Annotated in this window: 54 protein-coding genes and 1 pseudogene (1 of these 55 only partly in view); 29 read left to right on the top strand and 26 right to left on the bottom strand. The window is 65.7% G+C overall.

Going from position 1 to position 55,947, the window contains the following annotated elements; genetic code table 11:
- From gltB to D580_RS0101985, 10 genes are all read right to left on the bottom strand, one after another.
- A protein-coding gene (gene gltB, locus D580_RS0102030; RefSeq protein ID WP_038042979.1) for a glutamate synthase large subunit crosses the window boundary here: on the bottom strand, positions 1 to 540 show its 5' end (the start). Its footprint begins 3,918 nt before the window's first position; the window shows 540 of its 4,458 coding nt (coding positions 1-540); the start codon lies at positions 538 to 540; its stop codon lies beyond the left edge, outside the window.
- 255 nt (positions 541 to 795) lie between these two features.
- The gene (locus tag D580_RS0102025) at positions 796 to 2,349 is read right to left on the bottom strand and encodes an AAA family ATPase (RefSeq protein ID WP_018952772.1); all 1,554 of its coding nucleotides are present in this window, start codon (positions 2,347 to 2,349) and stop codon (positions 796 to 798) included.
- Positions 2,346 to 3,503, bottom strand: a complete 1,158-nt coding sequence (locus tag D580_RS0102020; RefSeq protein WP_018952771.1) for a deoxyguanosinetriphosphate triphosphohydrolase — start codon at positions 3,501 to 3,503, stop codon at positions 2,346 to 2,348. Before D580_RS0102020 ends, D580_RS0102025 begins: the two co-directional genes overlap by 4 nt.
- A 97-nt stretch (positions 3,504 to 3,600) precedes the next feature.
- On the bottom strand, positions 3,601 to 4,683 hold the full coding sequence (gene aroB, locus D580_RS0102015; RefSeq protein ID WP_018952770.1) for a 3-dehydroquinate synthase: 1,083 nt from the start codon (positions 4,681 to 4,683) through the stop codon (positions 3,601 to 3,603).
- A gap of 142 nt (positions 4,684 to 4,825) precedes the next feature.
- Positions 4,826 to 5,398 carry a shikimate kinase AroK gene (gene aroK, locus D580_RS0102010; RefSeq protein WP_026289616.1) on the bottom strand — a complete coding sequence of 191 codons (573 nt, stop codon included), beginning with the start codon at positions 5,396 to 5,398 and terminating at the stop codon, positions 4,826 to 4,828.
- Between the two features lie 64 nt (positions 5,399 to 5,462).
- Positions 5,463 to 7,598: a type IV pilus secretin PilQ gene (gene pilQ, locus D580_RS0102005; RefSeq protein ID WP_155999649.1), complete on the bottom strand. Its 2,136-nt coding sequence runs from the start codon at positions 7,596 to 7,598 to the stop codon at positions 5,463 to 5,465.
- 19 nt (positions 7,599 to 7,617) lie between these two features.
- Positions 7,618 to 8,178 (bottom strand): pilus assembly protein PilP, encoded by a 561-nt coding sequence (locus D580_RS0102000; protein ID WP_018952767.1) that lies wholly within the window; start codon positions 8,176 to 8,178, stop codon positions 7,618 to 7,620.
- Complete coding sequence (locus D580_RS0101995) at positions 8,171 to 8,758, bottom strand: type 4a pilus biogenesis protein PilO (protein ID WP_018952766.1); 588 nt, start codon at positions 8,756 to 8,758, stop codon at positions 8,171 to 8,173. Before D580_RS0101995 ends, D580_RS0102000 begins: the two co-directional genes overlap by 8 nt.
- Positions 8,755 to 9,324, bottom strand: a complete 570-nt coding sequence (locus D580_RS0101990; protein ID WP_018952765.1) for a PilN domain-containing protein — start codon at positions 9,322 to 9,324, stop codon at positions 8,755 to 8,757. The genes D580_RS0101995 and D580_RS0101990 overlap by 4 nt, the downstream gene beginning before the upstream one ends.
- Positions 9,324 to 10,385 carry a pilus assembly protein PilM gene (locus tag D580_RS0101985; protein WP_026289613.1) on the bottom strand — a complete coding sequence of 354 codons (1,062 nt, stop codon included), beginning with the start codon at positions 10,383 to 10,385 and terminating at the stop codon, positions 9,324 to 9,326. The genes D580_RS0101990 and D580_RS0101985 overlap by 1 nt, the downstream gene beginning before the upstream one ends.
- Positions 10,386 to 10,713: 328 nt before the next feature.
- Here D580_RS0101985 and D580_RS0101980 point away from each other — a divergent pair, with 328 nt between their 5' ends.
- Positions 10,714 to 13,167: a penicillin-binding protein 1A gene (locus D580_RS0101980; RefSeq protein WP_026289612.1), complete on the top strand. Its 2,454-nt coding sequence runs from the start codon at positions 10,714 to 10,716 to the stop codon at positions 13,165 to 13,167.
- 109 nt (positions 13,168 to 13,276) lie between these two features.
- Positions 13,277 to 13,897 carry a hypothetical protein gene (locus D580_RS0101975; protein ID WP_018952762.1) on the top strand — a complete coding sequence of 207 codons (621 nt, stop codon included), beginning with the start codon at positions 13,277 to 13,279 and terminating at the stop codon, positions 13,895 to 13,897.
- A gap of 6 nt (positions 13,898 to 13,903) precedes the next feature.
- On the opposite strand, the gene hemE is transcribed toward D580_RS0101975, so the two are convergent.
- From hemE to rpsU, 4 genes are all read right to left on the bottom strand, one after another.
- Positions 13,904 to 15,001, bottom strand: a complete 1,098-nt coding sequence (gene hemE, locus D580_RS0101970) for a uroporphyrinogen decarboxylase (protein WP_018952761.1) — start codon at positions 14,999 to 15,001, stop codon at positions 13,904 to 13,906.
- A 119-nt stretch (positions 15,002 to 15,120) separates the two neighbouring features.
- Positions 15,121 to 16,527: an FAD-dependent oxidoreductase gene (locus tag D580_RS0101965; RefSeq protein WP_018952760.1), complete on the bottom strand. Its 1,407-nt coding sequence runs from the start codon at positions 16,525 to 16,527 to the stop codon at positions 15,121 to 15,123.
- 130 nt (positions 16,528 to 16,657) lie between these two features.
- Entirely contained in the window at positions 16,658 to 17,113 is a 456-nt protein-coding gene (locus D580_RS0101960; RefSeq protein WP_018952759.1) for a GatB/YqeY domain-containing protein, read from the bottom strand.
- A gap of 59 nt (positions 17,114 to 17,172) precedes the next feature.
- Entirely contained in the window at positions 17,173 to 17,388 is a 216-nt protein-coding gene (gene rpsU / locus D580_RS0101955) for a 30S ribosomal protein S21 (RefSeq protein WP_012639550.1), read from the bottom strand.
- Positions 17,389 to 17,670: 282 nt separating this feature from the next.
- Between rpsU and tsaD the strand changes: the two genes are divergently transcribed.
- Positions 17,671 to 18,672 (top strand): tRNA (adenosine(37)-N6)-threonylcarbamoyltransferase complex transferase subunit TsaD, encoded by a 1,002-nt coding sequence (tsaD, locus tag D580_RS0101950; RefSeq protein WP_018952758.1) that lies wholly within the window; start codon positions 17,671 to 17,673, stop codon positions 18,670 to 18,672.
- Positions 18,673 to 18,733: 61 nt separating this feature from the next.
- Here tsaD and plsY read toward each other — a convergent pair whose 3' ends face one another.
- Positions 18,734 to 19,324: a glycerol-3-phosphate 1-O-acyltransferase PlsY gene (gene plsY, locus D580_RS0101945; protein ID WP_018952757.1), complete on the bottom strand. Its 591-nt coding sequence runs from the start codon at positions 19,322 to 19,324 to the stop codon at positions 18,734 to 18,736.
- Positions 19,325 to 19,419: 95 nt separating this feature from the next.
- Here plsY and bioH point away from each other — a divergent pair, with 95 nt between their 5' ends.
- The 8 genes from bioH to D580_RS0101900 all read left to right on the top strand — a co-directional run bounded on the left by bioH (position 19,420) and on the right by D580_RS0101900 (position 26,491).
- Positions 19,420 to 20,184, top strand: a complete 765-nt coding sequence (gene bioH / locus D580_RS0101940; protein WP_018952756.1) for a pimeloyl-ACP methyl ester esterase BioH — start codon at positions 19,420 to 19,422, stop codon at positions 20,182 to 20,184.
- Positions 20,174 to 21,049 (top strand): malonyl-ACP O-methyltransferase BioC, encoded by an 876-nt coding sequence (gene bioC, locus D580_RS0101935; protein WP_018952755.1) that lies wholly within the window; start codon positions 20,174 to 20,176, stop codon positions 21,047 to 21,049. Before bioH ends, bioC begins: the two co-directional genes overlap by 11 nt.
- 335 nt (positions 21,050 to 21,384) lie before the next feature.
- Entirely contained in the window at positions 21,385 to 21,876 is a 492-nt protein-coding gene (locus D580_RS0101930; RefSeq protein ID WP_026289611.1) for a DUF2244 domain-containing protein, read from the top strand.
- 146 nt (positions 21,877 to 22,022) lie between these two features.
- Positions 22,023 to 23,165 (top strand): cytochrome c oxidase subunit II, encoded by a 1,143-nt coding sequence (coxB, locus tag D580_RS0101920; protein WP_018952752.1) that lies wholly within the window; start codon positions 22,023 to 22,025, stop codon positions 23,163 to 23,165.
- 25 nt (positions 23,166 to 23,190) lie between these two features.
- Positions 23,191 to 24,792, top strand: coding sequence for a cytochrome c oxidase subunit I (locus D580_RS0101915; protein WP_018952751.1), 1,602 nt, complete (start codon positions 23,191 to 23,193; stop codon positions 24,790 to 24,792).
- Positions 24,793 to 24,846: 54 nt separating this feature from the next.
- Positions 24,847 to 24,993 (top strand): hypothetical protein, encoded by a 147-nt coding sequence (locus D580_RS16655; RefSeq protein ID WP_018952750.1) that lies wholly within the window; start codon positions 24,847 to 24,849, stop codon positions 24,991 to 24,993.
- 5 nt (positions 24,994 to 24,998) lie between these two features.
- Positions 24,999 to 25,547, top strand: a complete 549-nt coding sequence (locus D580_RS0101905; RefSeq protein ID WP_018952749.1) for a cytochrome c oxidase assembly protein — start codon at positions 24,999 to 25,001, stop codon at positions 25,545 to 25,547.
- Between the two features lie 68 nt (positions 25,548 to 25,615).
- On the top strand, positions 25,616 to 26,491 hold the full coding sequence (locus tag D580_RS0101900; RefSeq protein ID WP_026289610.1) for a cytochrome c oxidase subunit 3: 876 nt from the start codon (positions 25,616 to 25,618) through the stop codon (positions 26,489 to 26,491).
- 61 nt (positions 26,492 to 26,552) lie between these two features.
- Here the strand turns inward: D580_RS0101900 and D580_RS0101895 are convergent, their stop codons facing one another.
- Positions 26,553 to 26,759, bottom strand: coding sequence for a twin transmembrane helix small protein (locus D580_RS0101895; protein ID WP_155999646.1), 207 nt, complete (start codon positions 26,757 to 26,759; stop codon positions 26,553 to 26,555).
- A 110-nt stretch (positions 26,760 to 26,869) separates the two neighbouring features.
- Here D580_RS0101895 and D580_RS0101890 point away from each other — a divergent pair, with 110 nt between their 5' ends.
- The 3 genes from D580_RS0101890 to cyoE are packed head-to-tail and all read left to right on the top strand — an operon-like array spanning position 26,870 to position 29,098.
- Positions 26,870 to 27,556 (top strand): SURF1 family protein, encoded by a 687-nt coding sequence (locus D580_RS0101890; RefSeq protein ID WP_231363477.1) that lies wholly within the window; start codon positions 26,870 to 26,872, stop codon positions 27,554 to 27,556.
- Positions 27,553 to 28,203, top strand: coding sequence for an SCO family protein (locus tag D580_RS0101885; protein WP_018952745.1), 651 nt, complete (start codon positions 27,553 to 27,555; stop codon positions 28,201 to 28,203). The genes D580_RS0101890 and D580_RS0101885 overlap by 4 nt, the downstream gene beginning before the upstream one ends.
- Positions 28,196 to 29,098, top strand: coding sequence for a heme o synthase (cyoE, locus tag D580_RS0101880; RefSeq protein ID WP_419581637.1), 903 nt, complete (start codon positions 28,196 to 28,198; stop codon positions 29,096 to 29,098). The genes D580_RS0101885 and cyoE overlap by 8 nt, the downstream gene beginning before the upstream one ends.
- Before the next feature lie 43 nt (positions 29,099 to 29,141).
- Here cyoE and D580_RS0101875 read toward each other — a convergent pair whose 3' ends face one another.
- A complete protein-coding gene (locus D580_RS0101875; protein ID WP_026289609.1) occupies positions 29,142 to 30,506 on the bottom strand; it encodes a cbb3-type cytochrome c oxidase subunit I in 1,365 nt (454 codons plus the stop codon).
- Positions 30,507 to 30,653: 147 nt separating this feature from the next.
- On the opposite strand from D580_RS0101875, the gene D580_RS0101870 reads away from it, so the two are divergent.
- The 9 genes from D580_RS0101870 (at position 30,654) to ccoS (ending at position 40,373) form a co-directional block, all read left to right on the top strand.
- Entirely contained in the window at positions 30,654 to 31,673 is a 1,020-nt protein-coding gene (locus D580_RS0101870) for a COX15/CtaA family protein (RefSeq protein WP_018952742.1), read from the top strand.
- A gap of 168 nt (positions 31,674 to 31,841) precedes the next feature.
- Entirely contained in the window at positions 31,842 to 33,332 is a 1,491-nt protein-coding gene (ccoN, locus tag D580_RS0101865; RefSeq protein WP_018952741.1) for a cytochrome-c oxidase, cbb3-type subunit I, read from the top strand.
- Between the two features lie 26 nt (positions 33,333 to 33,358).
- Entirely contained in the window at positions 33,359 to 34,093 is a 735-nt protein-coding gene (gene ccoO, locus D580_RS0101860) for a cytochrome-c oxidase, cbb3-type subunit II (protein ID WP_018952740.1), read from the top strand.
- A gap of 52 nt (positions 34,094 to 34,145) precedes the next feature.
- A complete protein-coding gene (locus tag D580_RS0101855; protein WP_012639531.1) occupies positions 34,146 to 34,346 on the top strand; it encodes a cbb3-type cytochrome oxidase subunit 3 in 201 nt (66 codons plus the stop codon).
- Positions 34,343 to 35,266: a cytochrome-c oxidase, cbb3-type subunit III gene (ccoP, locus tag D580_RS0101850; RefSeq protein WP_018952738.1), complete on the top strand. Its 924-nt coding sequence runs from the start codon at positions 34,343 to 34,345 to the stop codon at positions 35,264 to 35,266. Before D580_RS0101855 ends, ccoP begins: the two co-directional genes overlap by 4 nt.
- 92 nt (positions 35,267 to 35,358) lie before the next feature.
- The gene (ccoG, locus tag D580_RS0101845) at positions 35,359 to 36,765 is read left to right on the top strand and encodes a cytochrome c oxidase accessory protein CcoG (RefSeq protein ID WP_018952737.1); all 1,407 of its coding nucleotides are present in this window, start codon (positions 35,359 to 35,361) and stop codon (positions 36,763 to 36,765) included.
- A 33-nt stretch (positions 36,766 to 36,798) separates the two neighbouring features.
- On the top strand, positions 36,799 to 37,620 hold the full coding sequence (locus D580_RS0101840) for a FixH family protein (RefSeq protein ID WP_018952736.1): 822 nt from the start codon (positions 36,799 to 36,801) through the stop codon (positions 37,618 to 37,620).
- A 41-nt stretch (positions 37,621 to 37,661) separates the two neighbouring features.
- Positions 37,662 to 40,133, top strand: a complete 2,472-nt coding sequence (locus D580_RS0101835) for a heavy metal translocating P-type ATPase (protein WP_026289608.1) — start codon at positions 37,662 to 37,664, stop codon at positions 40,131 to 40,133.
- 30 nt (positions 40,134 to 40,163) lie between these two features.
- On the top strand, positions 40,164 to 40,373 hold the full coding sequence (gene ccoS / locus D580_RS0101830) for a cbb3-type cytochrome oxidase assembly protein CcoS (protein ID WP_018952734.1): 210 nt from the start codon (positions 40,164 to 40,166) through the stop codon (positions 40,371 to 40,373).
- A gap of 286 nt (positions 40,374 to 40,659) precedes the next feature.
- Here ccoS and rpoH read toward each other — a convergent pair whose 3' ends face one another.
- The 4 genes from rpoH to ftsY form a co-directional block, all read right to left on the bottom strand.
- On the bottom strand, positions 40,660 to 41,523 hold the full coding sequence (gene rpoH, locus D580_RS0101820; protein ID WP_026289607.1) for an RNA polymerase sigma factor RpoH: 864 nt from the start codon (positions 41,521 to 41,523) through the stop codon (positions 40,660 to 40,662).
- A 225-nt stretch (positions 41,524 to 41,748) separates the two neighbouring features.
- A complete protein-coding gene (gene ftsX, locus D580_RS0101815; protein ID WP_018952731.1) occupies positions 41,749 to 42,705 on the bottom strand; it encodes a permease-like cell division protein FtsX in 957 nt (318 codons plus the stop codon).
- Positions 42,702 to 43,382 carry a cell division ATP-binding protein FtsE gene (gene ftsE / locus D580_RS0101810; protein WP_018952730.1) on the bottom strand — a complete coding sequence of 227 codons (681 nt, stop codon included), beginning with the start codon at positions 43,380 to 43,382 and terminating at the stop codon, positions 42,702 to 42,704. Before ftsE ends, ftsX begins: the two co-directional genes overlap by 4 nt.
- A gap of 98 nt (positions 43,383 to 43,480) precedes the next feature.
- Positions 43,481 to 44,467: a signal recognition particle-docking protein FtsY gene (ftsY, locus tag D580_RS0101805; RefSeq protein WP_018952729.1), complete on the bottom strand. Its 987-nt coding sequence runs from the start codon at positions 44,465 to 44,467 to the stop codon at positions 43,481 to 43,483.
- A gap of 63 nt (positions 44,468 to 44,530) precedes the next feature.
- Here ftsY and D580_RS0101800 point away from each other — a divergent pair, with 63 nt between their 5' ends.
- The 5 genes and pseudogenes from D580_RS0101800 to D580_RS15995 all read left to right on the top strand — a co-directional run.
- Complete coding sequence (locus tag D580_RS0101800; RefSeq protein WP_018952728.1) at positions 44,531 to 45,931, top strand: M16 family metallopeptidase; 1,401 nt, start codon at positions 44,531 to 44,533, stop codon at positions 45,929 to 45,931.
- A gap of 112 nt (positions 45,932 to 46,043) precedes the next feature.
- Complete coding sequence (locus tag D580_RS0101795) at positions 46,044 to 47,360, top strand: M16 family metallopeptidase (RefSeq protein ID WP_155999643.1); 1,317 nt, start codon at positions 46,044 to 46,046, stop codon at positions 47,358 to 47,360.
- Between the two features lie 198 nt (positions 47,361 to 47,558).
- Entirely contained in the window at positions 47,559 to 48,176 is a 618-nt protein-coding gene (gene rsmD / locus D580_RS0101790; RefSeq protein ID WP_026289606.1) for a 16S rRNA (guanine(966)-N(2))-methyltransferase RsmD, read from the top strand.
- Between the two features lie 178 nt (positions 48,177 to 48,354).
- Positions 48,355 to 49,236: an NAD(P)-dependent oxidoreductase gene (locus tag D580_RS0101785; protein WP_018952725.1), complete on the top strand. Its 882-nt coding sequence runs from the start codon at positions 48,355 to 48,357 to the stop codon at positions 49,234 to 49,236.
- A 773-nt stretch (positions 49,237 to 50,009) separates the two neighbouring features.
- Positions 50,010 to 50,642: pseudogene (locus D580_RS15995) on the top strand (mechanosensitive ion channel domain-containing protein); the annotation flags it as partial.
- Between the two features lie 46 nt (positions 50,643 to 50,688).
- Here the strand turns inward: D580_RS15995 and D580_RS0101775 are convergent.
- The 3 genes from D580_RS0101775 to D580_RS15985 all read right to left on the bottom strand — a co-directional run bounded on the left by D580_RS0101775 (position 50,689) and on the right by D580_RS15985 (position 52,176).
- Complete coding sequence (locus D580_RS0101775; protein ID WP_018952723.1) at positions 50,689 to 51,558, bottom strand: fructosamine kinase family protein; 870 nt, start codon at positions 51,556 to 51,558, stop codon at positions 50,689 to 50,691.
- Positions 51,559 to 51,767: 209 nt separating this feature from the next.
- Positions 51,768 to 52,037 (bottom strand): DUF2442 domain-containing protein, encoded by a 270-nt coding sequence (locus D580_RS15990; RefSeq protein WP_081617219.1) that lies wholly within the window; start codon positions 52,035 to 52,037, stop codon positions 51,768 to 51,770.
- Positions 52,018 to 52,176, bottom strand: a complete 159-nt coding sequence (locus D580_RS15985) for a DUF4160 domain-containing protein (protein WP_419581636.1) — start codon at positions 52,174 to 52,176, stop codon at positions 52,018 to 52,020. The genes D580_RS15990 and D580_RS15985 overlap by 20 nt, the downstream gene beginning before the upstream one ends.
- Before the next feature lie 254 nt (positions 52,177 to 52,430).
- Between D580_RS15985 and D580_RS0101770 the strand changes: the two genes are divergently transcribed.
- A complete protein-coding gene (locus tag D580_RS0101770; RefSeq protein WP_018952722.1) occupies positions 52,431 to 52,820 on the top strand; it encodes a group III truncated hemoglobin in 390 nt (129 codons plus the stop codon).
- Positions 52,821 to 52,941: 121 nt separating this feature from the next.
- Here the strand turns inward: D580_RS0101770 and D580_RS0101765 are convergent, their stop codons facing one another.
- Together D580_RS0101765 and D580_RS0101760 are read right to left on the bottom strand one after the other, a co-directional pair.
- Positions 52,942 to 54,999, bottom strand: a complete 2,058-nt coding sequence (locus D580_RS0101765; protein WP_018952721.1) for a transglycosylase SLT domain-containing protein — start codon at positions 54,997 to 54,999, stop codon at positions 52,942 to 52,944.
- Positions 55,000 to 55,366: 367 nt separating this feature from the next.
- The gene (locus D580_RS0101760; RefSeq protein ID WP_018952720.1) at positions 55,367 to 55,909 is read right to left on the bottom strand and encodes a pseudouridine synthase; all 543 of its coding nucleotides are present in this window, start codon (positions 55,907 to 55,909) and stop codon (positions 55,367 to 55,369) included.
- Positions 55,910 to 55,947: the final 38 nt, after the last annotated feature.

Here is a 55,947-nt window from a genome sequence, read left to right as displayed (position 1 = left end):
GAACACCGGGTCGTTCTTGAGCGCGACCTCGGTGCGGCGGCGGGCGATGAACAGGGCGCGCTCGAAGGCGGCGGCGTCCATGTCCGCGCCGGCGTTAACGAACACCTGCTCGATCACGGGCAGGGTCTTGAGTGCCTCGACGCCGCAGGCGGACTGGTCGGTGGGCACCACGCGCCAGCCGGCCACGCCCAGGCCCTCGGCCTCGAGATTGCGGTTCAGGGTGTCCCGGGCGGTTTGCGCCAGGGCGGGGTCGGTGTTCAGGAACACGATGCCGGCGGCGTACTGGTCGCCCAGTTCAAAGCCGGCCTCCCGGGCGATCTCGCGCAGGAAGGCGTCGGGTTTCTTCATCAGCAGGCCGCAGCCGTCACCGGTCTTGCCGTCGGCGGCGATGGCGCCACGGTGGGTCAGGCGGGCCAGGGCCTTGATGGCGGTATCCACCACCCAGTGGCTGGGCTTGTCGTCCATGTGCGCGATCAGGCCGAAGCCGCAGTTGTCGCGTTCGAACTCGGGGCGGTACAGACCGCCGAGGGTTGCGCTCATGTTGGTCACCGATGGATCTCCCACGCGCGTATCCCGGGATGCAAAAGCCCCGGGATGACGGATTTCGACTGTTTCGAGAGGCCGACTCAAAAAGCCACGGCCAAAAGGATCGACAGTATAGAGGGGCGGAGGGGGTGGTTCAAATAAGTAGCAAGTGGCTAGTGGTTAGTGGCAAGGGAAAACCACAAGGTTGTGAGGCCTTTTGCATTTCCTTGCCACTCGCCACTTGAGACTTGCCACTGTCCCAGACCCGCGTCAGCGGGCCTGGGACATCGCCTGCTGGATGGAGCCGAAGGTGCGTACCCAGGGCTGGTTGCGACGCACCTCCGCGGGGAGGGTGGCGATGGCGGCACGGGCGGCGTCGGCATCGGGATAGCTGCCCACCACCAGCACATACCAGTCGGCGCCGTTGCGCTGGGTGCGGAACCAGGCCACCTCACCTTGCAAGGCCTGATCCCGGGCATAGTTGCGCAGGGCCTGCAGCTCGCTCAGGCCAAGGACCTGGATGGTGTAGCGGCTGGCGGGCTGTTCACGCAGCCAGGTGGCGTCGAGCAGGCCGGTGGGCCTGGGGGCCGGCGCCGGGGCGACCGGGGCGGGTGTGGCAGGCGCAGGCGCAGCAGGGGCTGGCGCGGCGGGGGGCGGTGCCGGAGCTGCGGGCGGGCTGGCGGGTGGCGGCTCCGGTGCGGGCTGCGCCTCGGCCAGCGGTGCACTGACAGGGGCGTCGGGTGTCGCTTCCGCCACCGGAGGCGGTAGGGGCTCGGGCTCCGGTTCGACCATCGGAGCGGGTTCCTCGATGGCCGGATCGGGCAGTGCGGGCGGTGGCGGGGGCGTTACCAGGGGGCGGGGTTCGGGCAGCACCAGCAGTTCCCGGGTCTCCAGCGCGTCATCGCCGCCGGAGCCGAGGATGTTGATCACGGTGATGACCACGCCCACCAGCACCACGGCGGCCACCGAGGGTACGAACCAGCGCTGCTTCCACGGTGGCGTCGCGGCGATGTGTGCCTTCGGGCCGGCGCCTGCGGTACCCGTCGCGCCCAGCTGCAGGAGGGCGCGGTTGGCGGCGGCGTTGATGTTCAGGGGCAGTCCGCCGCTTTCCAGGTGGATAGCCTGAGCCTGCTCGCCGGACAGCATGTCCGGGTTGTCGGCGCCGGCCACCTGGAGCCGGTGGCGCAGGTAGGCCTCGGTCTGCTCGCGGGTCAGGGGGCGCAGTTGCACGCTGATGTGAGCCTCGCTGGGCTGGTCGCCGGCGTTGGCCTGTTCCAGCAGCAGTTCCAGGCGCGGTTCACCCACCAGCAGGATGCCCGGCGCGTGATCGCACAGGGTGTGGGTCTGTCGGCGCAGCTTGAGCAGTTCGGCCAACGCGCCGGATTCGATGTGGTGGGCGTCGTCGATGACCAGCACCGGCCGCTTGCTGCCCTGCGCGAGGGCGCACAGCAGTTCGGCCAGGGTCGTGTCTTCGTCGGAGTCGGTGCGCTCTCCCCAGAACTGGCGGATGGTGTAGTCGATGGCGGCGAAGCTGGTGCCCGGGCGGGCCTTGAAGGCGCAGAAGTCCAGGGTCTCGGCACCCCGGGAGAGCAGGCGCAGCAGCTGGGTGCTCTTGCCGGCACCCAGGTCACCCTTGAACACCAGCAGGTTGTCGTCCTTGTGCAGGTGGTCGAGCAGTACACCGAGGGGCATGTCCAGGGCCGGGTCGGTGTAGAGGAAGGTGTCGCCGGCGACGGCGTCGAAGGGCTGTTGTTCCAGCCCGTGCCGCAGCAGGCAGTCCATGGGAAGGGGCGCGGTGTGAATCGGCTCGGCGGACTGCGTCATGTCAGGGTCTCGGGATGGAACAGGCGGGCGTGTTCGGCGATGGCAAAGCGGTCAGTCATGCCGGCGATGTAGTCGGCCACGGCCCGGGCGCGGCCTGCCTGCCCGTGGGACTCGGTCCTGCGGCTGGCCTCTTGCTGGTGTTCCGGGGGCAGCAGCGCGATGTCCTCCAGGTAGGCGGTGAACAGGCGCCGGATCAGTTCTGCGGCCTTGCCGGTCATGTGCCGGACCCGTTCGTGACGGTACAGATGCTCGCGCAGGAAGCGCTTGAGTTCAAGGCTGTCGGCGTGCATTTGTGGACTGAAGCCGATCAATGCCTCAGCCTGCAGGCGTACTTCATCGGGGCTCTTCGGTGCGGCGGCCTCGATGCGCGCGCGGCTGGTGTCGACCAGGTCGCCGACCAGTTCATTGATCATGCGCCGGATGATCTCGTGGCGCAGGCGCTTGGCGTCCAGGGCGGGGTGTTCGCGACACACCGCATCGTACTGGCGCCGGAACAGCCGGGTCTCGAGCAGCTGCTCGAGCGTGATCAGGCCGGCGCGCAGGCCATCATCCACGTCATGGTTGTTGTAGGCGATCTCGTCGGCCAGGTTGGTGAGCTGGGCCTCGAGACTCGGCTGGTGTCTGTGGATGAAGCGTTCGCCCACGTCGCCCAGGGTGCGCGCGATGTTCAGGTTGCAGTGCTTGAGGATGCCCTCGCGGGTCTCGAAGGTGAGATTTAGCCCGTCGAAGCCGGCATAGCGCCGTTCCAGTTCGTCCACCACGCGCAGTGACTGGAGGTTGTGCTCGAAGCCGCCGTAGTCGGCCATACACTCGTTGAGCGCGTCCTGACCCGCGTGGCCGAAGGGTGTGTGACCCATGTCGTGGGCCAGGGCGATGGCCTCGGTAAGGTCCTCGTTCAGATGCAGTACCCGGGCAATGGAGCGGGCGATCTGGGCCACTTCCAGGGAGTGGGTCAGGCGGGTGCGGAACAGGTCGCCCTCGTGATTGACGAATACCTGGGTCTTGTATTCCAGGCGGCGGAAGGCGGTGGAGTGAATGATGCGGTCCCGGTCACGCTGGTATTCACTGCGGTGCTGGGGCGGGTGCTCAGGGTGGTGACGGCCCCGGCTGGTGGCGTCGCTGGCGGCGTAGGGGGCGAGGCGGGGTTCGTCCATGGCAATCAGCAGTGGTCAGTGGTCAGTTCGTAGGCCCGATAGAGCGTCAGCGGCATCGGGCACCCCTTTGCCGGACACCGCTTTTGCTTTGTCCGGCCTACGATCCCCTCGGCTCCCGTAGTGTGGCGTCCAGGGCCGCTGGATCGAAATCGGCGGTAACCACCGCCTCGCCGATGCCGCGCAACAGTACCAAGCGCAGCTGGCCGTCCAGGACCTTCTTGTCCACGGACATGAGTTCGGCGAAACGCTCGGCGGTGATCTCGGCAGGCGGCTCGACCGGCAGGCCTGCCCTGGCGATCAGCGCCTCGGTGCGATGCAGATCGTCCTCATTCAGCCAGCCCAGGCGCCGGGACAGGCGCGCGGCCATGACCATGCCCGCGGCCACGCCCTCGCCATGCAGCCACACGCCATAGCCCATGCCGGTCTCGATGGCGTGGCCGAAGGTATGACCCAGGTTGAGGATGGCGCGGCGTCCGCCTTCCCGCTCGTCCTCGGCCACCACTTGGGCCTTGTCCTGGCAGGAGCGGTGAATGGCATAGGCCAGGGCCTCGGGGTCGCGGGCCAGCAGGCGGTCCATGTGGGTTTCCAGCCAGTCGAAGAAAGGCCGGTCGCAGATCAGCCCGTACTTGATGACCTCGGCAATGCCGGCACGCAGCTCCCGGTCCGGCAGGGTGTCCAGGGTGTCCGTGTCGATCACCACGCAGCGGGGCTGGTGGAAGGCGCCGATCATGTTCTTGCCCAGCGGATGGTTGACGCCGGTCTTGCCACCCACGGAGGAATCCACCTGGGAAAGCAGGGTGGTGGGCACCTGGATGAAGTCCACGCCCCGCTGATAGCTGGCGGCGGCAAAGCCGGTGATGTCGCCGATCACCCCGCCGCCCAGGGCCACCAGGGTCGCCTTGCGGTCGAAGCGGGCCTCGAGCAGGGCGGTATAGACCTGATTGAGGGTCTCCAGGGTCTTGTATTCCTCCCCGTCGGGCAGGATGACTGTATCCACTCGGAAGTCACCCAAAGTGCGCTTGAGGCGGTCCAGGTAGAAGGGGGCCACGGTCTCATTGGTGACGATCATCACCCGTTTGCCGCGTATGTGGGGCGCGAAGCGGGCAGGATCATCCAGCAGGCCACGGCCGATGTGGATGGGGTAGCTGCGGTCGCCGAGTTCTACGGTGAGGGTCTGCATGGGAAATGCCATGGACAGGATGAACAGGATTTTTCAAGATTAACAGGATTTCACGGGATTGGCTGGCGAGACAGGGGGTATCCCCCGCCTTCAGCCTGCCCGATATAGCGAAGCGTCATCGGGCATTTGCGCCGGACACCGCTTACGCTTTGTCCGGCCTAGGGATGCTATGCGAGGCGTTGTCCATCCTGTCATTGTTTTTCATGCGGTAGTACCGCGAGATCTCCTGCACCACCTTGCGGATGGAGTCCCGGTCGGTGTCCACGGTCAGCTCAGCGATCTCCCGGTACAGCGGGTCGCGGATGCGCATGAGCTCCTCGAGCCGGGCGCGGGGGTCTTCGGTCTGCAGCAGGGGGCGATTGCGGTCCCGGGCCGTGCGCCGCAGCTGGGTCTTCACCGAGGTCTTCAGGTAAACCACCAGGCCGCAGTCCCTGAGCAGGGCGCGATTCTGTGGCCGCATCACCGCGCCGCCGCCGGTGGCCAGCACGATGCCCTGCTCGGTGCACAACTCCTCGAGCATGGCGGACTCCCGGTTGCGGAAGCCCTCTTCGCCCTCGAACTCGAAGATGGTGGGGATGTCCACCCCGGTGCGCCGCTCGATCTCCTTGTCGCTGTCCCGGAAGGGCAGGTGCAGGGCAGCGGCCAGCTGGCGTCCGATGGTGGACTTGCCAGCGCCCATGGGGCCGATGAGGATGATGTTGCCGGTCTGGGTCATGGTCGAAATGACGGCGCCCGCCAAGGGGCGGGCGCCGGGTGGTTCATGGGCTCAGTGGTATTCCTTAGCGGTTGAAGGCGGTTTCCTCGATGACCTTCGGCGTGACGAAGATCAGCAGTTCCGCCTTGCGGGTGGACTTGCCGGTGCGCCGGAACAGGTGGCGGATGCCAGGCAGATCGCCAAAGAAGGGCACCTTCTCCAGGGTTTCCAGGTTATCTATCTCGTAGACGCCGCCCAGCACCACGGTCTCGCCGTTGCGCACGAACACCTGGGTCTCCACCTCGCGGGTCTCGATGGAGGGCGTGCCCTGCACCACCAGCGTGCCCGGGTTGTCCTTGTTCACCCTGATATTGAGGATGATGTTGCCGTTGGGGGTGATCTGGGGCGTCACCTCGGTGGCCAGCACCGCCTCGATGAATTGCACGGCCGTGGCGCCGCTGGAGGTGGCCTCCTGGTAGGGGATGCGTTCACCCTGCTGGATGCGGGCGGTCTGACCGTTGGCGGTGATGACGCGCGGGCTGGAGATGATCTCGCCGCGGCCTTCCACTTGCAGTGCGGAGATCTCCAGGTCCAGCAACACGTCGGGGCGCAGGATGGACAGTGCGATGCTGCCGGCGCTGGTGGAGGTTACAGGCAGATTTGTGTTGAGGCGATTCAACAGACTCAGTTCATCACCGCGGATCATCTCCGTGGTGCCGGCCAGGTTGCCTGTCGTGAAGGTCTGGGTACGGCCGGTCTGCCCCACGCCGGTCACACCGAAGCGGGCGCCCAGGTCACGGGCGAAGTCATCGCTGGCGATCACGATGCGGGTCTCGATCAGTACCTGCTGGACGGGGATGTCGAGCCGGTCGATCAGACGACGGATATCGGCCAGTTTGGCCTCGGTGTCCTGCACGAGCAGGGTGTTGGTGCGGTTGTCCACGGTCAGGCTGCCGCGATCGGACAGGAAGGTAGTGCGGTCACTTCGGATGATGGCGGCCACGTCCTCGGCACGGGCGTAGTTGACCTGGATGAACTCGGCGCGCAGGGGGGCCAGTTCTTCCACCTGCTTGCGGCTTTCCATTTCCAGCTTCTCCCGGGCGGCGATCTCTTCCGTGGGCGCAACAAAGATCACATTGCCGGCCTCACGCATGCCCAGGCCCTTGGAGCGCAGGATGATGTCCAAGGCTTGATCCCAGGGCACGTTGCGCAGTCTCAGGGTGATATTGCCAGTCACCGAGTCGCTCACCACCACGTTCAAGTCGGTGAAATCGGCGATCAACTGCAGCACCGAGCGAACCTCGATGTCCTGGAAGTTCAGGGAGAGGCGCTCTCCGGTGTAGGTGAAACGGTCGCGCTGGATCTCCTCGGCCTCGGCCTCGGTGATGGGCTTGACCTCCAGGATGTACTGGTTTTCCACCTGGTAAGAGAGGGTGTCGTACTTGCCTGTGGCCGCCACCACCATGCGAACCCGGTCGGTCTCGCGGATGGTGTCGATGGTCTGAACTGGAGTTGCGAAGTCGATCACGTCCAGACGGCGCTCCAGGTCCTCGGGCAGACCGGTGCGCAGGAAGTTGAGTTCGATGCGGCCCGCCTGCTCGCGCACATCCACGCGGGTCCTTGGGTCGGTGAGGTGCACCACGACCCGGCCTTCACCCTCGGCGCCGCGGCGGAAGTCCACATTGCTGATTTGGGTGTCGCCAGTGACCGTTCGGGTCGCAGGCGCTGCGGCGGTCTGGGAAACCGCGGCGGCAGGGGCGCTGGCATCGGGCGACAGGGTTAGCACCACATCGTTGCCGCGCACTTGGGTCTCGAACGCCATCATGCGCACCAGGTTGACCACCACGCGGGTGCGGTCGCGGGCTTCCGCGGTGGAGATGGAGCGCGCCAGCCCGACGCCGATGTCCTGGCTGCGCTGGGCCAGACCGATACGAGTGTCAGGGAAGTCGAGGGCGATGCGGGCCGGGTTGTCGATGGTGAAGCTGGTGGGTGCCGCCGGCTGGCTGGCAAAGCCCAAGGTCACTTGTAGTCGGTCGCCCGGCAGGGTGGTGTAGGTGATCCGCTCGAGAACGTTGCCTTGGGCCAGTGCCGGGCTGCTGACAATTGCCAGCAGCAGACAGAGAGCCAAGAAGGTAATCGTGTTGCGCATCAGGCCCCTGCCAGATGCCTTCGCGGTCATCCGGTTGCGGTGGGGGAGGCAGGTGAGTGTCGCCAGTCTCATAACGTCGGTTCCTCGTTTCTTATTCGCTGAGCGCAACGGAGCCGGCTCGCTCCATGTATCCGCCGAAGCCGTCCGGGACGATCTCGGTCAGATCGACACCGCTTTCAGTGATCCGGGTAATGCGTCCGTGGTTTTGTCCCATGTAATTGCCCACCGTCACCCGCTGGATGGTGCGGTCCGGCGTGCGGATCAGCGCCCAGGTGGTGCCATCCTGGTACAGGGTGCCCACCATGCGCAGGGTATCCAGGGGGAAGTTTTCCAGGTATTCCTGGGGCCTGTTCGGGTCGATGGTGATCGTGCTTGTGGAGACCGGGCGTTGCGGCGCCGCGCGCGTGATGATCACGGAGGCGTCGAAGGGGTCCCGCGCATGACCGGGGTAGACGAAGACCTCCTGGGGCTGGACCTCGGGGATCGGCTCGATGCGCCCTCCGGGGCGGGCCTTGGTCTGTTCCACGTATTGCTCCAGGTCGCTCATGCCGCTGCCGCAACCGGTCAGGGCGGCCACCAGCAGCACGGCAGTGGAGATGGCAACGCCCAGACGCGTCGCGTAGGCGGTTGACGCGGTATGAAGATCAGCCATCGGATTCATCCAGGTAACGATAGGTCTTGGCGGTGGCTTCCATGGTCAGCCGTCTGCCGTCCTGGGTGGGACGGATCACCACGTCGTGCAGGGTCACGATGCGCGGCAGACTGGCCACGCCGCTGGTGAATTCGGCCATCTGTTCGTAGCTGCCATGCATACGCAGTTGTATGGGGGCTTCGGCGTAGAAGCCGCGGCGCTGTTCGGCCTGGGGGCGGAACAGGTCGATCTCCAGGCCGCTGGCCAGTGCTGTCTGGGAGATGTCGACCAGCAGGCTGGGGATCTCAGTGCGGCTTGGCAGCTGGCGCAGCATGGTGCCGAAGGTACGCTGCATCTCCTCCAGCTGATCCTTGTAGGCCTGCAGGTTGGCGGCGCGGCGCTGGCGGGTCTCGAAGGTCTGTCGCAGCTGGGTTTCCTGGGCCTGAACCCGGTCCAGTTGCTCCAGCTGATCCTTGATGACGAACCAGTACCCGATGCCCAGGATGGCGATGATCAGGATGGCGATGGCGATCGCCTTGATGGCGACAGGTGCCGTACCGATCGTTTTGAGATCTATATTGTTCAGATCCTGCAGGTTCACGACGCCCCCCCTTCGTTGTCCTTCTTGGGTGTAGCCTGGCGCACGTTGAGGACGAAGTCCCGGATGCGGGTGCCCTGTTGTTCGCGGGTCTCAATTACCTGCAGGCTAGGCTCACCAAACCAGGGGGAGGCCTCCAGGTTGCGCATCATGGCGGAGATGCGGGCATTGGATTCGGCGCGACCTCGGATGGTCAGGTTGTTGCCACGCTGCTCGATGGCGGTGTAGTAGGTGCCGTCGGGCAGTTGCACAACCAATTCGTCGAACAGGCGCACAACCACCGGACGGCTGCTTTGCAGTTCCTGGATGATGGTCATGCGATCGATCAGCGCCTTCTTGGTGGCTTCAAGGTCGCGGATCTCGGCGATCTGCCGGTCGAGGATGCGGATCTCGTTCTGCAGGTAGGCATTGCGCGCCTGCTGATGCTCAATCAGGCCGTTGACATGGATGTGACCCAGAAACACCGCCAGGGCAGCGACCACGACAGCGACACCCGCGAGGATGCCGAATTCCTTCTGTTGTTCCTTGCGCCGCTGTTCGCGCCATGGGAGCAGGTTGATATGGGACATCAGTCGAAGCTCCTCATGGCCAGGCCGCAGGCGATCATGAGCGAGGGGGCATCATTGCCGAGTCGCTGCGGGTTGACGCGGGTACTCAGGGACATGCGCCCGAAGGGGTTGGCGATCAGGGTGCGTGTGCCGAGCCGCGATTCGATCAGTTCGTCCACGCCGGGGATCGCGGCGCAACCGCCGGCAAGCACGATCTGGTCCACGTGGTTGTACTGGCTGGCGGCATAGAAGAACTGCAGGAAACGGCCCACCTGCTGCACCATGGTGTCCTTGAAGGGCTCCAGTACTTCGGGCACGTAGTTGTCGGGCAGGCCACCTTCCTTCTTGGCCAGGCCGGCCTCGTCGTAGGACAGTCCGTAGCGGCGCATGATCTCCTCGGTGAGCTGCTTGCCACCGAAGGTCTGTTCGCGGGTGTAGATGAGTTTGCTGTCGCTCAGGATGTTGATGCTGGTCATGGTGGCGCCGATGTCGATCACCGCCACGGTGCCAGAAGCCTCCACATCCTCCATCTGCGCGAGCAGCAGGGGATAGGTGTGCTCGATGGCGTAGGCCTCAACATCCATGACCACGGGTTCAAGGCCGGCCAGTTCGGCGGCGCTCACCCGTAGCTCCACGTTTTCACTGCGGGAGGCGGAGAGCAGGACGTCCACGGTTTCGGGGTTCTTGGCGCTGGGGCCGAGCACCTCGAAGTCCAGGTTGACCTCTTCCAGGGCGTAGGGGATGTACTGGTCGGCCTCGATCTGGATCTGGCCTTCCATCTCCTCCTCCTTGATGGAGGCGGGCATGGTGATCACCTTGGTGATGACGGCGGAGGAGGGTACGGCCATGGCGCAGGTGCGGGTCTTGCTCCCGGAACGCTTGTGGGCCTTCTTGATGGCATCGCCCACGGCCTCGGGTTCCTGGATGTTTTTTTCCACCACGGCGTTGGCCGGCAGAGGCTCAACGGCGTAGCTTTCAACCCGGTATTTGCCGCCGGACTGGCTGAGTTCCACCAGCTTGACCGAGGTCGAGCTGACGTCGATGCCCAGCAAGGGCGGCTTCTTGCGGCTGAACCCTATCACGGCGCTCCCTTTCTCTTCTGGCCCGGCCAGATCCGGGGGATATCTCGTTCGGTCGCGGGGCTGGACCCCGGCGCTTGGGACACTCCGGGCAGGGCGTCGCTTGCTACGAATCGCCGTGCGCGTGATGGTGTCGAGAGATTCCCTGTCGTTATGTCGTTATTCTTTGCGGCTAGGTATAACTTATATTTTTTCTAGATACTAGTCCCAACCCCATAAAAATACTAGCTTATATTTGTGCAAAATATGGTCGACTTCCCACTTGGTCTGAGCAACGGTATCATTTGACCGACATCATGCCCCATCGCGGCCCTGCGGCCCTGTCCTCATCATGCGCTTTGTTCTGAATGTTCTCCGCTGGGGTGTGACTACCCTGTTCGCCCTGTTCTTCGTCGGCGTGCTGGTGGTAGCCGGCGCCTATTTATATGTAGCCCCGGACATGCCCGAGGTGGACACTCTGCGGGAGGTCCGGCTGCAGGTTCCCCTGCGGGTCTTCAGTCAGGACGGCCTGATGATCGCGGAGTATGGCGAGCAGCGCCGTGAGCCCCTGCGCCTGGAGGACATGCCCGAGCCCTTGGTCCAGGCCTTTCTGGCCGCCGAGGATGATCGTTTCTACCGCCACCCCGGGGTGGATTACCACGGACTGCTGCGGGCGGCTGTGAACCTGATCACCACCGGCGAGAAGACCCAGGGTGGCAGCACCATCACCATGCAGCTGGCGCGCAACTTCTTCCTGACCCGCGACCGCACCTATACCCGCAAGATCACCGAGATCTTCCTCGCCTTCCGTATCGAGCGCGAGCTCAGCAAGGACGAGATCCTCGAGTTGTACCTGAACAAGATTTACCTGGGTCAGCGGGCCTACGGGGTCGGCGCCGCGGCCCAGGTCTATTACGGCGTCCCGGTCGGCGAACTCACGCTGGATCAGATGGCCACCATCGCAGGCCTGCCCAAGGCACCGTCCACCACCAACCCGGTGACCAGTCCGCGGCGCGCCGAGATACGGCGCAATTATGTCCTCGGGCGCATGCGCGATCTGGGCATGATCGACGAGCAGGCCTTCGCCGAGGCGCGCGCCAGGCCGGTGGTAGCCCGTTTGCACAACCCGGTGGTGCAACTGGAGGCCGCCTACGTGGGCGAGATGGTGCGCCAGGAGATGCTGGCTCGCTTTGGCGAGGCTGCCTACACCGAGGGTTTCCGCGTCTACACGACCCTGGACAGTCGCCTGCAGCGCACTGCCAACAATGCCCTGCGCAACGGCCTGATGGAGTACGACCGCCGTCATGGCTATCGCGGCCCGGAGGCGCGTATTGACCTGTCCGAGCATGCCGATGACGCCGCCCTGGACCGGGTGCTGGGGCAGGTGGCGCGGGTGGGTGGCCGGCTCTGGCCGGGGGTCGTGACCCGGGTGACTGCCGAGTCCGCGGAGGTCTACCTGGGCTCGGGCAGTCGAGTGTCCCTGAACCTGGAGGCCGTGTCCTGGGCGCGGCCCTATATTGATGTGTCCCGTACCGGGCCCGTGCCGGAGCGGGTGAGCGACGTGCTCAGTGCCGGTGACCTGGTGCGGGTGGAGCGTCAGGGGGATGAGTCATGGCGCCTGGCCCAGATGCCTGCTGTGGGCGGTGCCCTGGTGTCCCTGGACCCGCGAAACGGTGCCATTATCGCCCTGGTGGGGGGCTACGACTTCTTCCAGGCCAGTTTCAACCGTGCCGTGCAGGCCTCGCGCCAACCGGGTTCCGCCTTCAAGCCCTTCATCTATTCCGCGGCCCTGGAGCGCGGCTATTCGCCGGCGAGCCTGATCAACGATGCCCCGGTGGTGTTCGAGGATCCCGCCCTGGAGGACACCTGGCGGCCCACCAATTACAGCGGCCGCTTCTATGGCCCCACCCGCCTGCGCGAGGCCTTGACCGAATCGCGCAACCTGGTCTCCATCCGGCTGCTGCATGCCATCGGGGTGCGCTATGCCCATGATTACGTCTCCAGCCGTTTCGGCCTGGACCCTTCCCGTCATCCGCGGGACCTGTCCCTGGCCCTGGGCAGCGGTGCCGTCACGCCCCTGGAGATGACCGCCGCCTATGCAGTGTTCGCCAACGGCGGATATCGCATCGAGCCCTGGTTTATCGAGCGTATCGAGTGGCCCGATGGCGAGATCCTGGAACAGGCCAACCCGATCCGGGTCTGCGAGGCGCCCTGTGAGCCACAGCAGCGGGTCGAGTTGCAGATCGCTTCCATGGGTGCGGGTGAGGTGAACGAACCGCTCGAGGTGGACGGATTGCGCGTGGCGGAACGTGTCCTGTCGCCCACCAATGCCTACCAGATGGTGAGCATGATGCGCGACGTGATCCAGGACGGTACCGCACGCCGTGCCCGGGCCCTGGCCCGTGAGGACATCGCCGGCAAGACCGGCACCACCAACGATCTGCGCGACGCCTGGTTCAGCGGCTTCAATGGGGAGGTGGTGACCACCGCCTGGGTCGGCTTTGACGACAACTCGCCGCTGGGTCCTCGGGAGTCCGGGGGCGCGACCGCCCTGCCCATGTGGATCGAGTACATGCGCGAGGCCCTGTCCGGCCGTCCCTTGCGCATCATGGATGAGCCCGAGGGTATGGTGACGGTACGTATCGATGCCGAGACCGGTGGCCTGGCCACTGCCCGTACCCGGCGCGCCCTGTTCGAGACCTTCACGCCGGAGCAGGTGCCGGAGGCGCAGGACAGCGTGCCCGCGCCTGCCGGCGAGACGCCTGGGACCGGGCAGGACGAAGTGCGCCCCGAATTCCTGTTCTGATCCCTGCGTCAGCCGCGTTCTGCCGCATCAGCGTATTCGCCGCATGGTGATCCCCGCCGTTTGCGGGGTAGACTGAGCCGGGGTTCCCTCGGTATCCGGAGATCGATCCATGTCCACCAATGATCTCAGAGTACGCCAGCTCATCATGGAGGAGGCGGCGCGCATCATCCTGGACGAGGGGGTGGCTGATTACGGGCTTGCCAAGCGCAAGGCGGCCGAGCGCCTCGGCGCCGGCCAGACCCGCAACCTGCCGCGCAATGTGGAGATCGAGGAGGCGGTGCATGCCCGCCAGCGGCTGTTCGAGGACGATGCCAGCCGCGAGGCGCTGATGCGGCTGCGCGAGGCGGCCGTGCAGGCCATGGAGTTGCTGGCTCCGTTCGAGCCGCGCCTGGTGGGGCCGGTGCTGGAGGGGCTGGTCAACGGACGCGAGGAGATCACCCTGCACCTGTTCGCCGACAGCGTGGAGGAGGTGATTTTCCACCTGGAGGATCGGGGTATCCGCTGGCGCGGTGATGAGCGTCGGATGCGTTCGGGGCAGGGGTACGTGTTCTACCCGGTGATCGCCTTCGCCGGCCCGGGTGCCGACGTGGAGGCCGTGGTGTTTCCCGTCAAGGGCATCCGTCAGGCGCCGCCCAGCCCGGTGGACGGCAAGCCCATGCGCCGGGCGGGGATCAAGGAGGTCAGGGGGCTGCTGGGAAGTGAGCAGTGTGAATTGGGAAGTGGGAATTGAAAGCCTTCACTTCGCACCGCCCAATTCACACTTCTTACTTTTAACTTCCTGCTTCATGCCGGCCTTGTGCACCTCATCCACCAGGGCAGCGACCTTCTCCGGGTCGATGCCCGGGTGGATGCCGTGGCCCAGGTTGAAGACATGGCCGCTGCCGGGGCCGAAGTCCTCGACCACCTTGCGGGCGGCTGCGCGCACGCGCTCGGCGGAGGCGTAGAGCACCGCCGGATCCAGGTTGCCCTGCAGCGCCACCCGGTCGCCGACGCGCCGGCGCGCCTCGCCGATGTTCACCGTCCAGTCCAGGCCCAGGGCGTCGCAGCCGGTTTCGGCCATGGACTCCAGCCAGGCGCCGCCGCCCTTGGTGAACAGGGTCACGGGCACGCGCCGGCCCTCATGCTCCCGGGTCAGTCCTGCCACGATGCGCTGCATGTAGGCGAGTGAGAACTCCCGGTAGCCCTCGGGGGTCAGGCTGCCGCCCCAGGTGTCGAACACCATCACCGCCTGGGCGCCGGCGGCGATCTGTGCGTTCAGGTACACGGTGACTGCCTCGGCCAGCACCCCCAGCAGGTGGTGCAGGGTGGCCGGGTCGTCGTAGAGCATGCCCTTGATGCGGGCGAATTCCTTGGAGGAGCCACCTTCCACCATGTAGGTGGCCAGGGTCCAGGGGCTGCCTGAGAAACCGATCAGTGGCACCCGTCCGTCCAGTTCGCGGCGGATCAGGCGCACCGCGTCGGTGACGTAGCGCAGTTCGGTCTCGGGGTCGGGCACGCCCAGGGCGCGGATGGCGGCGGCGTCCTGCACCGGACGCTCGAAGCACGGGCCTTCCCCTTCGGAGAAATACAGGCCCAGGCCCATGGCGTCGGGGATGGTGAGGATGTCGGAGAACAGGATGGCCGCATCCAGGGGGAAGCGCTCCAGGGGCTGAAGCGTGACCTCGCAGGCCATCTCCGGGCTCTTGCACAGATCCATAAAGCTGCCCGCCCGGGCCCGGGTGGCCCGGTACTCGGGCAGATAACGGCCCGCCTGACGCATGATCCACACGGGCGTGGTGTCCACGGGTTCGCGCAGCAGGGCGCGCAGCAGGCGGTCGTTTTTCAGTTCATTCATAACGTCAGTAGCCAGGTGCTGGTCTCAAGTGGCAAGGAACAGCCTTGTGACCCCGGATATTCGGGAGGGCAAGGAAGTGGTTTTGCCATGCAACTAGCCACTTGCCACTTGCCACTGCTTTACACGCCAAGGTAATCCAGGATGCCTTCCGCGGCCTGGCGCCCCTCGAACACCGCGGTAACCACCAGGTCGGAGCCGCGCACCATGTCGCCGCCGGCGAACACCTTGGGATTGGCGGTCTGGAAGGCATGCTTGCCGTCGGCGGGGGCGCGCACCCGGCCACCCTCGTCCAGGGTGATGCCGAACTCGGCGAACCAGGGGGAGGGGCTCGGGCGGAAGCCGAAGGCGATGATCACCCGGTCGGCGGGGATCACTTCCTCGGAGCCGGGCACCGGCTCGGGGCGGCGGCGGCCACGCTCGTCGGGCGCGCCCAGCTGGGTGGTGACCACCTTGACCCCTTCCACGCGGCCGTTGCCGACGATCTCCACCGGCTGGCGGTTCCACAGGAACTGCACGCCCTCTTCCTTGGCATTGACCACCTCGCGGCGGGAACCGGGCATGTTTTCCTCGTCGCGGCGGTAGGCGCAGGTGACTTTCGCGGCTCCCTGGCGCACGGAGGTGCGGTTGCAGTCCATGGCGGTGTCGCCACCGCCCAGCACCACCACCCGCTGGTCCTTCATGTCGATGAAGTCGTCGGCGGAGCGCTCGAAGCCCATCTCCCGGTTGATGTTGGAGATCAGGAAGGGCAGGGCCTCGTGCACGCCGGGCAGGTCCTCGCCGGGGAAGCCGCCCTTCATGTAGGTGTAGGTGCCCATGCCCAGGAACACGGCATCGTACTCGTCCAGCAGCTGCTGGAAGGGGACGTCACGGCCGATCTCGGTGTTGAGCCGGAACTTCACGCCCATCTCCTCCATCAGCTGGCGGCGGGTCTTGACCACGTCCTTTTCCAGCTTGAAGGGGGGGATGCCGAAGGTGAGCAGGCCGCCGATCTCCGGGTAGCGGTCGAACACCACCGCCTCCACGCCGTTGCGGGTGAGCACATCGGCGCAACCCAGGCCCGCCGGGCCCGCACCGACGATGGCCACGCGCTTGCCGGTGGCCACCACGCCGGAGAGGTCCGGGCGCCAGCCGGCCTTGAGGGCCTCGTCGGTGATGTACTTCTCGATGGAGCCGATGGTGACGGCGCCGAAGCCGTCATTGAGGGTGCAGGCGCCCTCGCACAGGCGATCCTGGGGGCAGACGCGGCCGCAGATCTCCGGCAGGGAGTTGGTCTTGTGGGACATCTCCGCGGCCTCGAACAGGTTGCCTTCGGCCACCAGCTTGAGCCAGTTGGGGATGTAGTTGTGGACCGGGCACTTCCACTCGCAGTAGGGGTTGCCGCAGGCCAGGCAGCGGCCGGACTGGTGCTTGGCGGTCTCCGGGTCAAACTGCCCGTAGATCTCCTTGAATTCATGGATGCGCACCTGCGCCGGGGTCTTCTTCGGGTCCTGGCGGGGGATTTCGAGGAACTGCATCGGGTTGGCCATGACGGATACCTGTAAGCCGTGTCGCACGTTTAGGCACCGTCGCGCACCGCGGGTGCCTGTCAATCACATCAAGCATGAATGCGCCGGTTGGCGGTGTGCAACCCCAGGGGCGCTGGGGTTGCCGGGCGGGTCAGGCGAGGCGGGCCTTTACCTGGGCACTGACCGCCGCCATGTCGGCGCGGCCCTGGATCCGGGGCTTGATCAAGCCCATGACCTGGCCCATGTCGCGCACGGAGCTGGCGCCGGTCTCGCTGATGGCCGCGTCGATCATCGCCGTGATCTCGCCCTCGGAGAGGGGTTCGGGCAGATAGGACTGGATGACCTCCAGTTCCCGCACCTCTACGTCAGCCAGGTCGTCCCGGCCCGCGCCCCGGTACTGCTCGATGGATTCCCGGCGCTGCTTGACCATCTTGTCGAGCACGGCCAGCACCTGGGTGTCGTCCAGGGATGCGCGGGTATCCACTTCCACCTGCTTCACGGCGGCGAGCATCAGGCGAATGGTACCCAGCCGTGACTTGTCGCCGGCGCGCATGGCCGACTTCATGTCCTCGGTGATGCGGGCCTTCAGCGGGCTGTCGGTGGACATGGTCCGGGCTCTCCGGGCGGGTCCGCGTCAAGGCGAACCCCGAGTCAGTCAGTCGAGACTTAGTACAGGCGCTCGCGGCGAGCCACTTCCTTGGACACGCGCTTGGCCTGGCGCTTGACGGCGGCAGCGGCCTTGCGCTTGCGGATCTCGGTGGGCTTTTCGTAGAACTCGCGACGACGGACTTCGGTCAGCACACCGGCCTTTTCGCAGGTGCGCTTGAAGCGGCGCAGGGCCACCTCGAAGGGTTCATTTTCTTTGACGCGTACGTGAGGCATCAGATCATCCTGTCAGGGTTAAACGTTCAACGCCCCGGTATCCGGGGACAGAGAATCGCGCATTATAAGGATTCATCCGGGAAATGCCAAAGTTTCCGTGCGCGTCGGGTGAGGGACCGTCGTGCCCGGCGTGAACAGGATTTTTCGGGGTTCGCATGTCTATAATGACCGGCCGTTCACCTGCGGCGACTGGCTTGATGTGTGTCGCCCGGGATGGGTCGGGCCGCCTTGCCCCGATCTGCTTGTCATCTTCTTGATTTTCTTCAGAATCTGGACCCCTGAATGCGCATCCTGGGTATTGAGACCTCCTGTGATGAGACCGGCGTGGCGGTGATCGATGCCGAGCACGGGCTGCTGTCCCACGCCCTCTACAGCCAGGTGGCCCTGCATGCGGAATACGGCGGCGTCGTGCCGGAACTGGCCTCCCGGGACCATATCCGCAAGCTGCTGCCCCTGGTGCGCCAGGCCCTGGACGAGGCGGACACCGCCGCCCCGGATCTCACCGGCATCGCCTATACCTCGGGCCCCGGCCTGCTGGGCGCGCTGCTGGTGGGTGCCGGGGTGGCGCGCAGTCTCGCCTGGGCCTGGGGCCTGCCCGCCGTGGGCGTGCACCACATGGAGGGGCACCTGCTTGCGCCCCTGCTGGGCGATGAACCGCCCGAATTTCCCTTCCTGGCCCTGCTGGTCTCCGGCGGGCATACCATGCTGGTGGACGTGCAGGGGGTGGGGCGTTACCGGATCCTGGGCGAGAGCCTGGACGACGCCGCCGGCGAGGCCTTCGACAAGACCGCCAAGTTGCTCGGGCTGGGCTACCCCGGCGGCCCGGCCCTGGCGGCCCTGGCGGAACAGGGTGATCCGGCGCGTTTCAGCTTTCCCCGCCCCATGACCGACCGCCCGGGCCTGGACTTCAGTTTCTCCGGGCTCAAGACCCGGGCCCTGACCACCCTCCGCGAGGCGCGCACCGAGCAGGATCGGGCCGACGTGGCGCGGGCCTTCGAGGAGGCGGTGGTGGATACCCTGGTGATCAAGTGCCTGCGAGCGGTGCAGGAGACCGGGGCCGAGCGCCTGGTGGTGGCCGGCGGCGTGGGCGCCAACCGGCGCCTGCGGGAAAGGCTCAGGGCGGCGGTGGGCGCCGAGGGTGCCAGCGTGCATTACCCGCCATTCGAGTTCTGCACCGACAACGGCGCCATGATTGCCCTGGCGGGGTTGATGCGTTTCCAGGCGGGTGCGGGCGAGGACCTGACCATCCGGGCGCGCGCCCGGTGGAACCTGGCTCAAGGGTGAGGAGGAAGGGGTAAGGGGTAAGAGGTGTCGATGACTTCATTCATCCCTCATCCTTCCGCCTTCAGCCTTTCCCAATTTTGGGTTCCTCGCCGCGCAGCAGGCGGCGGATGTTGGCGCGGTGGCGCCAGTAGATGAACCCGGCGAGGACTACGCCGGCGGCCTCGTACCAGCGCTCGCCGGTGAGCAGATACATGTACACCGGCGTCAGGGTGGCGGCGGTCAGGGCGGACAGGGATGAGATCCGGCTGATGGCGGCCACGATGAGCCAGGTGGCCAGGGCGGCGAGCCCGACCCAGGCCTGGATGCCCAGGATCACGCCCAGCGCCGTGGCCACACCCTTGCCACCCCGGAAGCCGTGGTAGACGGGAAAGAGATGCCCCAGGAAGGCGGCCAGGGCCACGGCGGCGATCCAGGCCGGTTCGAGCCCCAGCGCGTGGGCGACGAGCACCGGCACCAGCCCCTTGAGCAGATCCCCCAGCAGGGTGATGATGGCCGCCCCCTTGCGCCCGGTGCGCAGCACATTGGTGGCGCCGGGATTGCCGGAGCCCTGGCTGCGGGGGTCCGGCAGGCCAGCCAGGCGGCAGACCAGGATGGCGGTGGACACCGAGCCCAGCAGGTAGGCGCCGAGGACCAGGGCTGAGGCCAGCAACATGAGACAGATCCCTTATTAAGAATTTGAACGATGTGGATTGAAGCTGTGGACAACAGGACTGGGCATGATACCCGAGTTGGGCGGGGCGGCAATCCGTGAGCCGGGAATCCGCCGCGGGCATGCCGCCGACCCTGTTGTGCCTCCATGGCTGGGGGCTCAACGGTTCGGTCTGGCAGGATCTGGCCGGCGCCCTGGCCGGGCGTGCCCGGGTGCTCGCCCCGGACCTGCCTGGGCATGGCGCCCGGGCCGGTGAAGGCCGCTTCGGGAGCCTCGAGGCCGCGGTGGATCAGCTGGCCGCGGGGCTGGACGCACGTGTCTGTGTGGTGGGTTGGTCACTGGGCGGGCTGGTGGCCCTGAGCCTGGCGCGGCGTCATCCCGACAAGGTCTCTTCCCTGGTGCTGCTGGCCGCCACCCCCCGTTTCGTGCGCGCCCCCGACTGGCCCCATGCCATGGATCCCGGGGTGCTGGCGGACTTCGCCCGGGACCTGGCGGGCGACTTTTCGTCCACCCTGGCCCGGTTTCTCGCCCTGCAGTTTCTCGGCGCGCCCGGTCGCGGCGAGGCCCTGCGAACCCTGAAGGCCCGCTGCCTGGCCATGCCGCCCGCGCCGGGGGCCCTGGCGGAAGGGCTCGAGATCCTGCGGGACACGGATCTGCGTGCCGAGCTCGCCGGACTCAGGGTGCCGGTGTTTGGCCTGTTCGGCGATCTGGATACCCTGGTGCCGGCGGCCGTGGTCCCGGACCTGCAGCGGCTGCGGCCGGACATGTCGGTGCATGTGCTGCGCGGGGCGGGGCATGCACCCCTGCTGACCCATGTGCCGGAAGTGGGGGATCGCCTGCTGGAGTGGTGCGATGGCGGTTGACGAGCCCTACCGCCTCGACAAGCGCCGGGTGCGGGCCACCTTCGAGCGGGCAGCCAGCGGGTATGATCGCACGGCCGTGCTGCAGCACGAGGTCTGTGACCGCCTGCTGGAACGCCTGGATCTGGTGAGGCTGTCCCCCGCCCGGGTTCTGGACATCGGCACGGGCACAGGGCGCGCTGCCCGGGGCCTGCGCGACCGCTACAAGCGGTCTCTGGTGTGCGGGCTGGATTTGTCCGAGGGCATGCTGCGCCAGGCGCGCCGCGCTGCCGGCTGGTGGCGCCGCCCGGTGTGGGTGGCCGGCGACGCGGAGCGCCTGCCCTTCGCCGACGGGGTCTTCGGCCTGGTCGTGTCCAGTCTCGCGCTGCAATGGTGCGATGACCTGGACCGCACCTTCGCCGGCGTGCGGCGGGTGCTCGCCCCCGGCGGGCTGTTCCAGTTCAGCACCTTCGGCCCCGACACCCTGCGGGAGCTGCGCGAGGCCTGGCGCCGGGTGGACCCCGAGGGTACCCACGTCAATCGTTTCCTGGACATGCATGACATCGGCGACGCCCTGGTGCGTGCCGGGTTCGCGGACCCGGTGATGGACATGGAGATGATGACGGTCACCTACGCCGACCTGGGCCAGCTGATGCATGACCTGCGTGCCATCGGCGCCAGCAACGCCAATGCTGGCCGTCCCCGCGGACTCACGCCCCGTTCCCGGCTGCGGGCGCTGGAAGCCGCCTACGAGGTCTTTCGCCGGGACGACGGCAGTCTGCCGGCCAGCTACGAGGTCGTCTACGGCCATGCCTGGGCGCCGAATGTCCCTGTGGCGGGGCCGGCCGGCCGCCCCGAGCGTTTCATTCCCATCACGCCCGAATCCTGATCGGGCGACGGGGCGGACTGCCGCCCCGTTTTTCCTGTGAGCAAACCTCGCTCTGTCCCTCTGTGGGCAGGCATTCACGGCCTGCGCCAGCGCTGATTTGTTCAATTTCTATCCGTTTTGGGATGTCATCCCTGAAAAAAAACAAATAGGTGCTATAAGAATTAAATTGGTTTCTAAGGGCTGGAAGCCTTGGAAAATAAGAAAAAGGGCTGGTCTCGAGGTTTTTCATTATAAGCAGCATTAAAAATATTGATTTTAATGCCGCCCGGATTACCTCTAGATTCCCGAAACATAAGAACTATAAAAGGGCTGCTGTACGCGAGGCTCATGATCTGATGCGAGTCGTCACTCCTGAAAGCGAAGCCAGCGAACGTCGTTTCGTGATTCGCCCCAATCGCTCCCTGAGTCTGGGTGGCAATCTCCTGTTCATTGCCGTGGTGGCGCTGGCACTCGGGATCATTGCGGCGGTGTTCGTCAGTGCCGGCTACTGGGTGGTCGCGCCGTTTGCGGGTCTGGAACTCCTGGTGATCATCCTGGCGGTGCTGAGTCTCTATCGGCGCGGACTGATCACGGAAATCATCGATATCACGGCCCGGGCGGTCACCGTGTCGGTGGTCGGCAGGCGCTTTGAGCGTTCCACGCGCCTGCCCCGGGAGGACTCCAGGGTGGTGCTCAGGCCCTCGCCCTGGCGAGGACATCCCAGTCGACTGTTCCTGGCGGCCCGCGATGTCTGGGTCGAGGTGGGCAGTTGCCTGCGGGAAGACGAGCGGCGCGGCCTGGCAAGCGCCCTGCGCTCCGCCATCTATGGGCCTGTGGTCGTCAGATGAAGTATCGAACGGCCGCGCCTTGTGCGGCCGGTCGGGTGTTGATGGAAATGGGGGAGTCCTTCGTGCGGTGGAGACCGGTGTCATCCGGAGCCGCCGCGAGCACGAAGACCAGCCTTGAATAATAACTAAGCAGGACGAGGAGCCTCATGTTGGCCACCAAGCGATCACGATCCGGGTCCCTTCTTGCCGCTGCCCTGGCTGTCACCGGTTTCGGTGCCACTGCGGCCGCGGACGAGGTGCAGCGTTGGGGGGTCAACTTCCCCCCGCCGGCTTCCACCACGGCGCAGGAGATCTATGACATTCACATGCTCACCATGGGTATCGCCACGATCTTGCTGGTGATCATCTTTGCCGTGGTGATCTACTCCCTGATCGTTCACCGCAAGTCCCGGGGCTATCCCGCCGACCAGCATTTCCATGAAACCTGGTTCGGTCGCTGGTCCTGGGTCTTCGTGCCCGTGATGGTGCTCGGGGTGGACCTGACCATTGCCGGCGCGGCCCAGAAGACCCTCGAGCGTGTCTGGGTGGTGCCCCAGGATCAGCCGCTCCTGGACGTGAAGGTGATCGGTCACCAGTGGTACTGGGAGTTCGTCTACCTGGATCACGACGTGAAGATCGAGAGCCGCTTCGTGCCCAAGGAAGAGGCGGGCATCCACTACCTGCGTGAAGTGGACAACCGGCTGGTGCTGCCGACCCACCAGCGGGTGCGTTTTCTGCACACAGCCAGTGACGTGCTGCACGCCTTCTGGGTGCCCGAACTGGCCGTGAAGAAGGACGCCATTCCGGGCTATGTCACCGAGACCTGGGTGAACCTCACCCGTGAAGGCGTGTTCCGCGGCCAGTGCGCAGAGCTCTGCGGCACCTGGCATGCGCGCATGCCCATCGTGGTGGAAGGCGTCTCCCAGGAGCGTTTCGATGCCTGGATCGAGGAACAGAAGCAGGTCAAGCTGGCTGCGCTGGCCGAGGCGACCGCCGAGCGTGAATGGGACAAGGACGAGCTGATGGCCCGAGGGGAGCGGCTCTACAACACCATGTGTGCCGCCTGTCATCAGGTGGATGGTTCCGGCATGCCGCCGGCCTTCCCGGCCATCCGGGGCAGTGCCGTGGCAACGGGTCCCATCCCCCGCCACATGGAGGTCGTCCTCAAGGGCGTCCCGGGCACCGCCATGGCTGCCTGGAATTCCCTGAACGATCTGGAGATCGCGTCCATCATCACCTACCAGCGCAATGCCTGGGGTAACGACACCGGTGACGTGGTCCAGCCCTCCGACGTGAATGCCGCGCGCTGATTGAGTCTGCCAGGAGAATAAAGACATGACGACTGCCACACATGCCCACGCCGATCATGAGCATCACGGCCCGCCGAGCGGCCTGAAGCGCTGGCTGTTCTCTACCAACCACAAGGACATCGGGACCATGTACCTGGTGTTCGCCCTGATCATGCTGTTCCTGGGCGGCGCCAGTGCCATGGTGATCCGTGCCGAGCTGTTCATGCCGGGTCTGCAGCTGGTGCAGCCCGACCTGTACAACAACCTGGTCACCAACCACGCCCTGATCATGATCTTCGGCGCGGTGATGCCGGCGGCTGCGGGTCTGGCCAACTGGATGATCCCCCTCATGATCGGCGCGCCGGACATGGCCCTGCCGCGCATGAACAACCTGAGCTTCTGGATCCTCCCCGCGGCGGCCCTGATGCTGATCCTGTCGTTCGTCGTGCCGTTCTTCCCCGGCGGCGGCACCCAGATCAACACCGGCTGGACGCTGTACCCACCCCTGTCCCTGCAGGTGGGCATGTCCATGGACTTCCTCATCTTCGCCATCCACCTGCTGGGTGTATCGTCGGTGCTGGCGTCCATCAACATCATCGTCACCATCTTCAACATGCGCGCCCCGGGCCTGCGCATGATGCAGCTGCCCATCTTCGTGTGGGCCTGGCTGGTTACCGCCTTCCTGCTGATCCTGGTGGTGCCCGTGCTGGCGGCCGGCGTGACCATGCTGCTGTTCGACCGACACTTCGGCACCAGCTTCTTCATCGCGGCCGGCGGTGGTGACCCGGTGCTGTTCCAGCACCTGTTCTGGTTTTTCGGTCATCCCGAGGTGTACATCCTGATCCTGCCCTCCCTGGGTGTGCTGGCCTCCATCCTGCCTACCTTCTCCCGCAAGCCGCTGTTCGGCCATCATTCCCTCGTAGGTGCCATGATCGCCATTGCGGCCCTGGGCATGATCGTCTGGGCGCATCACCAGTACACCGTCGGCATGTCACTGGCCGCCGTGAAGTACTTCATGATCATGACCATTCTGATCTCGATCCCGGTGGGGCTGATCATCTTCAACTACATGATGACCATGTGGCGTGGCGCCATGACCTTCGAAACGCCCATGCTATTTACCGTGGCCATCATACTCATGTTCTCCTTCGGTGGGCTGACGGGCGTGATGCTCGCAGTGGTGCCCGCCGACATGCAGTACCACGACTCCATGTTCGTGGTGGCGCACTTCCACTACGTGCTGCTACCGGGTGCCGTCTGGGGTCTGTTTGCCGGCGTGTTCTACTGGCTGCCCAAGTGGACCGGGCACATGTACGACGAGAAGCTGGCCAAGACCTTCTTCTGGCTGCATGTGGTGAGCTTCAACATCACCTTCTTCCCGCAGCATTTCATCGGCCTGGCGGGTATGCCGCGGCGCATCGTGGACTACAACGTGATGTTCACGGAGTTCAACATGATCTCGTCCGTGGGTGCCTTCTTCTTCGGCATCAGCCATCTGCTGTTCCTGTACATCATCATCAAGACGGTGCGGGGCGGCGAGAAGGCCAAGGCCCGGGCCTGGGAGAGCGCCCAGGGTCTGGAATGGGAAGTGGAGTCTCCGCCGCCCCATCACACCTGGACTACACCACCGACCATCAAGACGGCCTGATCCTGACAGCGAAGGCGGCAGCGCCGCCTTCGCCCTGAGAAAGAGAGGCAAATCATGATGAGCAGACCCGAGTACCCGCCTGAGCTCAGACGCAAGAACGTCAAGCTTGCCCTGTGGGTGCTGGTGATCGTGATCCTGATGTTCATTACGGCGGTGCCCTTCTGGGTCGGGCTCTTTGAGCTGGCCACGGGAGTGAGGTGATCGGTATGGAAAGGGATCCGGATGTGCGCAAGGCCAGCGGCCGCATGGTGCTCTGGCTGGGCGCCCTGACCATCGGGATGTTCGGTTTCGGTTTTGCCCTGGTGCCCCTGTACAACCTGTACTGCCAGGTGGTGGGCATCCAGTCCGCCGATCAGCAGCGAGCGCTCAACGTCCAGGCCAGGGTCGACCCGCTGGGTGAGGTGCAGGACCGCTGGGTGACGGTGCGTTTCGATACCACCGTGCACCCGAGCCTGCCCTGGGCACTGGAGTCGAACGAGCGCAGCCTGCGTGTGAGACCGGGTGAGATCCACGAGGTGATGTTCGTGGCCAGTAATCGCTCTTCGGCCAAGGTCACGGGCCAGGCACTGCCCACAGTCATCCCGTGGCAGGCCAATGATTTCTTCAACAAAACGGAATGCTTCTGCTTCGTGAAGCAGACCCTCGACGGCGGGGAGAGAAGGGAGATGCCATTGCGTTTCGTGGTGTCGCCGGCATTGCCAGACGGGGTGACCTCGCTGACCCTGTCTTACAACTTCATGCACCTGGATGGTTGAGTGGCGGCGAACTCCGTTCACTTCGGGCTAAGGCATTTCAATAAAAAACATTACAAATGAGGTAAAGCATGGCCAGCGCACAGCACGGACAAGACCACTACTACGTACCCGAGTCCAGCCCATGGCCGATCGTCGCAATGATCTCGGCACTGCTCATGGTCTTCGGCCTCGCCCTGTGGATCAACGCGGTCGGCCTCGGTGCCTGGATATTTTTCGGCGGCTTCATCCTGCTGGCCGTGATGTTCTACGGATGGTTCAGCGACGTGGTCAGGGAGAACCTGTCCAATGTCTACAATGCACAGGTCAGCCGGTCCTTCCGCCAGGGCATGTTCTGGTTTATCGCTTCGGAAGTGTTCTTCTTCCTGAGCTTCTTCGGCGCCCTGTTCTATCTGCGCACCATCGCGCTGCCATGGCTGGGTGGCGAGGGCTATCTGGCCATGACGCACCATCTGCTCTACAGCGGCTTCGAGGCGGTCTGGCCCACCGCTGGGCCGCAACCCACAGCCGGTGAGTTCGAGGCCATGGGCGCCTGGGGTATCCCGGCGCTCAACACCGCGATCCTGCTGTCATCCGGTGCTACCCTGACCTGGGCACACTGGGCGCTGAAGAAGAACGACCAGAAGCAACTGATCTGGGGCCTGATTGCCACGGTCGTGCTGGGTCTCATCTTCGTCGGCTTCCAGGCCTACGAATACATCCATGCCTACCGCGACCTGAACCTCACCCTGGAGCAGGGCATCTACGGATCCACCTTCTTCATGCTCACGGGCTTCCACGGTTTCCACGTGATCGTCGGCGCCATCATGCTGCTGGCGGTGCTGGGTCGTGCCATCAAGGGACACTTCTCGCCCCATAACCACTTCGCCTTCGAGGCGGCGGCCTGGTACTGGCACTTCGTGGACGTGGTGTGGCTGGCGCTGTTCGTGTTCGTCTACTGGCTGTAAGCGCTCGGGATGGCCAATGGACACAACCATTGGCCATCCCGAGTGTGCGGGTGGGGCGGGTTTATCGAAGCCCGGTGGGCTGGAGGAGTCCCGTGGCATAGCCCAGCAGCAGCAGGGCAAACAGTGCGAGGGACAGTCCGATGCGCCAGGTCAGCGCACGCACGACGCGGGTCTTGTCTCGCTCCCCGCCATCCTTGGCCAGGTAATACATACCTTGGAACAGGGAAAACACGATGAAGGCCAGGAACAGTACGACGACAATTTTCATGATCATGGCCCTTGGCGGCAGCGAGTCATCAACTTGATTCACGCAACTATAGCAATTCCATGACAGCGGGTAAGTATGTATTCAGAATTCGCCCGCTTCCTACACTCATCATGCTGATACTGGTCACGTTGTTTTCGAGCCTCGGTGTCTGGCAGTTGGAGCGCGCTGAATTCAAGCGTGAGCTGGCGCGCACCATGGATGAGCGCAACGCACTTCCGCCCGTCAGTCTTGTGTATGCTCAGGTCGATCCCGAGGAACTGCGTTATCGCCATGCGCAGGCCCTGGGAGTTTTTGATGCGGACAGGCAGTTTTTCATTGAAAACCGCAGGTACGGCAGCCGCACCGGTTTTCACGTGATCACGCCGTTGCGGCTCACGGGCAGCGATGCGCTGCTGCTGGTCAATCGGGGTTGGGTCGAGGCACCGCCCGGAGGCGGTCTTCCCGAGGCGGCAGTGCCGGAGGGTGAGGTGACGGTCACCGGGATGGTCTATGAGCCTTCACCGCCGGCGATCACCCTGCATGCAGGACCGGAAGCCGCCAGGGGCTGGGGCAGCCGCTGGCCCTACATGACCGTGGAACTGTTCCGTGCCACGGTGGACTCGCCGGTCGTGCCCATGCTGCTGCTGCTTGAGCGTGGTGCACCCCATGGGTTTGTCCGTGATTGGCCCCGTGAAGAGCCCAAGGTGGGTATGCATATCGGTTACGCGATCCAGTGGTTTGCCTTCGCCCTGATCGTGATGGTCATCTACCTGCGCCTGAGTCTGAGCGCCAAAGCCGTGATGAAGGAGGCTCCATGAATGCAGTGCAGGCCGATCAGGCCTCTGTGGCGCAGACCCCGGGCTGGCGCAGGATGATGCCCTTGTGGATCCTGCTGGTCATTTTTTCACTGCCGGTGATGGCGGCGTGGTGGTTTTATCTCAACCCCGACCAGTTGCCCACGGGGCGGAAGAACCTGGGTGAGCTGATCGAGCCGGTGGTTGCCCTCGACGAACGCCTCGCCCTGCGCCAGGCCGATGGCGCAGCCTTCGATCCCGCCCAGCTGCATGGCAAGTGGTCCCTGGTGACCCTTGGCGTCTCGGGCTGCGCAGACGCCTGCCGCGGACAGCTGGTGGACATGCGCCAGATCCGTCTCGCCGTAGGGGAGGGGCGTTACGTGGTGGAACGCCTGCTCATCGTGCCCCAGGGGGAGTCGGTGGATGCGATCGCGCAAGCATTCCCGGGCATGCACGTGGCGCTGATCGGCCCCGAGGCATTGCAGTCCCTGCAGGCGCAGCTGCCAGGGCCGGATTCCGCGGACAGTCGCATGCTCATCATGGACCCCATGGGCAACCTGATGATGACGTATGCAGAGGACGCCCCGGCGAAACACGTCCTCAGGGACATGGAATTTCTTCTCAAGGCATCAAGAAACTGGGTAAAGGGAGCTGGTTATGGCCATCGCTGATCTGACGCTGTCCAAGTCTCACGCAGGGTCCTGGCGCCGCTACTACGAGCTGGGCAAGCCCAAGGTGGTCGCGCTCATCCTGTTCACAGCCCTGGTGGGGATGCTGCTGTCCGTGCCCGGCATGGTGCCCTGGCACATCATGCTGTTTGGTCTGCTGGGCATCGGCCTGGCCGCGGCCTCGGGCGCGGCCCTGAATCACGTCATCGACCGGCGCATCGATGCGGTGATGGACAGGACCCGCAACCGCCCGCTACCCACCGGGCAGCTGGAGACCCAGAAGGCCCTGGTCTTTGCCATTGCCATGGGCGTGGTGGCCATGGGGATCCTGGTGCTCGCCGTCAATGTGCTGACCGCGGTGCTGACCTTCTTTGCGCTGATCGGCTACGCGGTGATCTACACCGTGTTCCTCAAACGTACCACGCCCCAGAACATCGTCTGGGGTGGTCTGGCGGGCGCGTTGCCGCCCCTGCTGGGCTGGGTCGCGGTCACCGGCCAGATCACGGTGGAGCCGTTGCTGCTGGTGCTGCTGATCTTCGTCTGGACGCCACCCCATTTCTGGGCCCTGGCCATCCGGCGCCGGGAAGATTATGCACGGGCCGGCATCCCCATGCTGCCGGTCACCCACGGCGTGGCGTTCACCAAGCTCCAGGTGCTGCTCTACACCCTGATGCTGCTGACCGTGTCACTGGTGCCCTTCATCATTCACATGACCGGCTTGATCTATCTGGTCGGTGCCCTGGCGCTGGGTATCGGGTTCGTGTTTCATGCCTACCGCTTGTGGCGCAGCTCCGATGACCGCTACGCCATGCCCACCTTCGGCTACTCGATTGTCTACCTGACCGCCATGTTCGCCCTGTTGCTGGTGGATCACTACGTGCGCATGATGATGGCCTGATGACAGGGCGGCGCATCCGTTGCGCCGCCCTGTGTCGAGGCGTTCAGTACCGCTCGCCTCCCAGGAAGGATCGGGCAATCACCAGCACGAAGAGGATGCCGCCGATCACGGCGAGCAGGCCGCCCAGCCCCATGATGCCCATGAAGAAGTGGGTCAGTCCGTCCAGGCCCTGCTCACTGCCTGCGGTCTTGCGCTCGATGCCCATCATCCCGGACACCGCCAGCCCGCCGATGTGCAGCAGTTGCCCGGTGGCGTAGATCACCGGCTGGATGCGGGCCATGCGCCCGGTGGCGGGTGCCCAGCCCAGGCGGGGCAGCAGCAGATAGGAAAGGCCCATGAGGGCCAGGGTCACGCCGACGATGGAGCCATGGTAGTGGGCGGTGATCACGGTGTTTACGTCACCGATCATAACCCCCAGCAGCCCGCCCACCGCGAACAGCAGCAGGGAGGCGAGCAGGGCGCGGTAGGGTGCGGTCATGGCCGGATCCCGGAAGGCGCGCCCGGCGCTCAGGCCGAACAGGATCAGGAGCCCGATGGGCACGGCGGCGAGGCTGTTGCCGTACTGCATCAGGGCGGTGAAGCCGTTGCGAAACTCCGTCGAGGCGATCGGGTAGGCCAGGTGGATGAGCGGCGCGGCCAGCAACGGCAGCACGCCGAGTAGCAGGATGAGGCTGAGCCAGCGGTCCGCCAGCGGGATGCGGATGCCGGCCGGGCGGGCGATCCAGATCCACGCCACCAGCATGATCTGGGTGTAGGCGAACTGCAGGATATGGCCGCCGCCCCAGAACAGCAGTTCGAAGTAGGCCTCGCTCTGGCCGCGCCCCGGCAGGTCCGCCAGGGAAAGACCGCTCCAGATCAGCGAGCCGACGCTGACCAGGGTGGCCAGGCCGGCGGTGTAGATGCCGATGTGCAGCGGATCCGGCCAGAGTCGCGCGGGGTGGTGGCGCAGACCGTAACTCAGGACCTGCAGCACGATGCCGATGCCGAACAGCAGCAGGGCGGCATGGAACACCGGGTGACGCAGCACCGGCACGTAATTGTTCAGGGACGGATCGCCGGCACCCAGGAAGGGCGAAGCGGCCAGTAGCGCCGCACCGCCGGCGGCGAGGGCCAGGCTCAGCCAGCGCAGGGGCAACAGCCCGGGGCGTGCATGCAGGCTCCAGAGCATGCCGGCGAAGGCCAGAAACCAGATCAGGACCGACTGGTCCACGTGCACCACCAGGGCGGTGCGGAAAAAGTCCTGGGTGGGAAACAGGGCCGACGTGCCGGGCGCCCGTGCCAGCACCAGCAGGATGGCAAAGATGCCGGCCACGCCGAGGGCACACACCCCGAGGCCGAGCCAAGCAGCGGCAAGGCGGCGGCTGGCGGGCAGTGGCAGCGGTCCGTAGTGCGAATCCGGCGTTGTCATGTTTTCTGGCCCTTTATGTTTCAACTTCCCTGGAGTCGGCGCTATTTTACACGGGCAGGTCATCCTCCGGCGCCGTTCGCCGGCTGTGCTGGCCGGATTAATGAGCAGTTTTCTGACTCGCAACGATGTTTGGAACACGGGTAGCCCATGACCGCCGAGCGACTGTTCCGTCAATCCCTGTGTATCTCCCTCGTATTGACCCTCATCGTGATCGTGCTCGGTGCCTGGGTGCGGCTCTCCGATGCGGGGCTTGGCTGTCCCGACTGGCCCGGATGCTATGGCCGCCTGCTGGCGCCCACCCAGGCGTCGCATATCGAGCGGGCCAACGAGGTCTTCCCCGAGCGTCCCGTGGAGGTGGCCAAGGCCTGGAAGGAGATGGTGCACCGCTACGCCGCGGGGATGCTGGGACTGTTGGTGCTGTTCATGGCCGTGCTGGCCTGGCGCGGTCGGCGTCGGCCTGGCCAGCCGGTGGTCCTGCCCTTCGTGCTGCTGGGCGTGGTGATTTTCCAGGCCGCCCTGGGCATGTGGACCGTGACCCTGCAACTCAAGCCGGCCATCGTGACCGCTCACCTGCTGGGTGGGTTCACGACGCTTGCGCTGCTGTGGTGGATGGTCTTGTCCACCCGTCCTGCCGGTCCGCCCGAAGGCGCGGCGCCGCGTGCGGCAGGCCCCCTGGTGCTGGTGGCCCTGGCGGTGCTGCTGGTGCAGATCACCCTGGGCGGCTGGGTCAGCACCAACTATGCGGCCCTGGCCTGCCCCGACTTCCCCAAGTGCCAGATGCAGTGGTGGCCGGAAAACACCGATTTCAGTGAGGGATTCGTCCTGTGGCGCGGCACCGGCATCGACTACGAATTCGGCGTGCTCGACGGGCCGGCGCGGACCGCCATCCACCTGACCCACCGCATCGGCGCATTGACCACGTTGCTGGTGCTCGGCGCCCTCGCGCTCTGGCTGCTGGCCCGGGCGCGGGGTGCCGTGCGTGCTGTGGCCGGGGCGGTGCTGGTGCTGCTGGTGGCTCAGATCGGTCTCGGCATTTCCAACATCGTCTTCTACCTGCCGCTCCCGGTGGCGGTGGCCCATAACGCGGGCGCCGCTTTGCTGCTACTCTCTGTCCTGGCGCTGATTTACGTGCTGCGTTCACCGCGGGTCAGCACGGCCGCGTCATAGATAAGGTTATTCCTTCTATTTATCATGTTAATGGCCTGAGTCCGGGGGATTTTTTGATACCCGAGCAGGGCGCTCCGGTTAAGTTTCCACTCCCGGAGAATTGCTGTATTCTCCACGCCCTGATTTCAGCCCCAGAAGTTGAAACCCCTATCAGGGTAGGTGAGAGATATGGCCCATTCCACGACCATGGCTGGCGCGCACGCCGCTACAGGCGTTGCCTCAGCCGAGCAGTACAACTACGAAATCATCAAGAAATTCGCCATCATGGCCCTGATCTGGGGCGTGCTGGGCATGAGTGTAGGCACCTACATCGCCGCCCAGCTGGCGTTCCCTTTCCTGAACTTCGACATCGCCGAGATCAGCTTCGGGCGCTTCCGCCCGGTGCACACCACCCTGGTGATCTTCGGCTTCGGTGGTAATGCCCTGTTCGCCACCTCCTACTACGTGGTGCAGCGCACCTGTCAGGCCCGCCTCTACAGCGACTCCCTGGCCACCTTCACCTTCTGGGGCTGGAACATCTCCATCGCCCTGGGCGTGGTGACCTACATGCTGGGTTACACCCAGGGTCGTGAGTACGCCGAGTTCGTGTGGCCCATCGACATCCTGATCGCCGTCACCTGGGTGGTCTACTTCTGGGTGTTCCTGCAGACCCTGCTGCGCCGCTCGCAGCCGCACATCTACGTGGCCAACTGGTTCTACATGGCCTTCATCCTGGCCACCGCCCTGCTGCACATCTTCAACAACCTGCAGGTGCCCGTGAGCCTGTTCAGCCTGGAGTCCTACTCGCTGTTCTCCGGCGTGCAGGACGCCATGACCCAGTGGTGGTACGGCCACAACGCGGTAGGCTTCTTCCTGACCGCGGCCTTCCTGGGCATGATGTACTACTTCGTGCCCAAGCAGGCGGGCCGTCCGATCTATTCCTACCGCCTGTCCATCATCCATTTCTGGGCGCTGGTGTTCCTGTACATGTGGGTGGGCGCGCACCACCTGCACTGGACCGCGCTGCCCGACTGGGTCTCCACCCTGGCGGCCACCTTCTCTATCCTGCTGCTGCTGCCCTCCTGGGGCGGCATGATCAACGGCATCATGACCCTGTCCGGCGCTTGGGATAAGCTGCGCACCGACCCGATCATGCTGTTCCTGATCACCGCGCTGTCCTTCTACGGCATGTCCACCTTCGAGGGTCCGATGATGTCCCTGAAGAGCGTCAATGCTCTGTCCCACTACACCGACTGGACCGTGGGCCACGTGCATTCCGGCGCCCTGGGCTGGGTGGCCATGATCTCCTTCGGCTCCCTGTACCACCTGATCCCGCGTCTGTGGAACACCAAGCTGTACAGCCTGAAGCTGGTGTACGTGCACTTCTTCCTGGCCACCATCGGCATCGTGCTCTACATCACCGCCATGTGGGTGGCCGGTATCGGCCAGGGCCTGATGCTGCGGGCATTCGACGAGTACGGCAACCTGGCCTACACCTTCGTCGAGTCCGTGGTCTTCCTGCACAAGCCCTACGTGGTGCGCATGATCGGAGGCATGTTCTTCGTCAGCGGCATCGTGATCATGGCCTACAACATTTTCATGACCATCACCGCCGCGCGCCGCGAGGCCGCACGTGCGGAAGCGAAGATCGCCGCCAAGATGGCCGGCGCCGCGTCCTGATCCGGCATTGAAGGAGTTTAACGACAATGAAGCATGAAACCGTTGAAACCAATGCCGGCCTGCTGATCATCCTGACGCTGGCGGTGATCAGCGTCGGTGGTCTGGTGGAGATCGTGCCGCTGTTCTACATCAACGACACCATCGAAGATGTGGAAGGCGTGCGCCCCTACACCCCGCTGGAGCAGCGTGGTCGTGACATCTACGTGCGTGAAGGCTGCTACACCTGCCACTCGCAGATGATCCGCCCGTTCCGCGATGAGATGCTGCGCTACGGCCACTACTCCCTGGCGGCCGAGTCCCAGTTCGACCACCCCTTCCAGTGGGGTTCCAAGCGCACCGGACCGGACCTGGCCCGCGTGGGCGGCAAGTATTCCAACGAGTGGCAGGTACAGCACCTGATCGATCCGCGCTCCGTGGTGCCGGAATCCATCATGCCCGGCTACCCCTGGCTGATCGAGAACGATCTCAAGTACTCCGACATCCAGGCCCGTCTGCGCGCCCTGCGCAGGGTGGGCGTGCCGTACTCCCTCAACGACGAGGAGTACCAGGCCAACGTGGAACGCTTCGGCGAGGAGACCGCCCGCTGGCTGGACATCAACCGCGCCGAGGAAAACCTGGTCGCCCAGGCCCGGGCGGGTAACTACGACGGCAACCCTTCTCGCATCACGGAGATGGATGCTCTGGTGGCCTACCTGCAGGTGCTTGGCACCATGGTGGACTTCACCCAGTACGATGACGGTTACTTCGTCCAATTCCGCTGATCCGCAGGCGCGCGACATGTCGCGCGCCCGATCGGCCTAGAGGTAAAGAACGTTGCTGGACTTGTGGTATTGGTTTACCGATATGAGCAACAGCAAGGTGGTCGCCCTGCTGCTGTTCTTCAGTCTGTACATCGGCATCCTGATCTACCTGTTCGGCAGCAAGAAGCGATCCAAACGCCTTGAGTCCTATCGTCTCATGCCATTGGACGATGACGACGAACCGGCGAACAGCGATAACGGGAAAAAGCGATGAGCAAGCCGACCGAGAAGAAAGGCGCAGTCCAGACCACGGGTCATGCCTGGGACGGTGATCTGCAGGAATACAACAATCCGCTGCCGCGCTGGTGGCTGTGGGGCTTCTACGCCACCGTGGTGTTCGCCGTGGTGTACTGGCTCATGTATCCGGCCTGGCCCGTGGGCAACACCTTCACCAAGGGCTTCAACACCATCACCTTCGAGGTGGATGGCGAGGAGCGCACGACCCACTGGAACACCCGCGCCCTGCTGGTCCGCGACATGCAGTCCAGTCCGTCCGCCGTGCGCCAGCGCGAGTTCCTGGAGCAGATCGCTGCCGCCAGCTACGAGGAGATCCTCACCGACGCCGACAAGCTCGCCTTCGTGCGCTCCTACGCCCACGGCATCTACGGCGACTTCTGCGCCGCCTGCCACCAGGTGGGTGGCGCCGGCATCGTGGGTCTGTATCCCAACCTGGCCAACGACGACTGGCTGTGGGGCGGCACCGTGGAGCGCATCGAGGAGACCCTGATTCAGGGCCGCCTCGGCTACATGCCCTCCTACCGCGAGACCCTGAACGCCGACCAGATGACCGACGTGGCCGTCTACGTGCTGTCCATCGCCGGTTACGAGGGCGGTGACGCCGATGCCATCGGCCGTGGCGACCGCATCTTCCACGGTGCCGAGGGTGGTTGCTTCCAGTGCCACAACGTCGGTGGTGTGGGCCGCACGTCCCAGGGCGCCCCCAACCTGACCAACAACATCTGGCAGATCATCGACGTGCCCAACGCGGCTGATCATGATGCCCGCGTGGAACTGGTCAAGAGCGTGCTGCGCAATGGCATTCAGCGCCAGATGCCGGCCTTCGCCGACCGTCTCTCGCCCATCGAGATCAAGGTCCTGACGGCCTACGTGCATCAGCTGGGCGGCGGTCAGTAAGCAACATTCTCACAGACATGATGTCTGAATACCCGGGGCCGGCTGGCCGGCCCTGGGTTTTTGCGCCTCTGTAACGCGCCTGTGGCAATCCTATGAGTGACACTCGCGAGCAAGACTACCAGGCCCGAATCGCGATCTACCCGCGGTCGGTGAAGGGTCGCTTCCGCACGCTCAAATGGGGCATCCTGGCACTCGCGTACGCGGTCTACTTCCTGCTCCCCTGGGTGCGCTGGCACCGGGACTACGGCGCCGCCCAAGCGGTGCTGTTCGACATCCCCGGCCGCCGCTTCTACCTCTTTGACCTGATCGTCTACCCCCAGGACATCTTCTGGCTGGCGGGTTTCCTGATGATCGCCGCCATGCTGCTGTTCCTGGTCACGGGCCTGGCGGGACGGGTGTTCTGCGGGTACTTCTGTTTCCAGACCCTGTGGACCGATGTCTACATGCTGTTCGAGCGGCTGGTGCAGGGCGAGCGCCCGGCGCGTATCCGTCTGTCCAAGCAGCCCTGGGGCGCCGAGAAGATCCTCAAGCTGGGCGCCACCCATGCGTTGTGGCTGCTCACGGCCTTCGCCACGGGCCTGACCTTCACCCTGTACTGGGCCGATGCGCCGACCCTGTTCAAGGAGATCTTCACAGGTCAGGCGCCGTTCCCGGCCTACGCCACGACCGTGTTCCTCACCGTCACCACCTACGTGATGGCGGGACTGGCGCGGGAACAGGTGTGCACTTACATGTGCCCCTATGCCCGCTTCCAGAGCGTGATGTTCGATCGGGACACCCTGATCGTCTCCTACGACGACAAGCGGGGCGAGGGCAGTGCCGGGCGTGCCAAGGTGGCTGCCGGGCTCAAGACCCGGGAAGAACGCCAAGCCAAGGGCGTCGGCGACTGCATCGACTGCGGCTACTGCGTGCAGGTCTGCCCCACCGGCATCGACATACGCAACGGGCTTCAGTACCAGTGCATCCACTGTGCCCTGTGCGTGGACGCCTGTGACACCATCATGGACAAGATGAACTGGCCCCGGGGGCTGATCCGCTACACCTCGGAGAATGCCCTGGAAGGCAAGCCCACCCGCTTGCTGAAGCTGAAGAACATTGGCTACGGTGTGGCCCTGGCCATCATGGTCGTGCTGCTGGCCTGGAGCATCCTCACCCAGCCGCAGCTGGATGCCTCCGTGGCGCAGGTGCGTCAGCCGCTGTTCGTACAGCTCTCGGACGGCGCCATCCAGAACAGCTACGAGATCAAGATCAACAACAAGACCCAGCAGACCGTGGCCCTGCGCATCGAGCTGCACGGGCTTGAGGGGGCGGAGCTGGACACCGGGCGCATCGACGTGGTGCATCTGACCCCGGAACACAGCACCCGGGTGCTGGCGCGGGTGCGCTATCACGTGAGCGACCCCAGTGTGCACCAGCGTGAGATCCTGTTCCGCGTCGTGCCGCTGGACAACGAAGACCTTTCGGTACTGGAACTGCCGAGCCATTTTTACAGTCGCTGAGCGGCTGAACCATCCGCGAGAGGAGGTGTTTTCGTGGAACATCTGCTGATCAAACTGAGCATTGGCGTGCTGGCCTCGTTCCTGGCCTACGTGCTCGTCTACCGCATGACCACGCTGCGCGCCTATCAGGCGACCCTGGTGGTCATCGTGGCCATGCTGTGCGTGTTCCTGCCCCTGCAGATCATCTTCTGGGACGGCGCGGATGTGTTCGCCATCCAGCTGGCCCTGTTCGTGATCGTGCCCTATGGCCTGGGCATCATCACCTCCCAGTGGGAGGCGAGCCGCGGCTCCGGACGCAAGGGCGGACGCTGGTTCCACTGGGCGCCGGCCACCATCGTGGGCTTCTTCTTCGTCATCGCCAGCGTGGACGCCACCATCATCTACCTGGCCAATAACGGCATGCCCAGCCACCTGGTCGGCACCCTGCTGCCCGAACCCCGGGGTGGCGCCCAGCAGGTCACCTCGCACTTCCCTGGCACGGTGATCAACGACCACTTCCGCAAGGAAACCCAGTACAGCGAATACCTGGACCGCGTGCTGGAGCAGCGGGAACGGGGCTGGCAGGTGAGCCAGGGCTGGCTGCAGGCCCCGCGTCACGGCCAGCCGGCCACCTTCCAGGTCAAGGTCACCGACCGCGACGGCCATCCCCTGAGCGACGTGCAGGTGTACGGCATGTTCGCACGCCCCTCGGATGCCCGCGACGATACCGGCTTCGAGCTTCAGTCCGTCTCCCCCGGCGTGTTCCAGGGCGCCGTGGCCCTGCCCCTGCCGGGTGCCTGGGAGGTGTTTGTCAGGGTGCGGCGCGGCGATGAGGTCCATGAGCAGCGCGGCATGACCTCCGTACGTGAAGGGTGAGCGCAGACCCCGCTGCACAGGACACGTCATCGCCTGACGCCTTGACGCCGGACCGTCAGGGCGCCGAGGCGTCCTGTTTCCACTGCGCTCAGCCGATCCCTCCCGGTGCCCATTACGGGGTGACCATCCACAAGCAGCCCCGGGCCATGTGCTGCCCGGGTTGTCAGGCCGTGGCCCAGGCCATCGTCGACGCCGGCCTGAGCGACTACTACCTGCACCGCACCGAGACCCCCGCCGGCCCCGCCGATGCCATGCCCGCCGCCCTGCGCGACGAGCTGGCCCTCTACGACCGTCCCGAGCTGCAGCGCAGCTTCGTGCGCGTGGACGATGCCAACGTGCGCGAGGCGGCCCTGATCCTGGAGGGCATCGTGTGCGCCGCCTGCGTGTGGCTCAACGAGCGTCACGTGAAATCCCTGCCCGGGGTGCTGGAGTTCGCGGTCAACTATTCCACCCACCGGGCGCGCCTGCGCTGGGACGACTCGCAGATCCATCTGAGCGACATCCTCAAGGCCATCCGCGACATCGGCTACCGTGCCCACCCCTTCGACCCGGGCCGCCAGGAAGAGGTCTACCAGCGGGAGCGCAACGCCGCCCTGCGCCGGCTCGCCGTGGCGGGTCTGGGCATGATGCAGGTGATGATGCTGGCGGTGGCCCTGTGGATCGGCGGTGACGAGCCGGACTACGAGGGCATGATGCAGTTCATCCGCTGGGTGGCCTTCCTGGTGGCCACCCCGGTGGTGCTCTACGCCGGGAGCACCTTCTTCACCAGCGCCTGGCGCGACCTGCGCCAACGCCAGCTGGGCATGGACGTGCCCGTGGCGCTCGCCATCGGCAGCACCTACCTGGCCAGCGGCTGGGCAACCATCACCGCCTCGGGGGAGGTCTACTTCGAGTCGGTCACCATGTTCGTGTTCTTCCTGCTCACCGGGCGCTACCTGGAGATGGGCGCGCGCCAGCGTGCCGGCCAGGCCACCGAGGCCCTGGGCAAGCTGCTGCCCGCCATGGCCATCCGCATCACCGATCAGGGCGACGTGCCGGTGCCGGTGGCGGACCTGGCCCCCGGCGACCGGGTGCGGATTCGCCCGGGCGATACCGTGCCCGCCGACGGCACGGTGCTGGAGGGACGCTCCAGCGTCAACGAGGCCATGATCACCGGCGAGAGCCTGCCCAGGCTGCGCCAGAGCGGCGACGAACTCACCGGCGGCACGGTGAACGTGGAAAGCCCCCTGGTCATGCGCGTGGACAAGGTGGGCGCGGACACGTTGCTCTCCGCCATCCAGCGCCTGCTGGACCGGGCCCAGACGGAAAAGCCGCGCCTGGCACGCATGGCCGAGCGGGGCACGGGGCATTTCGTTGCCGCCGTGCTGCTGCTGACCGCCATCGTGGGCGCGGTGTGGTGGTTCTGGATCGATCCCTCCCGGGCCTTCTGGGTGATGGTGGCCATGCTGGTGGTGACCTGTCCCTGCGCCCTGGCCCTGGCCACCCCGGTGGCCCTCACGGCCGCCACCGGTAGCCTTACGGGCCGGGGTGTACTGGTCACACGGGGCCACGCCCTGGAGACCCTGGCGGAGGCCACCGACGTGGTGTTCGACAAGACCGGCACGCTGACCGAGGGCCGTCTGGCGCGGGCGGAGACCCTGGTGCTGGGGGACTGTGGCGAGGCAGCCTGCCTGGCCCTGGCGGCGGTGCTGGAACAGGGCTCGGAACACCCGGTGGCCCGGGTGTTCCAGCGCGCCGGGACCCCGGCGGGTCAGCTTACCGAGCAGCGCTCCACGCCGGGACTGGGCATGGAGGGCCGTGTGGATGGGGTGCGTTATCGCATCGGTGCCGCCGACTTCGTGGCGGCGCTCGCTCCCGCGCAATCCTGGCCCACGCAGGCACTCGCCGAGCTGGCGCGCAGACATCCCACCGGCAGCCTGGTGCTGCTGGGCGGCGAGTCGGGTCCGCTGGCGGCCTTCGTCCTGGAAGACAGGCTGCGCGAGGACGCCGCCGAGTGCGTGGCGGCCCTCAAGGCCCGGGGCCTCGGTGTGCACCTGTTCTCCGGGGATCATCCGGACACCGTGCGCCACGTGGCCGCAGGCCTGGGCATCGACCAGGCCCGGGGCGGCCTGAGGCCGGAGGACAAACTCCAGGCACTGGCCGAACTGCAGGCGCGTCCCGGGGCGGTGGTGGCCATGGTGGGGGACGGCATCAACGACGCACCCGTCCTGTCCCGGGCCCACGTCTCCATCGCCATGGCCGAGGGGACGCACCTGGCCCAGGCCAGCGCCGACATGATCCTGTACGGCGACCGCCTGGGCCAGCTGCCCAACGCCCACCGCCTGTCCCGGCGCATGGTGCAGATCGTGCGCCAGAACATCCGCTGGGCCATCGGTTACAATGTCATTGCCCTGCCGGTGGCGGCCAGCGGTGTGCTGACCCCCTGGATGGCGGCCCTGGGCATGTCGCTGTCCTCGCTGATCGTGGTGGTCAACTCCCTGCGCCTGCGCGAGAACCCGTCACCCCGGCGCTGACATTCACCGCCACGGAGATGACCTGTTTTCATGGATATCCTCTACCTGCTCATTCCCCTTGGCATGGTGTTCCTGGCCGTGGTGATCGCCGCCTTCCTGTGGGCGGTACGCTCCGGACAGTACGAGGACCTGGAAGGGCCGGCCCACCGCATCCTCATGGATGACGACGACCCCATGATCCCCCGAGACGAGGAGCAGGGTGAGGCAGGGGGCAGGGACGACTTGAAGCGGGGCGACTGATTGACTAGGATGTGCCCCGGTTATGTGGGTGGGGGGGTCTGTCTGGACACCGCCCGTTCGAAATGGTCCGGACACACCGGACCCGTCAGCAGAGGGCTGAGACCATGTTCAGTTTCGAGAATTTTCCCCTGACCATCACCATCGCCCTGATCGTGATGTCCTGGCTGAGCTTCCTGTCCGTCATCTTCTTCGGCGGCTGAGGGATCTCGCCAGGCTGCCTGCCAAGGCAGCCCAATGAAAAAAGCGGCCAAGGGCCGCTTTTTTCATTTCTGGGTGTCAGTTGGTTTCAGGCCGCTAGACTCGCCCGCAGCTTGCGCATGGCGTTGCTCTCCAGCTGCCGCACCCGTTCCGCGGAGATGCCGTACTCCGCGGCCAGCTCGTGCAGGGTGGCCTTCTGTTCCGTCAGCCAGCGACGGGCGACGATGTCGCGGCTGCGCGGGTCCAGGGCCTCCAGGCCCGAGTGCAGGCGGGTCTCGTGGTGAGCCGCCCAGTCGTCCGCCTCCAGGCGCTCCGCCGGGTCGCCGGACTCGTCGATCAGGGTCTCGGCGGGAGACAGGCTGGGGCCGTCCTCGTCGCTCGCCGGGGCCGGGTCGAAGCTCACGTCCTGGCCGGCCAGGCGGGACTCCATCTCCAGCACCTGGGCCGGGGTCACGCCCAGGTCGTCGGCCACGGCGTTGACTTCCTCGCTGTTGAACCAGCCCAGGCGCTGCTTGGCGCTGCGCAGGTTGAAGAACAGCTTGCGCTGGGCCTTGGTGGTGGCCACCTTGACGATGCGCCAGTTGCGCAGGATGAATTCATGGATCTCGGCGCGGATCCAGTGGACTGCGAAGGAGATCAGGCGCACGCCCATCTCCGGATCGAAGCGCTTGACTGCCTTCATCAGGCCGATGTTGCCTTCCTGGATCAGGTCGCCCAGGCCCAGGCCGTAGCCGGAATAGCCCCGGGCGATGTGCACCACGAAGCGCAGGTTGTGCATCACCAGCTTGCGGGCGGCCTCCAGGTCCTGGTGGTCCCGCAGGTCCCGGGCCAGGGCCTTCTCCTCATCGGCATCCAGCACCGGCAAGCGGGTGATGGCCTGAATGTAGCTGTCCAGGCTGCCCACCGGCACGGCCAGATGCGGGCCGCCTTTCATCAGTGCTGTAGACGTCATATGTGGTCAAACCCCCTGATGCATTCGATCGTGCTCATTTTAGCACTCGCGGAATTAGAGTGCTAAAGGGGGTGGGAGTTCCGGAGGGAAAATTCAAGATTCAAGATTCAAAATTCAAAGGTGGTGAGATGGCAGGTCTTTGTCTTTCCTTTGAATTTTGAATTTTGAATTTTGAATTTTGAATTTTGAATCTTGAATCTTGAATCTTGAATCACTGAATGTGCCTTATTGCGGTTCGATCTCCCTCAGGTGCCGGCCCACCGCGATCCAGGAGCCGCCCAGGCCCAGGGCGACGGCAGTGCCGAGCAGGCCCAGGGCGCCGCTGAAGCCGGGGCCCTGGAGGCGGAAGTCGCTGCCGTAGAGGGCGGCCAGCTGCTGCACGGGGCCGTTCAGGAGCACCAGGGCGAGCCCCACGATGAACAGGGCCAGCAGGCCGCCGAACAGGCCGAGCCACAGGCCGCCGTAGAGGAACGGGCGGCGGATGAAGCCGTCGGTGGCCCCCACCAGCTTGGCCACCTCGATCTCCCGGCGCCGGTTGAGGATGTCCAGGCGGATGGTGTTGCCCACCACCAGCAAGACTCCCAGCCCCAGCAGGATGGCCACCAGCACCACTCCCCGGCGGGTCATCTCCAGCAGGGCCTGCAGGCGCTGCACCCACTGCATGTCCACCTGGGCCTGGGTCACCCCTTCCAGGGCCTCCAGCTGGCGGGCCAGGGCCTGGACCTCGGCGGGTCCCTGGTGGGCGGGCACCGGGGTCACCAGCACCAGGGCGGGCAGGGGGTTGTGGTCCAGCAGGTCCAGGGCCTCGCCGAAGCCGGACAGGGCACGGAACTCCGCCAGGGCATCCTCCCGGGTGAGCGGCTGGGCCCGTTCCACGGCCTCCAGGGCCTGGATGCGTCCGGCCAGCTGCACCAGGGCGGGGTCGGTCACCGAGTCGGCCACGAACACGGACAGCTGGGCGCCGTGGTCCCAGTCGCCGCTGGCCGCCTGCAGGTTCTTGAGCGCCAGCCACAGGCCGCTGGGCAGGGCCAGGGCGATGGCGATCACCGCGAGCGTGAGCGCGGCGCCGAAGGGGTTGCGGTACAGGCGCCCGAGGCTGAACACCAGGGCCTGGGCGTGGTTGACCCCCCAGGCCTGGAAACGGGTGTGGATGGGCGGCGCGTTGCCCCGGGCGCGGCTCATGGCGCGATTTCCGGCTGCGGGTCGGCGTGCACCAGCTTGCCCGCGTGGAGCTTGAGGATGGGCTTGCCCAGGGTGGTGATCAGTTCCAGGTCGTGGCTGGCGATCAGGGTGGTCACGCCTACCTGGTTGAACTGCAGGAACAGCTCCATGATCTCCCGGGACAGCGCCGGATCCAGGTTGCCGGTGGGCTCGTCCGCCAGCAGGATGGCGGGCTTGTGCACCACCGCCCGGGCGATGCCCACCCGCTGCTGTTCACCGCTGGAGAGCGTCACCGGCTGGGCCTTCTCCTTGTGCAGCAGGCCCACCTTGTCCAGGGCCGCGCGCACCCGCCGGGCGATCTCCGGGCGCCGGTAGCCCAGGATCACCAGCGGCAGGGCCACGTTGTCGAACACGCTGCGGTCGTGCAGCAGGTGGTGGTCCTGGAAGATGATGCCGATGCCGCGCCGGAAATAGGGCACCTTGCGCCGGGGCAGGGTGTTGAGGTGCTGACCGTTGACCGTGATCTGTCCCCGGGTGGGCCGCTCGATCAGGGCGATGAGCTTGAGCAGGGTGCTCTTGCCCGCGCCGGAATGCCCGGTGAGGAAGGCCATGGCCCCCTCGTCCATGCGCAGGCTCACCTGGGACAGGGCTTCCTGTCCGCCGGGGTAGCGTTTGACGACATTCTGGAACTGGATCATGAAGGCAGTGGCAAGTCTCAAGTGGCTAGTGGCAAGGAAAAGCGGAATGGCTCAAGCGGGTTTGCTCTCCTTGCCACTAGCCACTTGAGACTTGCCACTCACTCAGCTCCGCTGAGCAGGGCCCGCACGAAGTCATCGGCACGGAAGGTACGCAAGTCATCGATCCCTTCCCCGACACCGATGAACCGGATCGGTATGCCCATGCGCTCGGCCATGGCGAACACGATGCCGCCCTTGGCGGTGCCGTCCAGCTTGGTCACCGCCAGGCCGGTGAGGTTCACGGCCTGGTGGAACTCCCGGGCCTGGTTCAGGGCGTTCTGGCCGGTGCCGGCGTCCACCACCAGCAGGGTCTCGTGGGGGGCGTCCGGGTCCAGGCGCTGGATCACCCGGCGCACCTTCTTCATCTCCTCCATGAGGTTGGTCTGGGTGTGCAGGCGGCCTGCGGTGTCGGCGATGAGCACGTCCACGCCCCGGGCCTTGGCGGCCTGCACGGCGTCGTAGATCACCGAGGCCGAATCCGCGCCCTTGCCCTGGGTGATGACCGGGATCTGGTTGCGCTCGCCCCAGACCTGCAGCTGTTCCACGGCGGCGGCGCGGAAGGTGTCGCCGGCGGCCAGCATCACCGAGCGGCCCTCGTTCTGCAGGCGCTTGGCCAGCTTGCCGATGGTGGTGGTCTTGCCGGCGCCGTTGATGCCCACCACCAGGATCACGAAGGGCTTTTTGCCGGGGTCGATCTCCAGCGGGTGTGCCACGGGGACCAGGATCTCGGTCATGGCCTCGTGCAGGGCCTTAAACAGCGCATCGGCGTCGGTGAGTTCCTTGCGGGCCACCCGGCGGGTGAGTCCGTCCAGGATGCGCTGGGTGGCCTCCACGCCCACGTCGGCCATGAGCAGGCGGGTCTCCAGTTCCTCCAGCAGCTCGTCGTCGATGGCCTTGCGGCCCATGACCAGGGTGGCCATGCCCTCGGTGAGCGCCTGGCCTGTCTTGGACAAACCCTTGCGCAGCCGGGAGAATAGGCCCTCGCTTTGCGCGGGCTCCGGGGTCTTGGTTTCGCCCTCGGGGCGATTTTTTCTGAAACCGAACATGGATCTTGGGTGTCTATGCAGTCACGAGAGCGCTCATCCTACCACCGGGGGCCACACGCGGAAATGAAGTACTCACAGCTTTGCCACCTTGTTCTCCTGACGCTTCTGCTGGCGCTTGCGCCCCTGGCCACACACGCCAATGTCCCGGCCAATGCCTCCGCCCAGGGCGTGCACGAATTCACCCTCTCCAACGGCATGAGGATCCTGGTGAAACCGGACAACCGGGCCCCGGTGGTGGTGTCCCAGATCTGGTACGGGGTCGGTTCCGCCCACGAGCACGGCGGCATCACCGGCATCTCCCACGCCCTGGAACACATGATGTTCAAGGGCACGGCCCGTTACCCGGCCGGTGAGTTCTCGCGCATCATCGCCGAGCAGGGCGGCCGGGAGAATGCCTTCACCAGCCGCGACTACACCGCCTACTACCAGCTGCTGGCCGCCGACCGGCTGGAGATCGCCCTCAAGCTCGAGGCCGACCGCATGCGCAACCTCACCCTGCCCAAGGATGAGTTCGTGCAGGAGATGCGCGTGGTCAAGGAGGAGCGGCGCCTGCGCACCGAGGACAACCCCAACGCGCTGCTATTCGAACAGGTCAACGCCACCGCCTGGCTGAACAGCCCCTACGGCATCCCCGTGATCGGCTGGATGACCGACATCGAGCACTACACCATCGCCGACATGCGCGACTGGTACGACCGCTGGTACGCGCCCAACAACGCCACCCTGGTGGTGGTGGGCGACGTGGATCCGCATGCGGTGTATCGCATGGCGCGGCGTTACTTCGGCCCCATCAAGGCCCGTGAGCTCCCCGAGATCAAGCCCCGGACCGAGACCCGCCAGCTCGGCGAGCGACGCATCATCGTGCGCGCACCGGCCCGGGTGCCGGCGGTGCTCATGGGCTACAAGGTGCCGGTGCTGCCCACCGCCGGGGAGGACTGGGAACCCTACGCCCTGCTGGTGGCCGCCGGCATCCTGGACGGCGGCGAGAGCGCGCGCCTGGCGCGCACCCTGGTGCGTGAGCAGGAACTGGCCGCCGGCGCCGGCGCCGGTTACAGCCCCTTCAACCGGCTCGACACCCTGTTCATGCTCAGTGCCTCCCCTTCCCAGGGCACCAGCCTGGCGGACCTGGAGGCGGCGCTCACCGAGTCCCTGGAGCGGCTCAAGCGCGAACCGGTCTCCGAGGCGGAACTGGAACGGGTCAAGGCACAGGTGGTGGCCCGCGAGGTCTACCGGCTGGATTCCGTGGAAGGCCAGGCCATGCAGATCGGCATGCTGGAGAAGGTGGGCCTGGGCTGGCGCACCCTGGACGAGATCGCCGAGCGTGTACGCGCCGTGACCGCCGAGCAGGTGCAGGCGGTGGCGCAGAAATACTTCGACGTGGACCGGCGCACCGTGGGCTGGCTGGAGCCGCTGCCCATCGACCCGGACAACCCGCCGAGCACTTTCGAGGGACACCTGCGCTAAGCCGTCAGGCGTTAGGCGTGAGGTGTCAGGCATATAGGTCGGGCTGAAGCCCGGCCCGGCCTACGAGAGACAGCAGTTCCCAAGCACAAAGCACGAAGCACAAGGTACCTCCATGAAACAACTCGGATCCATGCGCATCCTGATCGGCATTCTCCTGGTGTTGCTGCTCATTGCGCCGGTTCACGCCAACCCGGCCATCGAACACTGGGAGACCGACAACGGGCTCAAGGTCTACTTCATGCCCGCGCCGGCACTGCCCATGCTGGACCTGCGCGTGGTGTTTCGCGCCGGCAGCGCCCGGGACGGGGATGCCCCGGGTCTCGCGCGGCTCACCAACGGGCTGCTGAACACCGGTGCCGGCGACTGGGACGCGGACACCATTGCCGAGCGTTTCGAATCCGTGGGTGCGCAGTTCGGCTCGGATGCCCTGCGCGACATGGCACACCTGAGCCTGCGCACGCTCACGGAGGCCGACTGGCTGGAGACGGCCCTGGACACCTTCACCACCGTGCTGGGCGATCCGCGTTTCCCGGAAAGGGATCTTGAGCGCGGCCGGCGCCAGACGCTGGTGGCCCTGGACGCCGAGGCCCAGCGGCCCGGCTCGGTGGCCCAGCGCACCTTCTTCGAGGCGGTGTTCGGTGATCACCCCTACGCCAACGTGCCCCTGGGCACCGAGGCCAGCGTGCGCGCCATCACCCGGGAACAGGTGGTGGGCTTCCACCGGGAGTTCTACGTGGCGCGCAACGGTGTGCTGGTGCTGGTGGGCGGTATCGACCGCGCCCAGGCCGAGGCCATCGCCGGGCGCATCTCCGCCGCGCTGCCCGAGGGCCGTGCCGCGGCCCCGCTGCCGGAGGTGCCTCCCCTGACGGAGTCCCGCACCATCCGCGTGCCCTTCCCCTCGGCCCAGGCCCACGTGCTCATCGGCCAGCCGGGCATGCGCCGGGGCGATGAGGACTATTTCCCCCTGTTCGTGGGCAACCACGTGCTCGGCGGTGGTGGCTTCACCTCGCGGCTGTTCGAGGAGGTGCGTGGCCGCCGGGGCCTGGCCTACAGCGTGTACAGCTACTTCATGCCCATGGAGGCGGACGGTCCCTTCATCATGGGCGTGCAGACCCAGGTGGCCCAGGCCGACGAGGCCCGCCAGGTGATGCAGGAGATCCTCGCCGAGTACCGCGAGAAAGGCCCCAGCAGCACCGAACTGCGCGCCTCCAGGCTCAACATCACCGGCGGCTTCCCCCTGCGCATCGCCTCCAACAGTTCCATGATGGACAACCTGGCGATGATGGGTTTCTATGGTCTGCCCCTGGATTACCTGGAGCGTTTCAATGAACGCGTGGAGTCCGTGAATGAACGGACCATTCGCGACGCCTTCCAGCGCCGCCTCGATCCGGAGCGCATGGTCACGGTGATCGTGGGTGGTGAGGGCTGAAGCGCGGGGATGGTTTTGCCGCAGAGACGCAGAGGAAAAAACAACTGGACAGGATTTACATGATTGACATGATTTCAAGGCAGAAGCTTCAGGCCAATGGATCAAATCCTGTTAATCATGTAAATCCTGTCAGATCCCTGGATTTCTCCGCGTCTCCGCGTCTCCGCGCCTCTGCGGCGAACGAGGTCTTGTCTCATCATGAAACAACGCCACACCAGCCAGCCACGCCCCGGTGCTCCGGGGCGTTTGCGTATCGTCGCCGGGGAATGGCGTGGGCGGCGGCTGGCGGTACCTTCGGCGCCGGGGCTTAGGCCCACGCCGGATCGGGTGCGTGAGACCCTGTTCAACTGGCTGCAGGGTATCGTGCCCGGGGCTCGCTGCCTGGATCTGTTCGCAGGCGCCGGTGGGCTCGCTTTCGAGGCCGCCTCCCGGGGCGCGGCGCGGGTGGTGATGGTGGAGGCGGCGCCGCGGGTGGCGGCTCACCTGCGCGAGCAGGTGCAGCTGCTCGGCGCGGCCGATCGGGTGGAGATCATCGCCGGCGATGCGCTTGCCTACCTGGCGCGCTGCGACGAGGGTTTCGATCTGGTGTTCCTGGACCCGCCGTTCCACAGCGACCTCCTGAACAAGGCCCTGGCAGGCCTTGCCCGGGGACACTGCCTGCGCCCCGGCGCGCGGGTCTACGTGGAATACGCCGCCTCGGGCCAGCCGCCCGCGCTGCCTGAGGGCTGGCGCATCGCCCGAGAAGGCCGCGCCGGCGACAGCGCGCATCTCCTCACGGCGCCGATCGGGATGGGGTCCGCGAATGAACGCGAATGAACGCAAATGGAATGATAGAGATTCGAACGCCCAAGGACCTGAACTCATTTCATTGAGATAACTCCGTTGTGTCCGTGGCAAAATCTTTGCCGGCCTTGCGGCACGGCGCTTGAGCATCAATTCGCGTTTATTCGCGTTCATTTGCGGACCAAGGTATTTCGGGTTTTAGGGGAACTACATGTCAAAGGTCGGACTGCTGGGCACGGGGCTGATGGGGGTGCCCATGGGCGAGGCGCTGCTGCGTGCGGGGCACGAACTGCGGGTCTACAACCGCACCCGTGAACGGGCGCAGCCGCTGCTGGAGGCGGGCGCGTCGTGGTGCGATGCACCAGCCCGGGTGCTGGCCGAGGCCGAGGTGGTGGTGCTCATGCTCAGCGACCGGGCGGCCATCGAGGCGAGCCTGTTGTCCGACGCGTCACGCGCAGCGCTCGCCGGGCGTACGGTGATCCAGATGGGCACCATCGCCCCCCACGAAAGCCGTTCCGTGCGCGATGCGGTGGTCGAGGCGGGCGGCGAGTACCTGGAGGCGCCGGTGCTGGGCAGCATTCCGGAGGCCAGGGCCTCGAATCTGCTGGTCATGGTGGGTGCGGACTCGGCCGAGGCGTTCGAGCAATGGCGAGACGTGTTCACCGCCTTCGGTCCGAATCCGGTGCACGTGGGCGGGGTGGGCCAGGCGGCGGCGCTCAAGCTCGCCTTCAACCAGCTGATCGCCAGCCTCACCACCGCCTTCTCCCTGAGCCTCGCCCTGATCCGCCGCGAAGGGGTCTCCGTGGATCTGTTCATGGACATGCTGCGCGAGAGCGCCCTCTATGCGCCCACCTTCGACAAGAAGCTGGAACGCATGCTCAAGGCGGATTTCTCCAACCCCAACTTCCCCGTGAAGCACATGCTCAAGGACGTGAACCTGGTGGCCCTCGCCGCCCGGGAGGCGGGCGTGGACGCGGGCCTGCTGGCGCCGGTGCGGGAGAACCTGGAACGGGTCATGGCCACAGGGCACGGGGAGGAAGACTACTCCGCCCTGTACCTCGGCCTCGAACAGCGCAAGCCGGACCGCACTTAAGATCCCAGGCGTAGGTCAGGCTTGTTCGGCGCTTCCATGCGCCTTACCCCGTCGTGCTGAATGAATCGCTCCCGGCGATTCATTCAGCACGACGCCGCCAAAGACAAGTGACTGCGCTGGCGGTGCACATGCCCTGATAGCCCCCAGGACAACGACCCCATCACATTGCCTGCCTGAGGGCGTTTCGCGCCGATTTGTGCCGGACTATGCAATGGATCTTCATCACACGATTGATCCATGAGCGCTTCCCCCTTTCCGCCATCGGGAATCCGACCGGCCGATCACCCCAATCCTGACGCCGCCACCCTCACATGCGCCTCCCGTTGAAGACCTTGCTACGCCTCCTGATCCTTGCCGTCCTGTTGCCCTGGTTCGCGTTTGCCACGGCACAGGAGATGAACGGGGCCGTTGGCCCTGCCATGCCGGCGGTATCGCCCCAGCAGCTGCTGGAGCTGCGCGCCTCGCTCCAGGACAACCGCGCGCGGCTGATGCAGATGGCGGAGGTGATCGACATCGCCCGGGCAGAGGCCTGGCTGGAGGCAAGTCCGGCGGCGCGCTTTGCCGAGCGCATGGTGGCCACGGCCGAGGACTCCGCGGAGCGCAGCATGTGGCAGGCGGCCATCGACCTGGAGACCGAAGGGGCCGAGCGTCTGCGTGGCGCCCTGGAACGGGCGGCACTGGCCCGGGCCGCGGGGGAGCGCATCGACGAGGCCCTGCAGCGCATCACCCTGATGCTCGGCACCCAGCCGCGCATCGGTGAGGAAACCAGCCTGTCCGCCATCGAGGCGGACATCGCGGCCCTGACCCTGGGCCTGGGCTTCGGCCTGCAGGAGGTGGTGGCCAACTTCGTCTCGGGCATCATCATGCTGTTCGAACGCCCGGTGCGCGTCGGCGACACCATCACCATCGGTGAATACAGCGGCACCGTCGCCCGTATCCGCACCCGCGCCACCACCATCGTCGACTGGGACAACCGGGAGATCGTGGTGCCCAACAAGAACTTTATCACCGAGCGCCTGATCAACTGGACCCTCTCAGACACCATGACCCGCATCGTGATCCCGGTGGGCGTGAGCTACGACGCCGACGTGGACGAGGTGATGGGCACCCTGAAGACCATCGCCGAGGAGAGCCCGCTGGTGCTCAAGGAGCCGGCGCCCACGGTGCTGTTCCTGAAGTTCGGCGACAGTGCCCTGAGTTTCGAGCTGCGCGTCTACGTCAATGCGATGAAGGACCGGCTGATCACCATCAGCGAACTGCACCGCACCATCATCAAGGAATTCCGCGACAAGGGCATCGAGATCGCCTACCCGCAGATGGATATCCACGTGCGCGACCTGCCCCCGGCCAAGCGCGCGGGCCAGGGGCACCCGGAACCGCCCAGGCCGGACCCGCAGGCCGGCTGAGATTTGTGACTCGGGACAGTTTGGTGATACCTCGAACCCGGCCGGTTCACCGCGCTTCGCTGAGCAGGCGCCTGGCAAGCCGCTCCGACTGGCCCGCATAGCCGCCGCCGAACAGGTTGTAGTGGTTGAGCAGGTGGTAGAGGTTGTAGAGGTCCTTGCGCACCCGGTAGCCCGGGTCGATGGGCCAGGTGGCGTGGTAGGCGTCGTAGAAGCGGCTGCCGGGCCCGCCGAACAGTTCCGTCATGGCCAGGTCCGTCTCCCGGTCGCCGAAGTACACCGCCGGGTCATAGATCACCGGGTTGCCTTCCCGGTCCGCGTCCCAGTTGCCACTCCACAGATCACCGTGCAGCACCGAGGGCACCGGGTTGTAGCCGTCGAAGAAGCCGGGCAGGGCCTCCATGAGCCTGCGCACCGCATCCTGGAGCCCCCTGCCGCCGCCCCGTTGCGTGGCCAGGTCGATCTGACATCCCAGGCGCTGCTCGCGCCAGAAGCCGATCCAGTCCTCCCGCCAGGTGTTCACCTGGGGCGTGGCACCGATGGTGTTGTCCCGGTGCCAGCCGAAGCGCTCGGCGGTGTGCCGGTGCATCTGCGCCATCTGCTCGCCGAAGACAGCCGGATCGAGGCGTCCACCCAGTTCCAGCAGTTCCATGACCAGGAAGCTCTGAGCGCCCTCCACCCCGTGGCACACAGGCAGCGGCACGCGGATGGCCTGCGACTCGGCGAGCGCCAGCAGCCCCTCGGCCTCCGCGGCAAACATGTCCGAGAGCCGGGCGCTGTTGCGCTTGACGAAAAAGCGCCGCCCGTCGGTGCCGGTGAGGACGGCGGCCTGGTTGATGCAGCCGCCGCCGGTCGCACGTTCATCGGCAAGGCGAAAGGCTTTGCCGGTGGACTGTGTGATCAGGGATTCGAGAGACATGGGTCAGAATGGATGAAGCCCGAGGACGGAAGTTTGAAGAACAATCGTGCCTGAAGATTTCCCGGTATCGCCAGTGCTCAAAGGCAGATATCGCGCACTGCGCAAAGAAGGGCGATCGCATAGCTTTAGGTGGAGAATGAAGATCGGATGAAGAACCGCCCGGCCGATGGCAAGGGAAAAAGGAAGTCCGGTCAGCAGGCAGATGAGATTCATTTGTTAATTGCGGCATTCGGTGAGGGCGCCCCTCGCAATAGTCCCTCGGTGCTGAGGTCTTCGTCCAGATCAGGCCAATGGATACCGTAGCCTCCGCCACAGATCTTCCAGTTGTTTCGCTGACGCGCTGTCGCGTGGGCAAGGCGCGGATACCATTCGACGGGTACAGAAATCCTCCGCCCGTCCTTTAGGCTGACCGTCAGGTAGTCTTCAGAGAATTCCACCGATGCGACGCGTTCGTCAGCGTTAAGCGCCAAAGTACCCATGCCAAGCCTCCAGAAGTGCCGAATGGTTTGATTCTACAATACCCCTGATGGTACGGAGTTCGTGTGCAGGGAAGCCCAGGTTCCGGGCCAGTGATACGGGCTGTAACCAGAACTTGGCGGAACAGTCGTCGCGGTCCACATGTATATGGGGCGGTTCGCCTGGTTCGTGACTGTACCAATAGAACCGATACGGCCCCTCCTTGAGCACAGTTGGCACGAGCCGTCTCCCTTTGGCTGGCGAGATTGATGCAATCAGTTTCTCACATCGACTTTAGTCGTCCGGAAGCCCTGGAGCAAACCCGTCCAGGTTGGCGGTGTCGGTTCGCAGAGAGACCCGGGCCCCTACGAGGTAGAATGAGAGGTTCATCCTTCATTCTTGGCCTCTCGACTTTTATGAAACGAACCCTGCAACCCCTGTGCGACAAGATCGGCCATGAGCGCATCAAGGCCGTGATCCACGCCTTCTACGGCAAGCTGCGCAGCGATGCACAGCTGGGCCATTTCTTCGCCCATATCGAGGACTTCAGCGCCCACGAGGCCCGTATCTCGGATTTCTGGTACACGGCCATGGGCGGGCGGCTGGAGCATCCGCCCCAGGTGGACATGGTGGGCAAGCACTTTCCGCTGGGGATTCAGGACGCGGACATCGACCGCTGGCTGGAGCATTTCCGCGCCACCACCGCCGAGCACCTGGAACCGGGGCTGGCGGAGCAGTGGGTGTTCATGGCGGAGGGGATTGCCGGGCGGCTGCGGCAGATCGTGGTGCATCATCAGCTGCGCTGATGAAGTGGCTAGTGGCAAGTCTCAAGTGGCAAGGGAAGCCACCCTCACCCCAACCCTCTCCCTGAGGGAGAGGGAGAAAAATTTTTTGACTTACCTTGCCACTAGTCACTAGCCACTGCTCTCAGGAGCAAGGAATCTCCTCGTAACCCGGCGCATCACACACCTGCGTAAAGGCCGCCAAGCCCCCATTGTCCCAGCGCTCGTTGTGAGCCAGGCGTGAGGCCTCCAGATCCGACTGGGCGGTGATGGGGGGCAACAGGCTGCTGATGCGGGTGGGCGGCAGGCCCAGGCGCATCTCGTAGATCACCTGGTAGGCCAGCACCCGGCGCACGTAGCCGCGGGTCTCGGGGAAGGGGATCAGCTCGGCCCAGATGTCCGCGTCCATGGCGCCCTCTGTCGGCAGCCAGCCGCTCACCCGGTGGGCGCCGGCGTTGTAGGCGGCGGTGGACAGGATGGGGTGTCCGCCGAAGCGGTCCAGGTTGCGGCGCAGGTAGTAGGTGCCGATGGGCACGTTGATCCGGGGATCCAGCAGGTCGTTCGGATTGCGCAGGGTCATGTTCACGTGGCGGGCCATGGCCCGGCCGGTGTCGGGCATCACCTGCATCAGGCCCAGGGCGCCGGCGTGGGAGCGGGCATCCACCATGAAGGCGCTTTCCTGCCGGGCCACGGCCATGGACCAGGCGGGGTTGATGCCCTGGCGGGCGGACTGTTCCAGCATCAGGCGGGCATGGGCCAGGGGGAAGCGCAGGTCCATGTCATCGAACTCACCGGCCCGGGCCGCGGCGAAGATGGCCCGGTCGTGCCAGTCCCAGCGGTGGGCCAGCAGGGCTGCGGCCTTCAGGTCCTCCCGGTCCAGACCGGCCAGCACCCGTTCCCATTCCCTGCGTGCCTCGATGCCCCTTTCCAGGGCCACCCATTCCCGGACCCGCTGCAATTCGGGCCGGGATGCCAGCCCATCGAGCCGCTCGGCGGGGACCTCCAGGGGGCGGTGGCCGATGCGATACGGCAGGCCTGCGCGATCGGCGGCCATGAAGCCATAGAAGTTGCGTTCCTCGGCCAGGGCACCGTACAGGGCGCGGGCCTGGCCGCTCTGGCCCGTGGCCTCCAGGGCCCGGGCGCGCCAGTAGCGCCAGGCGTGATCGTCGCGCTGTTCGGGGCTCATTTCGGCGATGGCCTGCTGCACGGTCTGCCAGTCGCCAGCGCTGAGCGCGGCGCGCACCTGCCATTCCCGCAACTGGGCATCGAAGACCTCGGCAGGCAGGCCGGCCAGATGCGGGAGGCTTTCGGCGCCGGTTCGCAGCACCAGGCGCAGGGCGAGGGTGCGTTCCACTTCCCGGGCCAGGGCCTCGGGCAGGGCCTGAGCCTCACCGTAACGCTGCCACATCTCCATGGCCTGTTCCGGCTCTTGGCGGGCCAGGCGGGTCCAGGTATGGGCGAGCATGGCGCCGGCGCGGGGGTGATCGCCGGCCTTCCACGCCACCCGCCCGACCTGGGCGGGCCGGTGGTAGAGGTCCAGCCAGCGCTGTGCCCAGGCGCGCTCGGCCTCGGGCAGGTAGCGGGAGATGTAGCGGGCCAGACCCGGCTGTCCGGCCTCCATGGCCAGGCTGAAGCGGCCCCAGGCCAGCTCGGTGCTGAGGTGGCCGGCCTTGCGCCAGGCGTCCAGCACCGGGTCGCAGGCCTCGGGCAGGGAGCGGCCGCTGAGCCAGATCTGTTCCACGCCGCGCAGGGCCTCGTCGTCGTGGCCCAGGTTGAGCAGGGCCTGCCTGTGCAGGCAGCTGAGGGTCGGGGTGGCGCTGGGGGCGTCGAAGTCGCGGGTCAGTTCCGCCCAGCGTTTCTCCCGGGCCAAGCGGTTGAGCCAGGCATGGCGCAGGCGTTCGGCGTAGGGGGTGTCGGCGTGGGCCTTGAGGAACTCGCGCACTTCCTTGCTGCTGGCGCGGGAAAGGCGAAATTCGAGATCCGCGAACAGGAGATAGGGCAGCAGGGGATAGTCGGCGAGCCCTTCCAGGCCCTTACTGAAGGCGTCCCGGTCCCGTCGGTTGAGGGCCTCTTCGGTGGCCTTGAACAGGGCCCGTTGTGCTTCGAGCCGGGATTCGGGGGTGGTGGCGGCGTTGGCAGAGCCGGCCAGGAGAACCGCCAGCAGGGGGGCCAGCAGCCAGGACAGTGAACGGCGCGTGTACACGGGTGACCTCCGCGGCGGGCCGGGTCGGCCACGCCTGGAATCGACTTTAAATTTACCGCCTAAGTAATGCAAATAAGGGCGGGTTGATATTCAAGGGACGTCGCGGAATGGCCGATGGAGGGGTCTTTGCCTGGTCGCGACTGAAGATCAAAAGACTTTCTCTCGCGGAGGCGCAGGGACGCGGGGAAAACCTTATTTGATCAAACGGCTTTCCCCGCGGCTCCGTGCCCCCGTGAGAGGACATGGGTTTTGCCGGGCATCGCAGAAAACACGATCCTCTCACGGAGCCACTGAGGCACGGGGAAAGCTGATCAGCAATTCTTTCTCCGCGTCTCTGCGCCTCCGCGAGAGCACAAGGTTTTCGCTTTCAGCTTTCCAGCACCAGCCGCTCCCCGGGCCCGAGGCCGTCCAGGGTCCAGGAGCCGACCCGGTAGCGGATCAGGCGCAGGGTTGGGTGGCCAACGGCGGCGGTCATGCGCCGGACCTGGCGGTTGCGGCCCTCGGAGATCGTCAGTTCCAGCCAGGTGGTGGGGATCGACTGGCGCACCCGGATGGGCGGATCCCGGGACCAGAGGCCGGGCGGTTCGTCGATGATCTTCACCCGGGCCGGCAGGGTGAGGCCGTCCTTGAGTTCCACCCCCTCGGCCAGGGTCTTGAGGGCCTGCGCATCGGGCACCCCTTCCACCTGCACCCAGTAGGTCTTGCTCATCTTGTGTTTCGGGTCGCTGATGCGCGCCTGAAGCCGGCCGTCGTCGGTGAGCACCACCAGGCCCTCGCTGTCCCGGTCCAGGCGGCCGGCGGCGTAGACCCCGGGTTCGGGCACGTAGTCCGCCAGCGTGCGCCGGCCTTCCCGATCGGTGAACTGGCAGAGCACGTCAAAGGGCTTGTTGAGCAGGATGATGCGCGGCACCGGGGCCTCGTCGGATGTTGACTTGTAGGAGCAACGAC

Source organism: Thioalkalivibrio sulfidiphilus (genome assembly GCF_000377945.1).
Lineage (GTDB): Bacteria > Pseudomonadota > Gammaproteobacteria > Ectothiorhodospirales > Ectothiorhodospiraceae > Thioalkalivibrio_A > Thioalkalivibrio_A sulfidiphilus_A.
This window is presented reverse-complemented; position numbering and strand designations above follow the sequence as displayed.

Excerpts from the sequence above, each read along its gene's own strand:
- rpoH (WP_026289607.1), bottom strand. The coding sequence starts at position 41,523 with ATGACGTCTACAGCACTGATGAAAGGCGGCCCGCATCTGGCCGTGCCG.
- bioC (WP_018952755.1), top strand. The coding sequence starts at position 20,174 with ATGGCGGTTGACGAGCCCTACCGCCTCGACAAGCGCCGGGTGCGGGCC.
- D580_RS16655 (WP_018952750.1), top strand. The coding sequence starts at position 24,847 with ATGATGAGCAGACCCGAGTACCCGCCTGAGCTCAGACGCAAGAACGTC.
- rpsU (WP_012639550.1), bottom strand. The coding sequence starts at position 17,388 with ATGCCTCACGTACGCGTCAAAGAAAATGAACCCTTCGAGGTGGCCCTG.
- ccoN (WP_018952741.1), top strand. The coding sequence starts at position 31,842 with ATGGCCCATTCCACGACCATGGCTGGCGCGCACGCCGCTACAGGCGTT.
- D580_RS0101785 (WP_018952725.1), top strand. The coding sequence starts at position 48,355 with ATGTCAAAGGTCGGACTGCTGGGCACGGGGCTGATGGGGGTGCCCATG.
- D580_RS0101900 (WP_026289610.1), top strand. The coding sequence starts at position 25,616 with ATGGCCAGCGCACAGCACGGACAAGACCACTACTACGTACCCGAGTCC.
- D580_RS0101770 (WP_018952722.1), top strand. The coding sequence starts at position 52,431 with ATGAAACGAACCCTGCAACCCCTGTGCGACAAGATCGGCCATGAGCGC.
- D580_RS15990 (WP_081617219.1), bottom strand. The coding sequence starts at position 52,037 with ATGGGTACTTTGGCGCTTAACGCTGACGAACGCGTCGCATCGGTGGAA.
- D580_RS0101890 (WP_231363477.1), top strand. The coding sequence starts at position 26,870 with ATGCTGATACTGGTCACGTTGTTTTCGAGCCTCGGTGTCTGGCAGTTG.
- D580_RS0101870 (WP_018952742.1), top strand. The coding sequence starts at position 30,654 with ATGACCGCCGAGCGACTGTTCCGTCAATCCCTGTGTATCTCCCTCGTA.
- hemE (WP_018952761.1), bottom strand. The coding sequence starts at position 15,001 with ATGAATGAACTGAAAAACGACCGCCTGCTGCGCGCCCTGCTGCGCGAA.
- D580_RS0101905 (WP_018952749.1), top strand. The coding sequence starts at position 24,999 with ATGGAAAGGGATCCGGATGTGCGCAAGGCCAGCGGCCGCATGGTGCTC.
- D580_RS0102020 (WP_018952771.1), bottom strand. The coding sequence starts at position 3,503 with ATGGACGAACCCCGCCTCGCCCCCTACGCCGCCAGCGACGCCACCAGC.
- D580_RS0101795 (WP_155999643.1), top strand. The coding sequence starts at position 46,044 with ATGAAACAACTCGGATCCATGCGCATCCTGATCGGCATTCTCCTGGTG.
- ftsX (WP_018952731.1), bottom strand. The coding sequence starts at position 42,705 with ATGAGCCGCGCCCGGGGCAACGCGCCGCCCATCCACACCCGTTTCCAG.
- pilQ (WP_155999649.1), bottom strand. The coding sequence starts at position 7,598 with ATGAGACTGGCGACACTCACCTGCCTCCCCCACCGCAACCGGATGACC.
- D580_RS0101775 (WP_018952723.1), bottom strand. The coding sequence starts at position 51,558 with ATGTCTCTCGAATCCCTGATCACACAGTCCACCGGCAAAGCCTTTCGC.
- D580_RS0101875 (WP_026289609.1), bottom strand. The coding sequence starts at position 30,506 with ATGACAACGCCGGATTCGCACTACGGACCGCTGCCACTGCCCGCCAGC.
- ccoP (WP_018952738.1), top strand. The coding sequence starts at position 34,343 with ATGAGCAAGCCGACCGAGAAGAAAGGCGCAGTCCAGACCACGGGTCAT.
- D580_RS0101960 (WP_018952759.1), bottom strand. The coding sequence starts at position 17,113 with ATGTCCACCGACAGCCCGCTGAAGGCCCGCATCACCGAGGACATGAAG.
- ccoO (WP_018952740.1), top strand. The coding sequence starts at position 33,359 with ATGAAGCATGAAACCGTTGAAACCAATGCCGGCCTGCTGATCATCCTG.
- coxB (WP_018952752.1), top strand. The coding sequence starts at position 22,023 with ATGTTGGCCACCAAGCGATCACGATCCGGGTCCCTTCTTGCCGCTGCC.
- D580_RS0101990 (WP_018952765.1), bottom strand. The coding sequence starts at position 9,324 with ATGTCCCATATCAACCTGCTCCCATGGCGCGAACAGCGGCGCAAGGAA.
- rsmD (WP_026289606.1), top strand. The coding sequence starts at position 47,559 with ATGAAACAACGCCACACCAGCCAGCCACGCCCCGGTGCTCCGGGGCGT.
- D580_RS0101800 (WP_018952728.1), top strand. The coding sequence starts at position 44,531 with ATGAAGTACTCACAGCTTTGCCACCTTGTTCTCCTGACGCTTCTGCTG.
- aroB (WP_018952770.1), bottom strand. The coding sequence starts at position 4,683 with ATGCAGACCCTCACCGTAGAACTCGGCGACCGCAGCTACCCCATCCAC.
- D580_RS0101965 (WP_018952760.1), bottom strand. The coding sequence starts at position 16,527 with ATGGCCAACCCGATGCAGTTCCTCGAAATCCCCCGCCAGGACCCGAAG.
- D580_RS0101930 (WP_026289611.1), top strand. The coding sequence starts at position 21,385 with ATGCGAGTCGTCACTCCTGAAAGCGAAGCCAGCGAACGTCGTTTCGTG.
- ccoS (WP_018952734.1), top strand. The coding sequence starts at position 40,164 with ATGGATATCCTCTACCTGCTCATTCCCCTTGGCATGGTGTTCCTGGCC.
- ftsY (WP_018952729.1), bottom strand. The coding sequence starts at position 44,467 with ATGTTCGGTTTCAGAAAAAATCGCCCCGAGGGCGAAACCAAGACCCCG.
- D580_RS0102025 (WP_018952772.1), bottom strand. The coding sequence starts at position 2,349 with ATGACGCAGTCCGCCGAGCCGATTCACACCGCGCCCCTTCCCATGGAC.
- ccoG (WP_018952737.1), top strand. The coding sequence starts at position 35,359 with ATGAGTGACACTCGCGAGCAAGACTACCAGGCCCGAATCGCGATCTAC.
- D580_RS0102000 (WP_018952767.1), bottom strand. The coding sequence starts at position 8,178 with ATGGCTGATCTTCATACCGCGTCAACCGCCTACGCGACGCGTCTGGGC.
- D580_RS0101895 (WP_155999646.1), bottom strand. The coding sequence starts at position 26,759 with ATGAAAATTGTCGTCGTACTGTTCCTGGCCTTCATCGTGTTTTCCCTG.
- D580_RS0101885 (WP_018952745.1), top strand. The coding sequence starts at position 27,553 with ATGAATGCAGTGCAGGCCGATCAGGCCTCTGTGGCGCAGACCCCGGGC.
- tsaD (WP_018952758.1), top strand. The coding sequence starts at position 17,671 with ATGCGCATCCTGGGTATTGAGACCTCCTGTGATGAGACCGGCGTGGCG.
- ftsE (WP_018952730.1), bottom strand. The coding sequence starts at position 43,382 with ATGATCCAGTTCCAGAATGTCGTCAAACGCTACCCCGGCGGACAGGAA.
- D580_RS0101915 (WP_018952751.1), top strand. The coding sequence starts at position 23,191 with ATGACGACTGCCACACATGCCCACGCCGATCATGAGCATCACGGCCCG.
- plsY (WP_018952757.1), bottom strand. The coding sequence starts at position 19,324 with ATGTTGCTGGCCTCAGCCCTGGTCCTCGGCGCCTACCTGCTGGGCTCG.
- D580_RS0101980 (WP_026289612.1), top strand. The coding sequence starts at position 10,714 with ATGCGCTTTGTTCTGAATGTTCTCCGCTGGGGTGTGACTACCCTGTTC.
- D580_RS0101975 (WP_018952762.1), top strand. The coding sequence starts at position 13,277 with ATGTCCACCAATGATCTCAGAGTACGCCAGCTCATCATGGAGGAGGCG.
- aroK (WP_026289616.1), bottom strand. The coding sequence starts at position 5,398 with ATGACCCAGACCGGCAACATCATCCTCATCGGCCCCATGGGCGCTGGC.